The 57671-nt window shown below is 58.9% G+C and carries 48 protein-coding genes and 1 tRNA gene (2 of these 49 cut by a window edge); 31 read left to right on the top strand and 18 right to left on the bottom strand.

The genetic code is table 11. From position 1 onward, the window contains the following. The 8 genes from KI787_08095 to KI787_08130 all read left to right on the top strand — a co-directional run. A protein-coding gene (locus KI787_08095; GenBank protein ID MBV6629911.1) for a hypothetical protein crosses the window boundary here: on the top strand, positions 1 to 1244 show its end. 2020 nt of this gene lie to the left of the window's left edge; 1244 of the gene's 3264 nt are visible here — the last part of the coding sequence; its start codon lies off the left edge, out of view; it ends in the stop codon at positions 1242 to 1244. Positions 1245 to 1577: 333 nt separating this feature from the next. Further along, positions 1578 to 3443 carry a LysM peptidoglycan-binding domain-containing protein gene (locus tag KI787_08100; GenBank protein MBV6629912.1) on the top strand — a complete coding sequence of 622 codons (1866 nt, stop codon included), beginning with the start codon at positions 1578 to 1580 and terminating at the stop codon, positions 3441 to 3443. A 133-nt stretch (positions 3444 to 3576) separates the two neighbouring features. Further along, positions 3577 to 5082, top strand: coding sequence for a DUF3336 domain-containing protein (locus KI787_08105; GenBank protein MBV6629913.1), 1506 nt, complete (start codon positions 3577 to 3579; stop codon positions 5080 to 5082). A gap of 55 nt (positions 5083 to 5137) precedes the next feature. Continuing rightward, positions 5138 to 6811: an AMP-binding protein gene (locus KI787_08110; GenBank protein MBV6629914.1), complete on the top strand. Its 1674-nt coding sequence runs from the start codon at positions 5138 to 5140 to the stop codon at positions 6809 to 6811. Then, on the top strand, positions 6804 to 7469 hold the full coding sequence (gene rsmG, locus KI787_08115; protein ID MBV6629915.1) for a 16S rRNA (guanine(527)-N(7))-methyltransferase RsmG: 666 nt from the start codon (positions 6804 to 6806) through the stop codon (positions 7467 to 7469). Before KI787_08110 ends, rsmG begins: the two co-directional genes overlap by 8 nt. Beyond that, positions 7466 to 8236, top strand: coding sequence for a ParA family protein (locus KI787_08120; protein ID MBV6629916.1), 771 nt, complete (start codon positions 7466 to 7468; stop codon positions 8234 to 8236). The genes rsmG and KI787_08120 overlap by 4 nt, the downstream gene beginning before the upstream one ends. Next, the gene (locus KI787_08125; protein ID MBV6629917.1) at positions 8233 to 9147 is read left to right on the top strand and encodes a ParB/RepB/Spo0J family partition protein; all 915 of its coding nucleotides are present in this window, start codon (positions 8233 to 8235) and stop codon (positions 9145 to 9147) included. Before KI787_08120 ends, KI787_08125 begins: the two co-directional genes overlap by 4 nt. A 285-nt stretch (positions 9148 to 9432) precedes the next feature. Beyond that, positions 9433 to 10212 carry a glycosyltransferase family 4 protein gene (locus KI787_08130; protein MBV6629918.1) on the top strand — a complete coding sequence of 260 codons (780 nt, stop codon included), beginning with the start codon at positions 9433 to 9435 and terminating at the stop codon, positions 10210 to 10212. Between the two features lie 12 nt (positions 10213 to 10224). On the opposite strand, the gene KI787_08135 is transcribed toward KI787_08130, so the two are convergent. Then, positions 10225 to 10860, bottom strand: coding sequence for a lysoplasmalogenase (locus tag KI787_08135; protein MBV6629919.1), 636 nt, complete (start codon positions 10858 to 10860; stop codon positions 10225 to 10227). Between the two features lie 181 nt (positions 10861 to 11041). On the opposite strand from KI787_08135, the gene KI787_08140 reads away from it, so the two are divergent. Next, complete coding sequence (locus tag KI787_08140; GenBank protein ID MBV6629920.1) at positions 11042 to 11530, top strand: glutathione peroxidase; 489 nt, start codon at positions 11042 to 11044, stop codon at positions 11528 to 11530. Positions 11531 to 11751: 221 nt separating this feature from the next. Here KI787_08140 and KI787_08145 read toward each other — a convergent pair whose 3' ends face one another. Continuing rightward, a complete protein-coding gene (locus tag KI787_08145) occupies positions 11752 to 12324 on the bottom strand; it encodes a hypothetical protein (GenBank protein MBV6629921.1) in 573 nt (190 codons plus the stop codon). 382 nt (positions 12325 to 12706) lie between these two features. Between KI787_08145 and KI787_08150 the strand changes: the two genes are divergently transcribed. Together KI787_08150 and KI787_08155 are read left to right on the top strand one after the other, a co-directional pair. Continuing rightward, positions 12707 to 13195 carry a hypothetical protein gene (locus KI787_08150; GenBank protein ID MBV6629922.1) on the top strand — a complete coding sequence of 163 codons (489 nt, stop codon included), beginning with the start codon at positions 12707 to 12709 and terminating at the stop codon, positions 13193 to 13195. 203 nt (positions 13196 to 13398) lie between these two features. After that, positions 13399 to 13557 (top strand): hypothetical protein, encoded by a 159-nt coding sequence (locus KI787_08155; GenBank protein MBV6629923.1) that lies wholly within the window; start codon positions 13399 to 13401, stop codon positions 13555 to 13557. 95 nt (positions 13558 to 13652) lie between these two features. On the opposite strand, the gene KI787_08160 is transcribed toward KI787_08155, so the two are convergent. After that, positions 13653 to 15476: an acyl-CoA dehydrogenase C-terminal domain-containing protein gene (locus tag KI787_08160; protein ID MBV6629924.1), complete on the bottom strand. Its 1824-nt coding sequence runs from the start codon at positions 15474 to 15476 to the stop codon at positions 13653 to 13655. A 160-nt stretch (positions 15477 to 15636) separates the two neighbouring features. Further along, positions 15637 to 16056: a hypothetical protein gene (locus KI787_08165; protein MBV6629925.1), complete on the bottom strand. Its 420-nt coding sequence runs from the start codon at positions 16054 to 16056 to the stop codon at positions 15637 to 15639. A 159-nt stretch (positions 16057 to 16215) separates the two neighbouring features. On the opposite strand from KI787_08165, the gene KI787_08170 reads away from it, so the two are divergent. After that, the gene (locus tag KI787_08170) at positions 16216 to 17730 is read left to right on the top strand and encodes a DUF839 domain-containing protein (GenBank protein ID MBV6629926.1); all 1515 of its coding nucleotides are present in this window, start codon (positions 16216 to 16218) and stop codon (positions 17728 to 17730) included. A gap of 62 nt (positions 17731 to 17792) precedes the next feature. Here KI787_08170 and KI787_08175 read toward each other — a convergent pair whose 3' ends face one another. The 3 genes from KI787_08175 to KI787_08185 all read right to left on the bottom strand — a co-directional run bounded on the left by KI787_08175 (position 17793) and on the right by KI787_08185 (position 21555). Continuing rightward, positions 17793 to 18926 (bottom strand): hypothetical protein, encoded by a 1134-nt coding sequence (locus KI787_08175; protein ID MBV6629927.1) that lies wholly within the window; start codon positions 18924 to 18926, stop codon positions 17793 to 17795. A gap of 12 nt (positions 18927 to 18938) precedes the next feature. Next, positions 18939 to 20756 (bottom strand): amidohydrolase, encoded by a 1818-nt coding sequence (locus KI787_08180; GenBank protein MBV6629928.1) that lies wholly within the window; start codon positions 20754 to 20756, stop codon positions 18939 to 18941. Positions 20757 to 20829: 73 nt separating this feature from the next. Further along, positions 20830 to 21555 (bottom strand): hydrolase, encoded by a 726-nt coding sequence (locus KI787_08185; GenBank protein MBV6629929.1) that lies wholly within the window; start codon positions 21553 to 21555, stop codon positions 20830 to 20832. 123 nt (positions 21556 to 21678) lie between these two features. On the opposite strand from KI787_08185, the gene KI787_08190 reads away from it, so the two are divergent. Continuing rightward, positions 21679 to 22590: a LysR family transcriptional regulator gene (locus tag KI787_08190; GenBank protein ID MBV6629930.1), complete on the top strand. Its 912-nt coding sequence runs from the start codon at positions 21679 to 21681 to the stop codon at positions 22588 to 22590. A 156-nt stretch (positions 22591 to 22746) separates the two neighbouring features. On the opposite strand, the gene KI787_08195 is transcribed toward KI787_08190, so the two are convergent. Together KI787_08195 and KI787_08200 are read right to left on the bottom strand one after the other, a co-directional pair. After that, positions 22747 to 25665, bottom strand: coding sequence for a hypothetical protein (locus tag KI787_08195; protein ID MBV6629931.1), 2919 nt, complete (start codon positions 25663 to 25665; stop codon positions 22747 to 22749). A gap of 202 nt (positions 25666 to 25867) precedes the next feature. Further along, positions 25868 to 28762, bottom strand: a complete 2895-nt coding sequence (locus KI787_08200; GenBank protein MBV6629932.1) for a hypothetical protein — start codon at positions 28760 to 28762, stop codon at positions 25868 to 25870. Between the two features lie 217 nt (positions 28763 to 28979). Here KI787_08200 and gyrA point away from each other — a divergent pair, with 217 nt between their 5' ends. The 13 genes from gyrA (at position 28980) to KI787_08265 (ending at position 44342) form a co-directional block, all read left to right on the top strand. Beyond that, positions 28980 to 31577 carry a DNA gyrase subunit A gene (gene gyrA / locus KI787_08205; protein ID MBV6629933.1) on the top strand — a complete coding sequence of 866 codons (2598 nt, stop codon included), beginning with the start codon at positions 28980 to 28982 and terminating at the stop codon, positions 31575 to 31577. Continuing rightward, positions 31574 to 32656 carry a 3-phosphoserine/phosphohydroxythreonine transaminase gene (serC, locus tag KI787_08210; GenBank protein ID MBV6629934.1) on the top strand — a complete coding sequence of 361 codons (1083 nt, stop codon included), beginning with the start codon at positions 31574 to 31576 and terminating at the stop codon, positions 32654 to 32656. Before gyrA ends, serC begins: the two co-directional genes overlap by 4 nt. Positions 32657 to 33406: 750 nt before the next feature. Then, a complete protein-coding gene (locus tag KI787_08215; protein MBV6629935.1) occupies positions 33407 to 33919 on the top strand; it encodes an acyl-CoA thioesterase in 513 nt (170 codons plus the stop codon). 361 nt (positions 33920 to 34280) lie between these two features. Continuing rightward, positions 34281 to 35465: a phosphoglycerate dehydrogenase gene (locus KI787_08220; GenBank protein MBV6629936.1), complete on the top strand. Its 1185-nt coding sequence runs from the start codon at positions 34281 to 34283 to the stop codon at positions 35463 to 35465. Beyond that, positions 35462 to 36556, top strand: coding sequence for a prephenate dehydratase (gene pheA, locus KI787_08225; GenBank protein ID MBV6629937.1), 1095 nt, complete (start codon positions 35462 to 35464; stop codon positions 36554 to 36556). Before KI787_08220 ends, pheA begins: the two co-directional genes overlap by 4 nt. After that, a complete protein-coding gene (locus KI787_08230) occupies positions 36553 to 37671 on the top strand; it encodes a histidinol-phosphate transaminase (GenBank protein ID MBV6629938.1) in 1119 nt (372 codons plus the stop codon). The genes pheA and KI787_08230 overlap by 4 nt, the downstream gene beginning before the upstream one ends. A gap of 15 nt (positions 37672 to 37686) precedes the next feature. Further along, positions 37687 to 38559 carry a prephenate dehydrogenase/arogenate dehydrogenase family protein gene (locus KI787_08235; protein ID MBV6629939.1) on the top strand — a complete coding sequence of 291 codons (873 nt, stop codon included), beginning with the start codon at positions 37687 to 37689 and terminating at the stop codon, positions 38557 to 38559. A 2-nt stretch (positions 38560 to 38561) separates the two neighbouring features. After that, positions 38562 to 39878 carry a 3-phosphoshikimate 1-carboxyvinyltransferase gene (aroA, locus tag KI787_08240; GenBank protein MBV6629940.1) on the top strand — a complete coding sequence of 439 codons (1317 nt, stop codon included), beginning with the start codon at positions 38562 to 38564 and terminating at the stop codon, positions 39876 to 39878. Beyond that, positions 39875 to 40537 carry a (d)CMP kinase gene (gene cmk, locus KI787_08245; protein MBV6629941.1) on the top strand — a complete coding sequence of 221 codons (663 nt, stop codon included), beginning with the start codon at positions 39875 to 39877 and terminating at the stop codon, positions 40535 to 40537. Before aroA ends, cmk begins: the two co-directional genes overlap by 4 nt. A 158-nt stretch (positions 40538 to 40695) precedes the next feature. Further along, positions 40696 to 42378 (top strand): 30S ribosomal protein S1, encoded by a 1683-nt coding sequence (gene rpsA / locus KI787_08250; protein ID MBV6629942.1) that lies wholly within the window; start codon positions 40696 to 40698, stop codon positions 42376 to 42378. Between the two features lie 162 nt (positions 42379 to 42540). Next, positions 42541 to 42837, top strand: a complete 297-nt coding sequence (locus KI787_08255) for an integration host factor subunit beta (GenBank protein MBV6629943.1) — start codon at positions 42541 to 42543, stop codon at positions 42835 to 42837. Continuing rightward, positions 42834 to 43133: a DUF1049 domain-containing protein gene (locus KI787_08260; GenBank protein MBV6629944.1), complete on the top strand. Its 300-nt coding sequence runs from the start codon at positions 42834 to 42836 to the stop codon at positions 43131 to 43133. Before KI787_08255 ends, KI787_08260 begins: the two co-directional genes overlap by 4 nt. Positions 43134 to 43139: 6 nt before the next feature. After that, on the top strand, positions 43140 to 44342 hold the full coding sequence (locus tag KI787_08265; protein MBV6629945.1) for a tetratricopeptide repeat protein: 1203 nt from the start codon (positions 43140 to 43142) through the stop codon (positions 44340 to 44342). Between the two features lie 16 nt (positions 44343 to 44358). Here the strand turns inward: KI787_08265 and KI787_08270 are convergent, their stop codons facing one another. After that, positions 44359 to 45846, bottom strand: a complete 1488-nt coding sequence (locus tag KI787_08270) for a M48 family metalloprotease (protein MBV6629946.1) — start codon at positions 45844 to 45846, stop codon at positions 44359 to 44361. A 56-nt stretch (positions 45847 to 45902) separates the two neighbouring features. On the opposite strand from KI787_08270, the gene KI787_08275 reads away from it, so the two are divergent. Next, a complete protein-coding gene (locus tag KI787_08275) occupies positions 45903 to 47015 on the top strand; it encodes an AI-2E family transporter (GenBank protein MBV6629947.1) in 1113 nt (370 codons plus the stop codon). A 99-nt stretch (positions 47016 to 47114) separates the two neighbouring features. Continuing rightward, entirely contained in the window at positions 47115 to 47426 is a 312-nt protein-coding gene (locus KI787_08280) for a TRL-like family protein (protein ID MBV6629948.1), read from the top strand. A gap of 331 nt (positions 47427 to 47757) precedes the next feature. On the opposite strand, the gene KI787_08285 is transcribed toward KI787_08280, so the two are convergent. The 3 genes from KI787_08285 to KI787_08295 all read right to left on the bottom strand — a co-directional run bounded on the left by KI787_08285 (position 47758) and on the right by KI787_08295 (position 50275). Continuing rightward, on the bottom strand, positions 47758 to 49167 hold the full coding sequence (locus KI787_08285; protein MBV6629949.1) for a PhoH family protein: 1410 nt from the start codon (positions 49165 to 49167) through the stop codon (positions 47758 to 47760). A 38-nt stretch (positions 49168 to 49205) separates the two neighbouring features. Next, entirely contained in the window at positions 49206 to 49673 is a 468-nt protein-coding gene (locus tag KI787_08290; protein ID MBV6629950.1) for a peroxiredoxin, read from the bottom strand. A 62-nt stretch (positions 49674 to 49735) separates the two neighbouring features. Next, a complete protein-coding gene (locus tag KI787_08295; protein ID MBV6629951.1) occupies positions 49736 to 50275 on the bottom strand; it encodes a hypothetical protein in 540 nt (179 codons plus the stop codon). Positions 50276 to 50398: 123 nt separating this feature from the next. On the opposite strand from KI787_08295, the gene dapA reads away from it, so the two are divergent. From dapA to KI787_08310, 3 genes are all read left to right on the top strand, one after another. After that, positions 50399 to 51292, top strand: a complete 894-nt coding sequence (gene dapA, locus KI787_08300; protein MBV6629952.1) for a 4-hydroxy-tetrahydrodipicolinate synthase — start codon at positions 50399 to 50401, stop codon at positions 51290 to 51292. Between the two features lie 114 nt (positions 51293 to 51406). After that, a complete protein-coding gene (locus KI787_08305) occupies positions 51407 to 51595 on the top strand; it encodes a hypothetical protein (protein ID MBV6629953.1) in 189 nt (62 codons plus the stop codon). 72 nt (positions 51596 to 51667) lie between these two features. Beyond that, positions 51668 to 51757: transfer RNA gene (locus KI787_08310), tRNA-Ser, on the top strand. 646 nt (positions 51758 to 52403) lie between these two features. Here KI787_08310 and prpF read toward each other — a convergent pair. The 5 genes from prpF to queE form a co-directional block, all read right to left on the bottom strand. Beyond that, positions 52404 to 53588, bottom strand: a complete 1185-nt coding sequence (gene prpF / locus KI787_08315; GenBank protein ID MBV6629954.1) for a 2-methylaconitate cis-trans isomerase PrpF — start codon at positions 53586 to 53588, stop codon at positions 52404 to 52406. A gap of 2 nt (positions 53589 to 53590) precedes the next feature. After that, entirely contained in the window at positions 53591 to 53887 is a 297-nt protein-coding gene (locus KI787_08320; GenBank protein MBV6629955.1) for a hypothetical protein, read from the bottom strand. A gap of 261 nt (positions 53888 to 54148) precedes the next feature. After that, positions 54149 to 54334 carry a hypothetical protein gene (locus tag KI787_08325; protein ID MBV6629956.1) on the bottom strand — a complete coding sequence of 62 codons (186 nt, stop codon included), beginning with the start codon at positions 54332 to 54334 and terminating at the stop codon, positions 54149 to 54151. A 186-nt stretch (positions 54335 to 54520) separates the two neighbouring features. Then, the gene (gene acnD, locus KI787_08330; protein ID MBV6629957.1) at positions 54521 to 57115 is read right to left on the bottom strand and encodes a Fe/S-dependent 2-methylisocitrate dehydratase AcnD; all 2595 of its coding nucleotides are present in this window, start codon (positions 57113 to 57115) and stop codon (positions 54521 to 54523) included. Between the two features lie 215 nt (positions 57116 to 57330). Beyond that, positions 57331 to 57671, bottom strand: partial view of a 7-carboxy-7-deazaguanine synthase gene (queE, locus tag KI787_08335; GenBank protein ID MBV6629958.1) — the 3' portion only. 304 nt of this gene lie beyond the right edge of the window; the window shows 341 of its 645 coding nt (coding positions 305–645); its start codon lies off the right edge, out of view — the gene reads right to left on this strand; it ends in the stop codon at positions 57331 to 57333.

Raw genomic sequence — 57671 nt, forward strand, 5'->3', positions numbered from 1 at the left:
GGCTGATTGCCGGTGGTGATGGCGGTGTATACAAGCAGTACTCCGGCAACCCCATTACCGACGACTTCGATAACTCCAAGTGGGGCGACGGCGCCAACCAAGGCTTTTACACGCTGATGAACTACGGCATCAGCGTGGCCAAGGACGGCAAGTTGTACTACGGCTTGCAGGACAACGCCTCGGGCTTTATTGAGCCAGGCACCGGCCGCCAAATCCGTACCTACGTGGGTGACGGCGTCTGGACGGCGGTGGATCCGGACAACTCCGCGGTGGCCTATGTGCAAACGCCGGGTGTGAACATTAACCGGACTACTAACGGCGGGCGTTCGCATACCAACATCGCTCCGGATGCGGAAATCGGTTCGGGCCAGTTCCTGGGGCCCTTCATGATGGACCCTGAGGACGCCAATCACTTGGTGGCCGTGGGCTCCAAAGTGGCTTCGACCCTAGATGCATCCACCGGCGCCAGCTGGATTGAGCTCTTCGACTTGGGCGTGGACGAAGCAACCGGCGCCGAGCATGTGGTGCGCTACCGGGCGATTGATGTCCAAGGTGCCAACATCTACACCGGCTGGTGTGGTCCTTGTTCCAACTTGGCTGGTAGCACGCCCTTCCAGCGTGGTTTGGCCACCAATGTTGGCGGCGATGCTGCTCCGCGTAAGGGCACCTCCGAAGGCTGGCACCAGGCCAGCATGGCGGGGCTACCGAATCGCTTCATCCACGGCATTGAAATGGACGCGCAAAACCCGGAAGAGGTGTATGTAACCCTGGGTGGCTACTCCACCGCACGCTGGATTCAACCCGGCGGCTATTTGGATGAAACCGAGAACCTCGGCGACGGGCACGTGTTCAAATCTCTGGATGCCGGTGAAAGCTTTGTCGATATTTCCGGCAACCTGCCCAACACACCGGTGACTACCATCGTCAAGCGTGGTAATCAGCTGATCGTGGGCACCGACCTGGGTGTGTTCATCTCGTCGGACCTGAACGGCAGCGAATGGGCTCCGTTAGGCGACCTGGAGAACGTGCCGGTGAACCAGTTGGTGATCCAACCTGGCGATGACCGCAAGCTTTTTGCCGGGACCTTCGGTCGTGGCGTCAAGTTGTACGAGTTTGCCGAGCGTGTAAGCACCGGCAGCGAGGCACCCGCACGGTCCCTGGGATCCAAGGGTGGCGCCCTGGGTGGTGGGGCATTGCTGATGCTGATTCTGCTTGGCTTACGCGCGCGTCGCACGCGGCACTAAGCCCTCAGTACGCAGCGTGACCGTAGAAGTCACGCCAGATGAAAACGGGAGCTTCGGCTCCCGTTTTTTTTTTGCTGCGCAGGGTTCCTGCGGCGCCTTACGCAAGATCTGGCCGGCGTGACACGATGGTCTTCCGCAGCGAGCCTCAGGCCAGCGAGCCTAGCGCCGAGGGTGCGTCCGTCAAGCCCGGTTGGCTTGAGTGCGACTTCTGCCGAGTGCGGGTGTGCACCCTCAAATAGACGACCCTGCCAAAGCTTCGGCTAGACCGCGACGAGCCTTTTTCGGGGAAGGGTTGTTGTGCGGCACTGCGGCTGCGCGGGCTAGAATCGCCGCATGAAAAACGCAGGACGATGGCTCAGATTTCTACTGGCCCTCATGGGTGGCTTGTTGATGTGGTCGGTTTGCGCTTCGGCGCAAGTTCCGGATGACCCCTTTCCCCGTCCTCCGCAGCTGCGCATTGCCGTGGATTTTTGGAAGTCCATCTACACCCGGTACAGCATTCACCAGGTGGTTTTTCATCATCCGGATCACCTCAATGTGATCTACAAAGTACTGGACTTGAGTGACGCCGCAGCACAGTTCGACGACGAAGACCTGTACCGCGCCTTTAGGCGGCAGCAGGTGGAACAGGAGAAGGAACGGCTGCGAACAGCGCTATTGGAGCTTGCCAGCACGCTACCGGCTGCGGAGCGAAGCGCTGAGGCCCGTCGTCTGGCTTTATTGCTGAGGCCGTTGCCTGGCGATCTCACCGCCAAGGCTGAGCGTGCGGCCGAATGGGTGCGCGCCCAACGTGGACTCCGCGAGACCTTTGCTCAGGCGCTGCAGGATTCGGGGCAATTTCTGCCCTACATTGAGCAGGTCTTTGCCGAAAAAGGCTTGCCGCGCTTGCTGTCGCGACTGCCCTTTGTAGAGTCTAGTTTCAATCTGCAGGCGTACTCGCGCTCGGGGGCGGCGGGCATCTGGCAGTTCATGCCCGGTAGCGCCCGCATGTACATGCGTTACGACGAGGTTGCCGATCAACGCCGGGACCCGTGGTTTTCTACGCATGCCGCGGCTGGGCATCTGAGCGACGACTATGCCTTACTCCAAGATTGGCCTTTAGCGGTGACCGCTTATAACTATGGGCGGAATGGTTTGGCGCGCGCGCGCGAGGAAACGGGTTTTCTGTCCTTGGTGGAATTCATCGACGAATGGGATGGGCCACGTTGGGGCTTTGCGGCCAAGAACTTCTACGTGTCGTTTTTGGCGGCGCTAGAGTCGGAGCAGGCTGCGACGCAGATCTTTGGACCCATTGCGCGAGCGGAGCCGATTCGCTTCGATGAAGTGACAACGCCTGCGTTCATCGCCTGGTCTACTTTGGAGCGCATTTCTGGTCTGGATCAGCAGCAGTTCCGCTTCTACAACCCCTCCTTCTCCAGGGCTGTGCGCGAAGACGGCCTGTACGTGCCCGAAGGGCAGGTGATTCGTATGCCTGCCGGGCGTGGTGTTGCCATGGCACGCGCAATTAGCAATCTGCCATCTGGCTTGCGCCACAGTCGGCAACGCTCCTACTTCGCCACCTATAAAGTTCGTCGGGGCGATGCGCTGAGTGTGATTGCCCGCCGTTACGGAACCTCCACCGCCGCGATTATGCGTGCCAACAATCTTCGTTCGGCCTCGTTTATTCGCGTCGGCCAATTGCTGCGCATTCCCACGGGCAGCCGAGAAGCTGCTGCGCCCCCGAGATATCACCGGGTTCAGCGTGGGGAAACACTCTGGGAGATCGCGCGGCGCTATGGCACCAGCGTGAGCACCCTCATGGCCGACAACAACATTGGTAGCGCGAATCGATTGCAGGCGGGCCAGCGCCTGCGAATTCAAAGCGGCTCGCGCACGCGGGTGGTGGACTACCGGGTGCGCTTGGGCGACACGCTTAGCGGCATTGCGCAGCGCTATGGCACGAGTGTGGCGCAGATCAAGCGTGACAATAATCTGCGCGATGCTGATCTGGTGCGCCTGGGGCAAAAACTGCGGATCGTGGCGGATGCCGACGATGCTCAAGCCCTGGCCGCTACACGGCACCGGATTCGGCCTGGCCAAACCCTGGAGGGCATTGCCCGACAGTATGGTTTGAGCACTCGCAGCCTCGTGCGCCACAACAAGATTTCCAATCCCAATCAAATTCGCTCAGGGCAGTGGTTATCGATCCCCAGCCGCTAGAGTTTTGCTCTTACAGCCTTCGACGTGGAGCCGTCCAGCTCTGCGGGAGGGCCCCATCGTCTCTTCGCTTCAGGCAGCGCTCGCGGCATTCGGTATGCTTGCAGGGGATAACTTCAGTAGCAAAAGACGCCATATGGCCCCTGGAAAACGGTTCAAACAACTCGAGCGAGACTGGCGCAACGCGTCTGACTACAAAACTTGGCTCGCCATAGGTGCAGAGCTCGATGAGCGTGATGGCATGGCCGATTGGCGCCATGACGACCGCTCCAGCGAATATGACTACCGGCTGATTCGGGCACGGCTGGAAGAATTACGCCGGCTACGCGAGGAACATCGTGTTCGCGAGTTGGTTTACGTGCTTCACGAAGGGTTGCACGGGAACTTGGGCAACATCGCCAATCCGCGCCTGTACATGCATGCGCGTAGTGGCACCAAAATCTTGCTCGAGAGCTACCTCCACGAAGTCGCGATTTGTCTGAACTATCTTTGCGACAACGATTTTGAGGACTTTTCCGAGCACGCTAAGGTCCTCTTCTTTAAGCGTACGGGTTCGGCATTTGGCCGTAGCGCCATGATGCTCTCTGGTGGCGCGACCCTGGGCATGTTCCACCTCGGCGTCATTAAGGCGCTGTGGGGGGAAAGCTTACTGCCCAGGGTGCTCACGGGATCCTCTGCTGGTTCCATTATTGCGGGGGCAATTGGGACTCGTACGGACGCCGAGCTTGATGAAGCCTTTGATCCCGGAGCCCTATTCCTAGAGGCGTGGCGATCGGTGGATTTGCGCACGGCCTGGAAACGCAAAGCATTTATGGACCCGGTGCAGCTGGAATCCTGTTTGGCAGCCAATATGGGCGAATACACCTTTGAAGAAGCCTTCGAGCGTACCCGCCGCATTGTGGGAATTACGGTCTCGCCGGTGGACTCCCACCAGCAAGGCCGCCTGCTGAACTACCTGACCGCGCCTAATGTATTGATGCGCCGCGCGTCTCTGGCGAGCTGTTCTATTCCCGGTGTTTTCCCTGCCGTGAGTCTGCTGGCGAAAAGTTACGCTGGCGACACGATTGGCTATATGCCCAGCCAGAAATGGCAGGACGGGTCATTGCGCGCTGACTTGCCCATGTTGCGTTTGGCCCGTTTACACAACGTCAACCACTACATCGTCAGCCAAACCAATCCTCATGTGGTTCCGTTCATGCGTTCCGAGCGTAAGCGGCATGCACGGGGGCGCGGAGTAGGGGCCTTCGCAGCAGAGCTGGCGCGCTCCAGCTTCCAGGTGTACAGCAAGCATGTGATGGAAACCGCGCGCGACCACATGGACCCAGAGGGCTTGGGCCGCGTTGTGGAAAAGCTGCATGCGATCACGAACCAGCGCTACAGCGGGGACATCACCATTTTCCCCAAGCAGCCGGCCAAGAAACTGCTCCAGGTTATGGCTAACCCCTCAGATGCGGATATTCAGCGCTTCATTCGCGAGGGTGAGCGGCGTACCTGGCCATCGATTGAGCGCATTCGCAATACCACGGTGATTAGTCGCACTTTTGAGGCCTGCCTGCAACGCCTCAAAGACCGCGGTGTGACCCGTCCAGGGCAGGGTAGGAATGTGATTCCGATGGTCCAAGCCGGCGGGCGGCGCGGCTAAAAAGCTACGCATTGGGTATTCTTGGCCGCCGAAGACCCTTGGGGAGAGGAATATCGTGAGCAATGCGCAACTGAGCACACCAACAGAACGCTTTTATCATTGGGAGCGGACGGCACCCACAAAGGTATACCTACGCCAACCCCAAGGGCCGGGCGAGTACCGTGACTACACTTGGGCTGAGGTCGGCGACCAGGTTCGGCGTATGGCAGCGGCACTGCAAGCTCTGGGCCTGCAGGCTGGGGATAAAGTTGCCATTGCGGCGCGTAACTCTGCGCATTGGGTCATGGCCGATCAGGCGATTACGGCGGCGGGTTTAGTCAGCGTGGGGATTTATCCCAAGCAAGCAACGGATGCCGTACGGTATGTGTTGGAGCACTCCGAAGCCAAAGCTATCTTCCTGGGGCCCATCCTCGGCCAAGACGGGATTGTGGCCGGGATTCCGGAGGGGCTCATCACAATCAGCTTGCCCTATGCCGACGCGCCAGCGGCGCAACATGCCTGGGCTGAGCTGCTGGCCGCGCACGAGCCTTTGCAAGGCGAGCCCAAGCCGGCTTTGGACGAGTTGTGGACTTTGGTGTACACCTCTGGCACCACGGGCAAGCCCAAGGGCGTTGCCCTGAGTCACGGCGCCTCGGCGTTTGCGGCGAGCAACGCCGTTGCAGCCTTTAACATGCAGCCGGACGAGGTCTTCTTTTCGTATTTGCCCCTGGCCCATATTGCCGAGCGCGGCATTGTGGAAGGAATGAGTTTGTATAGCGGTGGGTCAATCAGCTTTATAGAAAGCATTGACCGCTTTGCCGAACAGCTACAAGAAGTGGCGCCAACCCGTTTCTTTGCTGTTCCCGTGGTGTGGAACAAGCTGCGTGCGGGTGTGCTGGCGAAAATGCCTCAACATAAGCTGGATCGCCTGTTGTCCATTCCGCTTCTGGGCGGCCTGATCAAGCGTAAAATTCGCAAGGCCTTGGGGATGCACCGGGTTCGGCAGGCCATTTCTGGAGCGGCCCCTTTACCCCTAGAGGTGCAGAACTGGTTCTCGCGGCTGGGAATTCCCATCCTCCAGGGCTATGGCATGAGCGAGAATTTGGCCTACGCTACCGCGACTCGCCCAGGGCGCTTGAAGCCCGGCTCGGTGGGCGAGGCCATGCCCGGATGTGAGATTCGCATCGACGACAGCGGTGAAATCCTCACCCGCGGTCCGGCGACCATGATGGGTTATTACAAAAACCCCGAAAAAACCGCCGAAACCCTCGACGATGGCTGGCTGCGCACCGGCGACAAGGGGCATGTAGATGCCGACGGTCACCTCTACATCACCGGGCGGGTGAAGGAAATCTTCAAAACGCTCAAGGGCAAATATGTGGCTCCGGCACCTATTGAAGGTGCCTTTGGCCGGAACAGCAGCATCGATTTGATCTGCGTGATGGGGTCGGGGATGAAACAGCCCATCGCAGTGTTGGTGCTGAGCCCCGAGGCGGCAGCGCGGCCCTGGGAGGAAACACGCGCCGACCTTGTGCAAACCCTGGAAGAGATCAACCCAGAACTGGAAGCACATGAGCGTGTTGCGCATCTCTTTGTCTGCGCCGACGAGTGGACACCTGACAACGGCATGGTCACGCCCACGCTGAAAGTGCGCCGGGATAAGGTGGAAGAGGTGTACTTGCCCCTTATCGAGGCGCGCCAAGCTCAGACCGAGGCCGTTCAACGCCTCGACCCTACGCTGGGTGAATAATGCTGCCTTGCAAGCCCTCAAGGAGGGTTTGCTACAGCTGCAACGTCCTGCTGAGCCATGGCACCTGCAGGCTCTACAGACTTATGTAGAGGAGCTGCTGCGCTGGAACCGGCAAACTAATCTCACGGCGATCACCGCGCCGGAGGAGGTGGTGCCCAAGCATATTCTGGATAGCTTGGCGGCTCTGCCACGCCAGCCTCTGGGCGCGGTGTGTGATATCGGTAGTGGAGCCGGTTTGCCGGGCCTGATTTGGGCTTTGTTCGATCCTCAGCTGGAGGTCACCAGTGTGGATGCCCGCACGCGCAAAGTGGCCTTCCAAAACCATGTGGCTCGATTGCTGGGCTTGCGCAATTTTCGCGCTATCCATGCCCGAATTGAGGATGTACCGCAGCAATTTCCCTACCTCACATGCCGGGCCTTCGCTGGCCTTACCTGCATGCTGGAGCTGGTTGAGGCGCGTTTGGCGCCGGGTGGACGGATGCTGGCGCTGAAGGGGCCCGGGGTCGAAGAGGAGCTGAGTGCGCTCGACGAGAGCATGTGGCGCTATACAATTTGCCCCTTGCAAGTACCGGGTCTGTCTGCACAGCGCTCGGTTGTTGTCTTGCAGCGGGCGGCAGAGTCGCCTGCTAAGCCTCTACAGATGGAACCGGCTGCATGAAGATTTATGCCATTGCCAACCAAAAAGGTGGCGTGGGCAAAACCACCACGAGTGTTAATTTGGCTGCCGCCCTTGCTGCGATGCGCCGACGCGTGCTGTTGATCGACCTTGACGCCCAAGGCAATGCCACGATGGGTGTGGGTGTGGATAAGCACGCATTGGAGAATGGAGCTTGCGAGGTCCTGAGCGACGAATGCGCCATGGCTGATGCTGTCCAGGCCAGTGAAACCCAGTCTCTGTGGGTGCTCGGTGCTAACGACACCCTGACCGCAGCCGAAGTGCACCTGAAGCAGCAAGATCAGGCGAGTGGTGTACTCGCCCGGCAGCTCAACAGTGTGCGCGAGGACTACGACGTGGTCGTATTGGACTGTCCTCCTTCGCTGTCTATGCTCACCGTGAATGCATTGGCAGCGGCCGATGGTGTGCTGATTCCAATGCAGTGCGAGTATTACGCACTGGAGGGTCTATCCAGTTTGGTGCGGACGATTGGCCAGATTCGACAAAGTGTGAATCCGCGCTTGCAGATCGCTGGCATTCTTCGCACGATGTATGACCCCCGCAGCAATCTATCGCGGCAAGTGTCCTTGGAATTAAGCAAGCATTTTGATGATGCATTGCTGCGTACGGTAATCCCACGGAATGTGCGCTTGGCGGAAGCGCCTAGTCATGGCGAGCCGGTGTTGGCCTATGACCCGCGCTCGACCGGCGCTAAAGCCTACATTGCCCTGGCCGGTGAGCTGTCTAGACGAGAAGCAAAACAAGCATGAGTAAGAGTCGCAAAGGCTTAGGTAAGGGCCTGGATGCCCTGCTGGGAGACAGCCTCAATTTGGTGAAACCGCAGGCTGAAGACAGCAGCGCACCTAAAACCGACCTGGCGGCCACCGAAGAAGTGGTAGAGCTAGAGTTGGATCAGTTACAGCCAGGAGCACTGCAGCCGCGTAAGGTGATGGACAGCGGTGCCCTGGAGGAACTGGCAGCGTCGATCAAAGCTCAAGGTGTGGTGCAGCCCATCGTGGCGCGCCCGCTGCCAACACGCGCGAACCGCTTCGAGATTATCGCCGGCGAGCGGCGCTGGCGGGCGGCTCGCTTGGCGGGGCTCAAAACCATCCCCGCTCTGGTGCGTTCGCTCGAGGATCGAGCCGTACTGGCCATTGGCCTCATTGAGAACATTCAGCGTGAGGGGCTTAACCCCATCGACGAAGCCAATGCCCTGGCGCGGTTGATTTCCGAAGTGGGTCTTACCCATGAGCAATGTGCAGAAGCCGTGGGGCGTTCCCGAGCGTCGGTCAGCAACATGCTGCGCTTACTGAACTTGGCCGAGCCGGTGCAAGACCTATTGCGTCATGGGTTGATTGAAATGGGTCATGGCCGAGCCCTGCTGGCATTGGATGCGGCTGATCAAGAAGCGCTTGCGGCGCAGATTCAACAAGACCGCTTGTCGGTGCGCGAGACAGAAGGGCTGGTGAGGCGACTGTCCCAGCCGGCTCTCCCGACTCCTGGGCGGCCGGCTCCGGCCAAGCTCGATGACCGCAGTCTAGTGCAGCGTGATCGGCTTGCAGAGCGTCTGCGCGCCAAGGTGGCATTGAAGCCTGTGGCGAATGGCGGCGGGAAAATCGTCATTGATTATTCTTCGGACGATCAGTTAGACACCATCTTCGCGCGCTTGCTGGGCTCTTGAGCCGCGATGTCTGCTAGACCTGGAATAGCCATTGAGGCTGGGGCGTTGTTGCGCGCTCATCCGGCGGGTGTCGCGCGCTACATAGAATGTTTGGGAACCTCGATCGGCGAGCTGAACAGCAATGAGGAAGCAGCGTTCTGGTATCCGTTGCGTCGCAGTTATCGGTGGTATCTTCGTTCGCCGCACCTTAAGGGGCACTGGTACGGCGCCTCAGCGCCGCGGCAGCCGCCGTTGTTATGGCATACAACGAATTGCATTTTCCCGCGTTGGCGATCTCAATATGAGGTGGCGACCGTGCATGACCTGTACGCCCTAAGGGATCATGAGAACCTTGCCGCAGCGGAAAAGGCGGCGAGGCTGGAGTATGTCACTCGATCCGATCACGTCATTTGTGTCAGCCATTTCACGCACCGCCATCTGTGTGATCTAGTGCCAGGCGCGCAAGATCGCAGTAGTGTCATACCCCTGGCAGTGGATCCCGAGTTTCAGCCTGCGTCTGAGGAAGCGGTGTTTGAAGTCCGTCGAAAGTATGGTCTTCCCGAGCAATTTTTGCTTTTTATGGGGCAGGGGCGCCCGAACAAAAACCTGCACCGACTCCTGCAGGCGCATGCCGAGGCTGACGCTTCCATGCCCTTGGTGATTGCTGGGAAGCAAAAGCCGGATCAACTGCGAGTACTGCGTCAGCTGATCGCGGAACTAGGCTCCTCTGAGCAAGTGCGCTTCCTAAACTATGTACCCCAGCGGCTTTTGCCGGCGCTATTAACGGCCGCGCAGGGTTTTTGCTTCCCCTCAACCTTCGAAGGTTATGGGTTGCCAGTCAGAGAGGCTTTGGCATGTGGCACGCCAGTTCTCACAAGTCGAGGTGTGGCGACTGAAGAGGCGGCTGCGGGCCACGCGATTCTTGCAGATCCGTACGACATATCAAGCTTGGCGAGTGGAATTAGGGCATTGATGGCTACTGAAGGACGGGTGTCGGAATCGGCCCAAGCAGACATTCGGAGCCGGACATGGAGAGATGTTGCTCGAGAAACTCTTGAGACTTACGCGCATGTAATGTCACGGTAACCCTCGATCCGTTCAGGGCTGCACCGAGGCAGCGATAATGAACTGCGAGGCAAAATACAAGGGCAGGCCCCAGAGACGGTTGATGGGGGTGGCACGTACAAAGTTATGCCGCGCAACGGAAATGTCGGACAGGGCAAAGGCCAATGCGCCCAGCAGTATGAGTGGGTTGGCGCCGGCCCATACTGCGGCTACGGCCACCACGACCATGGCACTAATGATGAGCAGATAAACCACTACAGGCAGGCGAAAATCCGGCCCCACATGAGGCATCAGCCAGCGCAGTACACCCGCTGCAAATAAGGCCATACCAAGGGTGGCCGCGAGCATCACCTCAAGATTGAGTGGCCACTGCGCGAATCCCACCACATAGAGGCCGTGGCCCAAGGCGAAGGCGAGCATGCCGCCGAGGAAGGCTTTGCCGGTACCTGGTGGAATCAGCAGCACGTCGCCTACAGCTCCCAGAATCAGTCCGCCAAGAATCCATTGCCCGTAATGGCTGTCCAAGGCTCCGAAATGCAGCCCGGCGAAAATAAAGCTGAGCGCAGCCATGGGCTTTCCCAACCACTCCCAGTGCTTGCGTTGGTAATGGTCTGCGGCCAATGTCAGCAGGGTGCCCATGGCGCAAATACTGATCAAAATTCCAGTCACGTACTCTCCCCGCGCGGTCCCCAGATCTGTTTATCCGGTGATGGCGCATTCCATCATGGATTCGCGCGCCCAATGATACCTAGCGGCGAAGACTAGCAGTTCCCTAAGGCCCAAGGCGCTTTAGCATCCAAGTATGCGCCAAAGCCCGTAAGATGGGGCTACACACTTGAGGAACGAGCCTATGAGCATTTACGAGCACGCGGTGACCACCATTGACGGCCGGGACACCACGCTTGAGGAATTTCGCGGCCAAGTGCTGCTCATCGTGAACGTCGCCAGTAAGTGCGGCTTTACTCCGCAGTACAAAGGCTTGGAAGAACTGCACAAAAAATATGCAGATCAGGGCCTAGCGGTGCTTGGTTTTCCTTGCAACCAATTCGGCAGCCAAGAGCCGGGCAGTGAAGAAGAAATTCAATCGTTCTGCAGCCTGACTTATGACGTGAGTTTTCCCATGTTCAGCAAAGTCAAAGTCAACGGGCCGGAAGCACACCCGCTCTATCAGGAGCTCAAGTCCAGCCAAAAGGGCTTGCTTGGAAGCGAGGGCATCAAATGGAATTTCACCAAGTTTTTGGTCAACCGCAATGGAGAAGTTGTAGGCCGTTACGGCTCTGTGGACAAGCCCGAAAGCCTGGCCAAGGATATCGAGCCCTTGTTGGCTGAAAAGGCCTGAGTTCAGGCTTGACGCTGGGCAGTGCCCATTGGGGAAAAGTTGAGACCGAATTGCCCCATGAATGCGCTGTGTGAAGGCTCAAGGTCGCATTGCCGAATAGCTCAATCAACTTGGCTTGGTCACGATCTGGTTCGAAGTCCTCATGGCGACTCTATTTAGGCGCCCTGCTGAACGCTGAGCGCCTCAATGCATGACGAGTCCGTCAAGGCTGGTGGGGCTCGCTAGGCTCCAGCTTCGTCCAATTCTTTAATCGGGAATTCTTTGGCGAAGTTGATGACGGTGTCACCATCAACATCGTCTGACTCGAAGCTTAGCGAGCCGCCACTGTTCATATTGATGAACAAGTTGGTATTCCCGCCGTCTTCAACTAGCGTGCCCTTACGGCCATCGACGCGTACGGGACGCCCTCCGCCCATGGCGCCCATTTGCGCCAGCATGCCCAAGCCCGCCATGGCGCCCTGAGCAGATCCAGCCATACGTGTGACGGTAATGGTGTTGCCGTCCTTGGTGTAGCTACGTTCGGTAATACGCATACCCATCGCGTTGTTTTTATCGAGATCGCCGCCTGCGTATCCCATGACCTCATCTTTGAAGTGCGCGGTCTCCAAATCTTGACTGGCAGCTTCCAGCTGCTGCACGCCGAAGCGGGCTTCGTCCAAGGCCCCAGGCAGATCTCCAGCATCCAGTAGCTCAATCACTTGCTTAAAGGTCTGTGCCGCCTCATCTTTTGGCGCGGCGTCTGCGATGCCGGTGGCCATCAAGGCGATCGCGATTAATGGGCTGAAAAATCTCATCACTATGGTCCCCGTTCTTGCAAAGTGACTGCGCTTTAGGCACCTAAGAATGGCCTAAGGCTTTGCAGCATACGCTTCGGATTCACAGATGCAAGGTCTGAAGGGCCACGCGTGAAACTGCGCACTTTACATTCAGCCCTCACAGTAAATGCCTTTTAGGTCATAGAACTCTTTGTACCTACTGCGTGCAAGTTCCTGTGCTCGCGAGTCGCTCAACAGCTTCCGGCTCCACCGGTCGGCTTTTGAGCGCACGCCTATCTCATCTCACGAGTCGCCGACTGCGCATTGCTGGTCGGTGCTAGCACTGGTTTTGATGAGGTATGGACTTGAGCATTTTGTGTCTAATCTGGTGACCTAAGCCGATCTCTGGAGGGCCTTCATCATGTCTACAAGCTTGTTAAAACCAGCACAGGAAGGCCCATGGCTCTGCATAGGCAAGGTGCTTGCACTAGGCCTATTACTCACCTTCGTCATTCCGCTCTTAAGTTTCTTTGTTTGCGGTGTGCGCAATGGAATGGGTTTAGGAGAATCCGCACAAGCGTTGGCAGTGCAACTCACCCAGCCCCGGCATAACCCCGCCCTCAGCGCCATTCCAGCTCTTTTGCCCTTGCTGGCCCTGGGTATTGTTTTGTGGGTCTTGAGCCGGTACCGACCTGCGGCCAATCTGTTTCACTATGGCGTGGCTGCTCTGGGAGGGCTGGCACTCATACAACTGTGGGTGAACTGGAGCTTCTGGGATATCTATTTGCCGCAGCGCGTCTACCCGGGCTTCCCACACGGTCTGGAGTTCATTATTGGCCCAATCTTCTTTAGTCCGCTTGCAATGGTGTTATGCCTGGTGGGCGTGGCTTTGGTTGCCCGCAAACGTTGACGCTGCGACTCAATGCGGGGCTCGATTCTCGGCGTAACTGTGATGCCCCTGGCTTAGACGCCGCGCCAAGCCTGCCGCTGTGCTCAGAAAGGTTCGGCGGAGTATTTCGAGGATGCGGAAGCAATAGCTTTGGCGGGCTGTATCCCGATCAGGCTGGGCACTTTTTCCCCATCCTGAGCTGCTTCAGGGGCGATGGACTAATTGTGACTCGCGCACGGGATGGTCTGATCTGGCTGCCACCAGCTGCGGTCTTCCGCGTTGGCCGTGAGGGAACCGAGCCGCAGGTGGCGGGGTCGGATTGGGATTCGGTCTGGGCTGCCGGCGCACAGCCCACCGCGTGTTTTTATTCCCGTGGCTGCTGAGTCAAGAAAAAAGCCCCCGCCGGTGTTCATCCGACGGGGGCAAAGCTGATGCATAGACTCCAGCACATCTGTGTGGGCCGTTGTTGCCAGCAGACTTAATCGAAGACGAAGTGATCCTTGTCCAGGCTCATGGTCGAGCGAGGGCCAGCAGAAATAGCTTCGGCATGGGCTTCGTTGCGCGGCAGAATGCGCTCCAGATAGAACTCGGCGGTGCGAATCTTGGCCTTGTAGAACTCGGCGGGCTCATTGCCGCCTTGCTCCAGCTTCTCGTAGGCCTTTTCCAAGATCTGGGCCCAGAAGTAGCCCATCGTCACGTAACCCGAGAACATTAGGAAGTCGTAGGCAGCGGCGCCGACGGCATCGCGATCGTTACGCGCGTTGAGTAGCACGCGGCCTGTGAGCCAGTTCCACTTCACTGCCAGCGACGACAGCGCCGTCACATAGCGGCGCAGAACGCGGCGCCGCCGCGAGCCGGTAACTGGGTTATGCGCAGCACAGAACTTCAGAATTTCGCCGGTGAACTCAGGCACGGCCTTGCCGCGGGACATGATGATGACCTTGCGGCCCAGCAGGTCCAGAGCCTGGATGCCGGTGGTGCCTTCGTACAGGGTGGCAATACGCGCATCACGCACGATTTGCTCCATGCCCCATTCGTGAATGTAGCCATGGCCACCGAAGACCTGCATGCCGTGGTTCGCCGCTTCATAGCCCAGCTCGGTCAAGAAGCCTTTGATGATTGGGGTCAAGAAGCCCAGCTTGTCATCGAAGATTTTCCAGGCTTCTTCGTCGCCACTGACCATTTTGTCGGCGTATTTGGCAGCGAAGTAGAGCATGGCCCGGCCACCTTCGGCGATGGCTTTTTGGGTGAGCAGCATGCGCCGTACATCGGCGTGGTAAATCAATGCATCGGCTGGTTTTTCGGGCTCTTTTTTGCCAGAGAGAGAGCGCATGGAGCGACGATCTTTGGCATAGGCCAAAGCACCCTGGAAGGAGAGCTCGGTATGTGCAATGCCCTGGATGCCGGTGCCGATGCGGGCCGTGTTCATGAAGGTGAACATGGCTTCCATGCCCTTGTTGGGCTTGCCCAGCATGTAGGCGGTAGCGCCATCAAAGTTCATTACGCAGGTGGCGGACGCTTTGATGCCCATTTTCTTTTCTAGGGAGCCCACGCTGACGTTGTTGGGCTCGCCCAGGCTGCCGTCGGCATTCACATGCACTTTGGGCACGATGAACAGGCTAATGCCCTTGATGCCTGGAGGGGCATCGGGGAGGCGCGCCAGCACGATATGCACGATGTTGTCGGTCATGTCGTGGTCACCGGAGGAGATAAAAATCTTGGTTCCGGTCAGTTTGTAGGTGCCGTCAGCCTGTGGTTCGGCGCGGGTTTTCATTTGCCCCAGGTCGGTGCCGCAGTGCGATTCGGTCAGGCACATGGTGCCCATCCATTCGCCGCTCACCAGTGGTTTCAGGTAAAGGTCTTTTTGCTCCTCGGTGCCATGCAAGAACAAGGTGTTCATGGCGCCGATGGACAGGCCTGGGTACATGCTCCACGACCAGTTCGCGGTGGCAATGATCTCGTGCTTGATCAGGCCCAAAGACATGGGCATGCCCTGGCCACCGTATTCGGGTGGGTGGGACAATGATGGCCAACCGGCCTCTTTGAACTCTTGGTAAGCCTCTTTAAAGCCTTTAGGCGTAGTGACTTTGCCGTCTTCGAGTTTGCAGCCTTCTTCGTCACCGCTTTGGTTCAGCGGGGCGATCTCAGACTCGCAAAAGCGCGCCATTTCTTCCAGCACGGCATCGACGATGTCGGGGGTGAATTCTTCACCGCCAGGCAGCTCCGCGTAGTGCTTGTCGTAGTCAAAAACCTCGTGCAAGAGGAATTTCATGTCGCGCAAAGGCGCTTTGTATTGATGCATGGGTGTTGTCCCTTCAAAGCAAATCCCAACGTCGCCGGTGGGGCATGACGTCGCGAATGGTCACCCTCAAGGAGGTGGCCTCAATGTGAACAGGTGTTCAACAGGAACTGCATCGTACCTCTTTTGCGCGAGGAAGGGCAGACCTCCCCGCTAAGTAGAACTATTCATCAACATCGTCAGCGTCCACCTGGCCACTCAGCCGGCGACGGACATGCGACCAGCTCATGCCGACGGCCATGAGGGTTGCGACACCAATTTCCGCCACCCAGGCGATGGCTTGGACCGAGTCACGTTTAAGCCAGCCTAAGTCGAAGAGTAGCCACACCAAGCAACCAAACAGGGCCGCAACCAAAAAGACACCAATCGGGCCAAGCGAGCGCCAGGTCGCCCTCAGGTAAATGGTCCAGCCTGCAATGAGAGCAACGCCAGTTAGTGCCTTAACGGCATCAAAGTTGCGCAGTTCGCCCAGAGCCCAGTGCGTCCAAGAGGGCCCGGTGGGGTTCCAGGTGAGTACCACGAGCAGTACGGCAAAAATCCAGCGTGCGCCAAAACTACTCCAACCAAAGCCTTTTTGTGCCATCTGTGTGGCTCCTGTGTCCAAATCTGTTGGGATGAAGTTTGGCAGACTTCGTCCGGGGGCTGGGCTGGGCTGGGTTGGCTGCCACGCCATTCTCTGACACAGGCTTGTCATACCGGTCATTTAATCTGCTCGGTTGAGAACCGCTGCGAGATTTCCCCCATGCAACGCCGTCAATTTATGCAAGCCGGCTTGGCCACTGCCGGCACCTTTGCTCTGGGCCAAGACTTTTGGAAGCACGCCTACGCGGCGCCCAGTCAGCCCGGCCCCAATCCTTTCGGTGAGCTCGTCGGGCCGGATGAAAACGGCCTGTACCTGCCGCCAGGCTTTACCGCTCGGCGCATCGCCAAAGCCTACGACCGCGTGCCACTGGCCAATGGCGGGGAGTCCAGTTATGTCTGGCATCGGGCGCCGGATGGGGGCGCCGTGTTTCCACAGCCCGACGGGGGCTGGATTTACGCCAGCAACTCCGAAATTCCCATTGTGGCCGACGAATGCCAAGACGGCCTGGATAACCCTTTCTGCGGCGAGCAGGGCGGTGTAGGCGCGGTGCGCTTCAATGCCCAGGGCGAAGTCATCGACGCTTATTCGGTGCTGCAAGGCACCAACAACAACTGTGCCGGTGGAGCCACGCCCTGGGGGACCTGGTTGTCCTGCGAGGAAAACTTCCTGGGTTTTGTTTACGAGTGCGACCCCACGGGATCGAATCCACCGCTGCGCTTGCCGGCCATGGGGCAGTTTTCTCATGAGGCAGCGGCTGTGGATCCTGTTGGCAAGGCCATTTATCTCACCGAAGATACCGGCGACGGTGCCTTCTTTCGCTTTATTCCAGCGGTATGGCCCGAAGGCGGTCGGCCGGATTTGACCGTGGGCGAATTGCAAGTGGCTGTGGTGGGGGATAACCCCGAAGTTCGCGTGCCCTACTCAGACACCATTCGCGAGATTCTGGAGCAGGTGCCCATCATCGACCCGCATGATTTCCCCTGGGATCAGGTCACCGGCAGCGTAGAAGAAACCCAGCCCGGCACGGTGCGCTGGATGACGGTGCCTAACCCGCTGGGTCTGCCCCTGGAGTGTCGTTATCAAATCCCCACGGCGGCGGTCTTTAAAGGCGGGGAAGGCTGCTGGTATGACAGCGGAATCGTGTATTTCACCACCAAGGGCACCAACCGGGTCTGGGCTTATGACACCCGCGCCGAGCGTGTCGACATCATCTACGACGCTGCCGAACTGGGCGAAAGCGCCCCGCTCACCGGAGTGGACAACATCACCGTGCACCCCTTCAGTCATGACCTCTTCGTGGCCGAAGATGGAGGCAATATGGAGCTGGTGATGATCACTCGTGATCGCACGGTGGCTCCCTTCCTGCGTTACCCCGTGCCGCACTCCGAGCTGGCTGGCCCGGCTTTTGACCCTTCTGGCACTCGCCTCTACATCGCCAGCCAGGCGAAACGCCATCGTGAAGACGAGAATGGTAACGAAGTTCGCGGTGAAATCTTTGAAATCACCGGGCCTTTCAACCAGCGCGCGCTGGATGGCGACGACAGCGCCAGTAGTCGATTGGCTTCCACGGCGGCCGGTGGCAGTACCGCCTTATTGACCTTGGGAGGGCTCACCCTGGCGGGCTTAGCCAGCCGGATCGCGGCGAGTCCAGACGACGAAGCGGATGCTGGCTAACGCGGCTCTGAATCTGAACCCGGGAGACCATCCCGCCTGAATGGCGTGGTTTGCGAGCGTGTTTAGGGAGCCACCGGCAGTGTCAGCACGGGAACATGCTGCGCCCCACTGGCGGAGAGGTTGAGTCGCATCAAGGCAATCATCAGCGACAGAGTTTCTCGGCTGCTGCGATCTTTGCTGTGTACGCTGTACCAGTCACCGCCATAGGGGACGCTGATGGACGCGTCAGGGAGCTGCCGGGCCGAGCGTGTGATATTCAATAAGGGCGGCGAGCCAGAACCCTCAAGCGGCTGGTCAGTGGGCACCGATTGCGCCAAGTAGCGCATGGCTCCAAGCACAGATCGAGTGCGTACTCGCAAGGCGGGAGAGGGGCGGCTAAAGCGCTCTCCCGTTGGATCGATCTCATACTCGGTGAGGCCCTGCGGTAGCCCGAGGCTGACCAGAAGGTTCTGCAAGGTGGCATTACTTCGGGCTTCTGGGTGAATGTCGAGGAAATAATGTTGCACCGGCCGCATGATGCGAAACGCGTCGCTTCGGTCGTTGTAATGAAGCTGATAGCCAGCTTCGAGCGCGGCAAGATGGTCCGACAGCCCCAGGCTCGACCGCGGAAGCTCGGTGGACACGGGCTCCAGCCTTTGCTCCACGGCGATATCTAGTACACCTTGCTGTTGCCAGTGCTCCAGTGCCTGGCTCACTGCGCCGAACGGCGTCTGGGCGCTGGAGCTGGCATCGGCGGGGTTGGGCAACTGGTTGAGCTGCTCCACCACGAGCTGCAGCACGGTCGACAGCCTCCAGCCCTCGCGATGGGCCAAATACATCACATCAATGGCGATGGGGGCCAACAGCTGACGCGTGAATTCCTGGTCTCGCTGGGGTGTCAGGGTGATTGTGGGGGACTCGGAATAGCGCAGCTGCACGCCAGGAGAATACAGCGTGGGTTCATCCGATAGCTCCGCCCCAGTGCCCATGCTGGCCTCAAACTGCATTTGCGTGGAGATGCCGCTGACGGCCAAAAACTCGGGCTCTTCGGCATGCCGCAAGCGCACCAAGTTCAGCAAGAGTTCGCGCTGTTCACTCTGCTGGATGGCGCTGTTGTAGGCCAGCCTGGAGCCTTGCAGATTATCCGGCCCCTGGATGGCGCATGCGTTAAGAAGGAGCCCGCAGAGCAGGCTTCCATGGCTGAATAACGGCCTCATGCGCGTGCTCGATCAGGGGGCGTAATGGCCACCGAAGTGACGCACGGGTGACCACTCCGGCACAGCTTCGAGCTTGGGCGGTGCCAGCTGTTGGTAGGCATCGGTGGCATGCACCACCCGGCCGCCCACGACCGTGAGAACCGATTCGATACCTGTGATCTCGGATTCGGGCACGTCAAAGTAGTCTTTGGATAGCAGGGCAAAGTCGGCAAATTGACCGGGCGCCAAACGGCCTTTTTGGTCCTCTTCGCTGGAAAACCAGGCGCTGCCTACGGTGTAGAGATACAAGGCCTCGGCGCGACTGAGTTGGTTTTTCTCGTTCAGCAGCGGCGTGCCGCCCATGCTTTGGCCGGTAATCAGCCAGGCCAATGCTGTCCAAGGGTTGTAATTGGAAACCCGCGTGGCATCGGAGCCCGCTCCCACCGGCAGACCCACATCGAGCATGGCACGCAACGGGGGGGCGTTACCCGTTTTCCGCTCCCCGTAGCGCTCCTGAAAGTACTCCCCGGCAAAGGCCATGCGGCTTTGGATGGCGATGCCGCCGCCGAGCTTATGGATTCGCTGGATGTTCTTCTTGGAGATGGTTTCTGCATGGTCGATGGCCCAGCGCAGGCCCGCTAGAGGGGTGCGCTGGTTGACCTTCTCCAGTACCACCAGAATGCGCGATACCGATTCGTTATATGTGGCATGGATGCGGAAGGGCCAGCGGTTCTTGACCAGGTCGCTCATGATCTCTTCCAGATCACGCTCCATGGCCTGGGTTTGTTCGGGGCGATCGGCCATAAAGTTTTCAAAGTCGCCTGCCGACCAAGCCAAAAACTCGCCGCCGCCCTCCATCTCAAAGCCGTGATGAAGAGCGTCATGATCGTCCATGCCGGGAACGGTAATGGTCATCCAGTCGCGAAAGTCCTGAGCTTCGCGTCCCGGCTTTTGCGGGAAGAGGTAATAGGACACGCGCAGCGGCAGTTCACCGAGTTCAGCCAGAGCAAAACTGCCGGTGTAATTTTTGGGAAAGACATGGCCGCCACCGCCAGCGTCAATAGCAGAGGTCATGCCAAAACGGCTGAGCTCTGCATAAAACTGCCGGGTGGAGTTGATTTGTTCCTCGGCCGTTAAATGCGGCAGCTGGGCAATGGTGGAGTACAGGATGGTGGGGTTGGGGTCGGCAATGAGCACGCCGGTGGGGTTGCCTTCGGCATCGCGCTCATAGCGTGCTCCGGCGGGGTCCGGCGTGTTGGCGTCGATGCCCAGGGCATCCATGCCGGCCTGGTTTAAAAACCCGCGGCTGTAGAGGTAGAGCACAAAAACCGGGGTCTCTGGGGCGGCTGCATTGAGTTCGGCAATGCTGGGGAAGCGCCGCTCCTCAAATTGAAAAGGGGACCAGCCGCCAATCACGCGCACCCACTGTCCTTCGGGGGTGCGCTGGGCTTGCTCGCGGATCATCTCCAAGCCCAGCTTGAGCGAGGGGACTCCCTCCCAGCGCAGCTCCAGGTTGTAAAAGCGGCCCCCGCGAACAGCGTGAATATGGGAATCATTCAGGCCCGGAATGACCCGGCGTTGCTCTGCGTCGATGACGCGGGTGCTTTCCTTGGCCAAACCCAGGATGAGCTTGTTATCGCCGACCCGGGTGATCACACCATCACGTACAGCAAAGGCTTGAGCGCTGGGTTGGGCCGGATTCTGGGTGGTGACCTTGGCGTTGTGAATGATCAGCTCAGGAGCGGGGATGGCGACCCCGTCCAGTACTGAGCCATTTGCGATTGTGCTGCCAGCGAGGGTGCCAAGTGCGATGCCCGAAAGCAGCCGTAGCCATGGAGATAGGTGGCGCATGCGGAAGACTCCTGGGGGTGAAGTAGTGGAGACGGAGTGCGCTTTGGCGCACTCCGTCGTAGTCGTCAACGTACTACTGGCCTTCTTTGGCGCCAAACATTTCTTTGGCGTAGATGATGCCCAGGCCATAGCCGCCGCCGTGCTCTTTGGCAATGCCGGTCACGACGTCATAGGTGTCGGTACGGGCCCAATCCCGCTGCAGCTCCAGCAGGTACTGCAACCAGGTGATGGGCACAGCTCCGGCTTGGACCATGCGCTGGACGGCCATGTTGTGTGCATCATCACTGACTCCGCCCGAGGCGTCGGTGACAAAGTACACCTCGTAGCCTTGATCCAGCGCGGAGAGCACCGGCCCGACTCCGCAGACTTCGGTCCAGAGTGCGGCAATGACCACCTTCTTACGACCAATCCTGTTCACTTCCTTTGTAATCCGGGGGTCTTCCCAGGTGTTCATGGTGGTGCGATCGATGGGGGTTTGCTCCGGAAAGACCGCCTTAAGCTCCGGAAACAACGGGCCGGAGAAGGAATCTTCAGCCACCGTGGTCAAAATCGTGGGCACGTTAAAAGCCTTGGCTGACTTCGCCAGCCCGGTGACGTTGTTGCGCAATTCCACAATATCGATGGACTTGGTGGCAAAGGCCATTTGCGGCTGATGGTCGATCAGAATCAGGGAGTGGTTGTCTGGGCTAAGAAGATCGTTCGAGGGAACGGGCTTGGCTTTGGCGGCATGAGTGGGAGCGCTGAGGGAGGCGACGAGGACGGCCGCGAGCAGCGTGTGTGGCAGAGAGAGTTTCAACATCATGTACTCCGGTGAAGGGCTGAGTTCAGGGGGGCTGAACGACGTCACATGATTGTGTATATAGTCTTAATCAAAGACAATCCGGCAAAATAAAAACATTATGTATCCATTTCGGAGACAATCATGGATCGAATTGACAGCCTGCGGGCCTTTGTCCAGGTGGTTGATCGCGGCGGCTTCGCAGCGGCGGCTCGAGAAATGGGGCTGTCGCGTTCGGCGGTCAACAAAGCGGTGGTGGCCCTGGAAGAGGAGCTTGGTACGCAGCTGCTCACCCGGAGTACCCGGCGGGTTGTCCCTACGGACGTTGGTTTGGCTTTTTATGATCGCGCACAGGTGCTCTTGAACGATTTCGATGAGTCTTTTGCGTCCATCCGGGAGCGCTCTTCCACGCCGCAGGGCACCTTACGCATTAATGCCCCCATGTCATTTTCAACCTCCCATCTCTCCGGAATCGTGGTCGAGTTCATGGAGAGGTATCCCCAGGTTCACGTGGAACTCAGCCTGAATGACCGCTTCGTGGACCCTATCGAAGAAGGTTTTGATGTCACGGTGCGGGTTGGGGCTCCACGCGTGAGCACCAGTTTAATTTCGCGCGATGTGGCTCTCGCCAAGCGAATCTTGTGTGCCGCTCCGGGGTATCTACAGCGATATGGGGCACCGACCACTCCCGCTGAGCTTAAACATCATCGGTGCCTGCACTATGGCTATCAGGCCAGTGGTAGCCAATGGCGCTTGTACCGCGCCGGAGAGGAGCGGGTGGCCACCATTTCGTGTGTGATGTGGGCCAATAACGGCGAAATGCTTAGGGACGCCGCCATTGGCGAGCAAGGAATTGTCCTGCTGCCAACTTTCGTGGTCAGCAAGGCCCTGGCGCAAGGAGAGTTGGTACGTCTTATGCCGGACTATGAGGCCAGTGCATTGACGGTCAGCGCTTTGTATCCCCGGCATCGACACTTATCGCCCAAAGTCCGTTTGTTCGTGGATTTGCTTGCGCAGCGCTTAGCCAAGCACGCAGGAGGGGCTTTCGAGGTCTAGCTGGGATGGGCCAGACATAAAATCGCCACGGACGCTCTCCCGGCGCAATCCTGCTGGGCCCTCGGCGTTTGGACGGCGGCCCTGGGAATGGAGTCTGCAAAGAAAAAGCCGGCGGATGATCCGCCGGCTTTGGACTGTGTGTGCTTGGGACCGCGACTAACGGCGCGCGCGCCGCCGCAATCCGAATAGGGCCAGCAGGGCCAAGCCAGCAAAGCCAATCGCGCCACCCTTTGCGGAGCGGGCGAGTCGGTTGGCTTGACGGGCCTCTTCCAGTGGGTCGCGCAGCATACGGGCATCGGCCGGGAACTCGTAGGTCCAGATGTGGCGGCCATACAGTGACGCGAAGAGCTTGTTGGGGTTGCCAGGTTGCAGTTTGATCTGGCTCACCGGCGCCTTGGGCAAACCTTCGCCGAGCGGGGCCCAGTTGCTGCCCTGAAGATCGCTGCTGATGAATACGCCAAAGTCCGTGGCGACCAGCAACTGCTGGTCACGCTGCAGGATGTAGTTCACCGGCACCTTGGGCAAATTGCCTTGGATGCTCACAAAGCTTTCGCCGGCGTCGGTGGACATGAAGAGATTGCCGGCATCTACTTGCGGATCTTCTGGGTTTTGGTCGCCAAACACGCCGGGCCCCCGCATTTCCGAGTCGTAGCCATGCAGGCCGATATAGACCGTGAAGGGGTCATCATGGTTGATCTCCACGGCTCCGATGAAACGGTTGGGTAGACCCGCCGCGGTGGCATCGTGCCAGCCGTTAGGAGTTCCGGCCTGCGGCGGCTGACGACCGCCCACATTGGTGGCGATCTTGTTCTGGAAGCCCGTGTCATTGGTGGTGACCCCGCAGTCACCACAGGCGCCCACATAGATGGCATCGCCATGTACGTCGCCGAAACGGGCGGTAAACAGCACTTCGGTGCGTGGGTTCACACCCAGCCTGTATACCTCGTTCCAGGTTCCACTGGTCACGTTGGGGGCATCCAAGGTTTCAAACACTTGGTTGGCCAAGGTAATCATGTGGTTGGAGTCCAGCGGGTCCATGGAGAACCAGTTGGCGAAGTTCACCCGGGCATAGGGTGGGTCGATGAAGGTGGCGCTGGCGCCGCGATCGGTGGTGCGGCGCAGGCCACCGTTCTGGGTTTCCGTGTAAGCAATATCGGAATTGTCCGGGTCCACTTCGGCGTAAAAGCCGTCGGCACCAAAATCCATAAAGGAGAAGCCGGTGTCGGGCTCGATGTGACCGGAGCCGTTGTCCTGAAGGCCAAACCAAACGGTGCCATCTTTGGCCACAGCGTGCCCGTAAGGCAGCAGCGTGTAAAAGCCGTCATTGGCACCGAGGCCCCAGCCTTGTTGGTTCAGCGGGGCGCCAGGCAGGGCGCACTGCCGGTTGACACCGCCGTCATGACCGACGAACAGGCAGACACCGCCGTCGCCAGTGGGCACCCAAACGCCGTCATGCTGGTCGGGATGAACGGTGAGATCTGCCCCCGTGGCTGAGAAGTAGTAGGAAATATTTTGGAAGTCCTGCGGGGACTGAGCCTGCAAGATACCGTTCAAAGGCTGCTCAACAAGGTTTTGGAACAGCTCCTCGAAGCCGTAAACCATCCGTGTAGGAATGCCCAATACCGGTACCGCGCGAGTGGGGTCTGGGCGAACCCACATGTTGAACCAGGCCTGTAGGCCGGGTGGAATCAGAGCCGTGAAGGGGCCTGGTACTGAAGAAAGCTCCAACTGATCGGCCATGCGAATCCAATTACTGCCGAAGTCTGAGCTGACGTAGATACCGTTTGATAGACCGCCTAGGGGCGATTCGGGCAGGATCAGGCTGATCGGAGCGTCGAGAGGATAGCTCTCCCCCTGCAGGAGCTTGGCGTCCTGCACGATGGCGTAAACGTAATCATGGTCCTGCAAGGGGCCACTCGCTACGCCCATTTCAATCCGGCCAATGCGTTCTTGCTCGGCAAAGCCCATACCGGTGAGCGGGTCCACCGTAGGCAGGTCCAGCCGCTCAAAGCTGCCCACTTGGCCGGTTCCGGAGCGGTACAAACCGTTGGAGGGCGATTTCGGGGTGACGCCATCGGGGTAGAACTGGCTCCCGGCACGCCAGCCCACAGCGGCCAAGACCGGGCAGCCGGTATTCCGGCAAACGAAATCGTTCACACCTCCCGGTGCTTTTACCACTACGTCGGAAACCACATTGGCCAGGGCGCAGGGGGTGCTGCGGTCGATATTGCCGGCGCACTCTGGCGTCGTGGGTAAGGCCACATTGGTGAAGCTGCGGCCGGCATCTTCGGAGCGATAGAGGCCCACGCTTGAGGCAATGTACAAAATGTTGGGGTTGCCAGGGTCGGTGGCCGTATTGAACACCAGTACGTCATCCGGGAAGCCCTCAGAGCGGGTCCAGGTGAGGCCCAGATCATTACTCCAGAAAGCGCCGAGGCCGGCGAAAGCACCGGTGCTCATGGTGGAATCACCACCGGCGGAGACGATGGTGCCGCCGCCTGCGGGGGTCCAGATCACGCCGCCATTGGTTTGCGTAGGCAGGTTGTCGCCGATGCTCACCCAGTAATCGCCCAGCGTGCGAACATCGCCATCGCGGGCTTCGCTCATCCAGATGCCGCCGCTGCCGGGGGCAGCAAACAAGCGCTTAGCAACTGGGTCATAGGCCAGTTCGTCCACGCGACCGGCGTATTTGAGTAGGTTGGTGTCTGGCAGTGGAGCGGCGCCCAGGGTTTGTGCCAAGCCGCTGGCAATCAAAGGGCCCACGCCATACTGCTGCCAACGTCCACCCGTGCCTCTCACCAGCGATTTTTGCGCTTCCAGGGCTTGGGTTTGCTCGTAGGCTTTGAGCTTGGCTCCGGGCGGCGGGAAGTTGGCTTCGCCAGCGCGGGCATCAAACCGCTGCATTTTTTCGAGCGGGTTTTCTGCCTCGCCCTCCATTTCATATTCGGAGTAGCTTGCGCCCTCGCAGAGGCGGCCGCCGCCGCTGCAGTCTAGCGTTTGCTGGTGCCAGTAGAGGATGCTGCCAACTACAGACAGCACGCCGAAGCCAGCCAAGCTGGCAATGGATGTTTTCACGGGGGATCTCCATCACGGCGTAATGCCGCGGGTCAAGGTTCTCCCTTAAAGCCTACTTTCAGTGGGCTCATGCTGGCCAGCTATCTAAGCCGCATTAAGCGTCGAAAAATCTTTGTGCTTTAGTCAAAAAAAACCGGCGACACAGGGTCGCCGGTTTGAGAGGAATGACGATGGACGCCGCCGGGGCGGGCGTCATCGACGATTAGGCAGAGCGTCGACGTCCGCCTAGAATCATGAGCACTAGGAGACCCATGAGGCTCAAGGCGCCGCCTTTGGCGGAGCCCAAGGCCCGGGACTGGCGAGCCTGCTCGAGCGGGTCAACGCTCAGACGCGCCTCTGCGGGGAACTCATAGGTCCACACATGGCGGCCGAAAGTCGACGCAAACAGCATGTTGGGGTTGCCCGGCTGCTGCTTGATTTGGGTAACCGGCACGTTGGGTAGACCACTGCCCAGAGGAGCCCAGCTGGAGCCATCCAAATCGCTGCTGATGTAGGCGCCGAAGTCGGTGGCGGCAATGAGCTGCCCATCACGCTGCAAGATGTAGTTCACGGGCACCTTCGGCAGATTGCCTTGAATGCTCACGAAGGTTTCGCCGGCGTCGATGGATTTAAAGATGTTGCCGGCATCTACCTGTGGGTCTTCCGGGTTTTGGTCGCCGAAGGTGTTCGGGCCACGCAAGCCGGAGGAGTAACCATGCAGACCCACGTACACGGTGTTGGGATCGTTGTGGTCAATCTCCAAGGCGCCAATGAAGCGGTTCGGAAGACCGGCAGCACTGGCGTCGTGCCAGCCTTGGGTGGTGCCGGCCTTGGGGGGCTGACGACCGCCCACATTGGTGGCGAGTTTGTTTTGGAAGCCGGTGTCATTACTGGTAACACCACAGTCACCGCAAGCCCCCACGTAAATGGCATCGCCGTGCACATCGCCTACATTGGCGGTGAACAACACTTCGGTGCGTGGGTTCACACCAAGTCGATAGACCTCATTCCAGGTGCCACTGGTCACATTGGGCGCATCCAGGGTTTCGAACACCTGGTTGGCCGTGGTGATCATGTGCTTGGAGTCCAGTGGGTCCATGGAGAACCAGTTGGCGAAGTTCACCCGTGCATAGGGCGGGGCGATGGTCGTTGCACTGGCGCCGCGATTGGTGGTGCGACGCAGGCCGCCGTTCTGTGACTCGGTGTAAGCGATATCGGAGTTGTCCGGGTCGACTTCGGCATAGAAACCGTCAGCGCCAAAATCCATGAAGGACACGCCGGTGTCGGGCTCAATATGGCCGGAGCCATTGTCTTGCAGACCGAACCAAACGGTACCGTCTTTGGCCACAGCCAGGCCGTAGGGCAGCAGGGTGTAGAAGCCATCATTGGCGCCACGTCCCCAGCCGAGCTGGGTGAGGGGCTGGCCTGGCAGAGCGCATTGGCGGTTCACGCCGCCATCATGCCCCACAAACAAGCAAACGCCGCCATCACCGGTAGGAATCCACAAGCCCGCGTGCTGATCCGGGTGCACAGTACGATCAGCGCCGGTGGCCGAGAAGTAGTACGCCATGTTTTGGAAGTCTTGCGGGTTCGCCGCCTGCAGCGTGCCATTCAGCGGCACGTCAACCGGGTTCTGGAAGAGCTCTTCCAGGCCGAAGGCTAAGCGGGTGGGAATGCCAAGGCCAGGAACGGCGCGGGTGGGGTCCGGCTTGATCCATTGGTTGTACCAAGATTGCCCACCCGGTGCGATCAGGGCCGCAAAGGGGCCAGGAATGGTGCCTAGTTCAACTTGATCGGCCATGCGGATCCAGCTGTCGCCAAAATCCGGGCTCATGTACATGCCGTTGATGTTGGTGGAGACCGGCGAGTCACCCAGGATAATGTCCAAGGGCGGATCGAGCGGGTAGCTGCCGCCATTGAGGAGCACCGCATCCTGAACCATCAAGTACACATAGTTATGGTCTTGCAGCGGGCCATTTGCCACGCCCATTTCGATGCGGCCAATTCGGTCTTGTGGGGCAAAGCCTGCGCCGGTAATGGGGTCGACATCCGGTGGGGTGAGCTTTTCAAAGCTGCCGACCGCGCCAGTCTCTGAGCGATACAGCCCATTGTTGGGCGACTGCGGCGTGACGCCATCGGGGTAGGGGCCGTTGCCACCACGCCAGCCCACAGCGGCAATCACGGGGCAACCTGTATTTCGGCAAACAAAGTTATCGACGCCACCCGGAGCTTTGACGATGACATCGGAAACAACATTAGCCAGGTTGCAAGCACTGCTGCGGTCGATATTGCCGGCGCATTCAGGCGTAGTGGGCAAAGCGACATTGCGGAAGCTGCGCCCGGCATCGTCTGAGCGGTACAGCCCCAGGCTGGAGGCGATGTAAAGAATGTTGGGGTTGCCAGGATCGGCTTCGGTATTGAAGACCAAAGCGTCGTCCGGGAAGCCCTTGGAGCGTGTCCAGGTGAGGCCCAGGTCGGTGGTGTAGTACGCGCCGATGCCATGGTAGGCACCGGTGCTCATGACCGAGTCGCCACCTGCACTAATCAGGGTGCCACCGCCGCCAGAGGTCCAGAGAACACCGCCGTTGGCTTGGGAGGGAAGGCTGTCACCCACGCTCACCCAGTAGTCACCAATGGTGCGTACGTCACCATTCACGGCTTCGCTCATCCAGATGCCGCCGGTGCCGGGAGCAGCAAAGAGGCGTTTGTTGGTGGCGTCGTAGGCGAAATCGTCAACCCGGCCGGCGTAGGCCAGCAGGTTGGTGTCGGGCAAGGGGGCCAGCCCGATGGTTTGGGCTAGGCCGCTGGCAATGAGCGGACCCACGCCATATTGCTGCCATTGTCCATCCGCGCCGCGCACGATCGCTTTGGCGGGCTGCAGGGCTTGCTTGGCTTCAAAAGCGTTGCGCAGTGCGCCGGGCGGTGGAAAGTTATGGGCTTTGGCGCGGTCATCAATCAGCGCCATTTTTTCTTCGGGCGTGCGCTCGTCTTGCACCTGTGTGGTGCACAGCCGGCCGCCGCCGCTGCAATCTAAGGGGGATTCAGTTGTGATCAGCCAGGCCGCAGACGCGACCAATGCCGCACTGCCGACCGCGAGGCCGAGTACGGTACGTTGCATGTTGTTCTCCAATCGTTGGCGTAAAGCCAGGTTCCAAGGCGGTGGAGCTTAGCCGCTCTTATTACGGAGGGCTAGGCAGTGCGACATATTTGCTAATGACGCCGCGTTGCAGGCAGCGTGTCGCAGGCGTCGATCGCGAAGCAATATCTAGGCCGATTCTGGTCGAGGCTAAGTGCTACTATTCGACTCTTATATTTGTTGCAAAAAAGTCTGCCTGATGAGCGATTTCGCCAAGGAAGTGTTGCCGATCAATCTCGAAGACGAGATGCGGCGCTCCTACCTGGATTACGCCATGAGCGTAATTGTTGGTCGCGCCCTGCCGGATGTGCGCGATGGACTCAAACCCGTACACCGCCGTGTGCTGTACGCCATGCGCGAGTTGGGCAACGACTACAACAAGGCCTACAAGAAGTCGGCCCGTATCGTGGGTGACGTGATCGGTAAGTACCACCCGCATGGTGACTCTGCGGTGTACGACACCATTGTGCGTATGGCGCAGGATTTCTCCCTGCGTTACATGTTGGTCGACGGCCAAGGTAACTTCGGCTCCGTCGATGGCGACTCTGCCGCAGCGATGCGTTACACCGAAGTGCGCATGAGCAAGCTCGCCCATGAGCTGCTAGCGGACATTGATAAGAGCACGGTTAATTTCATCCCCAACTACGATGAAACCGAGTCCGAACCAGAGGTGCTACCGACGCGGGTGCCGAACCTGTTGGTGAATGGCTCCGCCGGGATTGCGGTGGGCATGGCAACCAACATTCCTCCGCATAATTTGGGTGAGGTGGTCGATGCTCTGCTGTACCTGCAAGCGCATCCGCAGGCCAGCATTGACGAGCTCATGGAATGCCTGCCCGCTCCAGATTTTCCGACGGGTGCCATCATTAATGGCACCTCCGGCATTGTTCAGGCCTACCGCACCGGGCGTGGCCGGGTAAAGCTGCGCGCACGCACCGAAATTGAGGAGCACGCCAACGGGCGCGAATCCATTTTGGTGACGGAGCTGCCTTATCAGGTGAATAAAGCCAAGTTGGTCAAAGACATTGCCACCTTGGCTAAAGACAAGAAGATTGAGGGCATCTCCGAAGTTCGCGATGAGTCCGACAAAGATGGCTACCGAGTCGTTGTCGACCTGAAGCGGGGCGAGAATGCCGAGGTTGTGCTGAATAACCTCTTCCAGCAAACCCAAATGCAAACGGTATTTGGGATCAACATGGTGGCTCTGGACCGGGGTCAGCCGCGGCAGATGAACCTGAAAGACATGCTTGAGGCCTTCCTCATGCACCGTCGCGAGGTTGTCACTCGGCGCACACGGTATTTGCTGGCCAAGGCTCGTGATCGGGCGCATGTTTTGGAGGGTCTCACGGTCGCTCTGGCGAACATCGACCCCATTATCGCTTTGATCAAGCAGTCGCCTAGCCCCGCAGAGGCTAAGGCAGCTCTGTGCGCCCAGCGCTGGGCGCCAGGCTCGGTGATGGACCTGATTGAGCGGGCCCGCGCCCAGGCTGAAGACAACGACCAAGAGCGGATCACCGACGAGGGCTATTTGCTCTCGGAGGTTCAAGCGCAAGCTATTTTGGATTTGCGTCTGCACCGCCTGACCGGCTTAGAGCAAGACAAGATCAAAGAGGAATTCAACGAGCTGCTGGATCAGATCGGTGAGTATCTGGACATCTTGAATCGTCGCGAGCGTTTGTTGGAGGTTATCCACGAAGAGCTGGTCGAGCTTAAAGAGGCCTTTAACGACCCTCGCCGCTCCGAAATTACCGCGGCGGTCGATGACTTTGAAGACGAGGACCTCATTCCGCCTCAGGACATGGTGGTTACCATGTCCCACAAAGGCTATGTTAAAGCGCAGCCTTTAGATGTGTACCAAGCCCAGCGTCGGGGCGGGGTGGGTCGCTCTGCGGCGAAGACCCGCGACGAAGATTTTGTGGATAAGTTTTGGGTCACCCACACGCACCACTGGTTGTTGTGCTTCTCCTCTCTGGGCAAGGTGTACTGGCTGCGGGTATTTAAGCTGCCCACGGGGGGGCGCGACTCCAAGGGGCGCCCCATCGTGAATCTGCTGCCCCTAGCAGACGAAGAGCGAATCACCCAGGTCTTGCCGGTCAAAGACTTTGATGCTGGCGATTTCGTCGTCATGTGCACTCGCTTGGGTACCATCAAGAAGGTGCCTTTGGAGCAGTTCTCCCGGCCGCGGAGTGTGGGGCTGATCGCTTTGGACCTGCGCGTGGACGACGAGCTGGTGTCGGTGGATCTCACCAACGGGGACCGCAACATCATGCTGTTCACCCATGAAGGGCGGGTTGTGCGTTTCCATGAGGCCGCCGTTCGGGCGATGGGACGCACGGCCTTTGGTGTGCGCGGCATTAAACTGGCCGAAGGCGACCGTGTGATTTCGTTGGTGGTGGATCATGGCGAACCCATCCTCACGGTCAGTGAGAACGGCTACGGTAAGCGCACCCCCATTGATGACTACCCGCTGAAGAGCCGCGGTACCATGGGCGTGCTGTCGATGAAGCGTACTGAGCGCACCGGCAAAGTTGTTGCCGCCATTCCTGTGGAAGACGGCGACCATGTGATGCTCATCGCGGCTGCGGGCCAGTTGGTGCGTACCGAAGTCAGCCAAATTTCTACTTTGAGCCGGAATACTCAAGGTGTGCGGCTGATTAACTTGCGGGATACGCACTTGGTGGCAGTGGACCGCATCCGTGCCGAGCTTATTACTGAAGATGATCAGGCAGCTGCAGAGGTGCCGGTCGACACCGCAACTGATACCGAGCAGACCCCCGATAAGGACGAGGACGCATGACACAGCCAATCTACAATTTCAGCGCCGGGCCAGCCATGCTGCCGGCTGCCGTGCTTAAAGAGGTTCAGGAGGAATTGCTGGACTGGCAGGGTAGCCATATGTCGGTGATGGAAATGAGCCATCGCGGCAAGCAATTCATGTCTATTGCAGAACAGGCTGAAGCTGATCTGCGCAGCTTGCTCAAGGTGCCTGACAACTACAAGGTGCTTTTCCTGCAAGGGGGAGCAACCGGCCAGTTTTCCGCTATTCCCATGAACCTCATGCCAGAGGGTGGCTCTGCCGACTATGTGGTGACTGGCTCCTGGGGGAAAAAGGCCATCAAGGAGGCCGGCAAGTACGGCACTGGCCGCTTGGCTGCGCAGGCCGAGGGCGGGTTTACCCATATCCCCGACCCGAGCGCTTGGGATCTCGATGCCAATGCAGCCTATGTGCACATCACTCCAAATGAAACCATTGAGGGTGTGGAGTACCACCAGATTCCAGACGTGGGCGACGTGCCTTTGGTGGGCGATTTCAGCTCCACCTTGATGTCTAGGCCGGTGGATGTGTCGAAGTACGGCGTGATCTATGCGGGCGCACAAAAGAACATCGGCCCTGCCGGGCTTGTGATCCTGATCGTGCGAGAGGATCTTTTGGGGCGGGCGCGCAGCACTTGCCCTAGCGTATTGAACTGGCAGGGCCAGGCCGAGGCCGGCTCCATGCTCAATACCCCTTCCTGCTTCCCTTGGTATGTGGCTGGCAAGGTATTCAGCTGGTTGCTGGACCGCGGTGGTCTGGAATCGATGGCCGAAATCAATCAGCGTAAAGCCGAGGCTTTATACGCGGCGATTGATAACAGCGATTTTTACGCTAACCCCGTCGACCCAGCAGCGCGCAGCTGGATGAATGTGCCCTTCACCTTGGCCGATGCCGAGCTGGATGCCACCTTCCTCAAAGAATCGGCTGATGCGGGCCTGCTCACTCTCAAGGGGCACCGCTCCGTGGGTGGTATGCGCGCCAGCATCTACAACGCCATGCCCGAAGAGGGCGTCAATGCTTTGATCGACTTCATGGCGGACTTCGAGCGCCGTAAGGGCTGAGTCAGAGTCGGATCTCGCGAGGCTCTGCCGGGCTTTCCGGCAGAGCCTTTTTTGTGCCTGCTGGTTTTTCCACAGATGAACGCAGATTTTCGCAGATGGGGTGGGTGAGTCCCCCGGGGGCACTGCGCTCACCATTCCGTACTGCGGTCAAGGACTAGCCAATGTGTTCTGCAGTGACGGGTGGCCCGGAGCCGCTCGCTCCGCCAGACGCCATGCGGTGCAGCGTCGCTAATTGCGAAGCGCCCCCCGCCATAACGCCCCAGTAATCTGCGTTTATCTGCGTAAATCTGTGGCCAAAAACAGCCTTTGGATTAGGCGGAGTGGGTTGTTTCCACAGATGGCCACAGATATTCGCAGATGGGGTCGGTGAGTCCCCATGCGGCGCTGCGCGTGCTGTTCCTTGCTGCGGTCACGGAGCAGGCAATGTGTTCCGCAGTGACGGTTTGCCGTAGACGCCTGTTGACCCAAAGGGCTACCTCGCAGCGTCGGTGCTCGCGAAGAGCCCCCGCCAAAACGCCCCAACAATCTGCGTACATCTGCGCCAATCTGCGGCCAAAACATCCCCAATCCCATCGCTGAACCCGCAGTCGTTTGAGCTTGGCAGTAGGCGCCACCATGAATGCCCCAATAATCCGCGTTTATCTGCGCCAATCTGCGGCCAAAACATGCCCCAATCCCGGCGCTGAACTTAATTTTGGGCACGAGGCTCGCAAGCGCGATGCGGCTGCGTTTCTGGTATCAATGCCTCCCATGAGTACAAGCACACACACATCATCCGACGAAGCGGCCTTGGCCGAGCAGGTTTACATGGTCTTCCCCAATGACCTCAACGCCCACGGCACGGTCTTCGGCGGCCTAATCATGGCGCAGATGGATCGCTACGCTGCCGTATTGGCGGATAGGCATGCGCAAAGCACCTGTGTCACCGCCAGCGTGGATGAGCTTCATTTCATAGAGCCTGCAACCCGGGGCGATATTCTCATTTTTTCCTTGGCGATCAACCGCGCCTGGTCCAGCTCCATGGAGATTGGCGTGAAGGTTGAGGCGCGTGCGCATGACTCTGTGCAGCGGCGACATATCGTGAGTGCCTATTTCACCTTTGTGGCTTTGGATGAGGCCGGAGCTCCGCGCAGGGTCCCACCGCTGCGGCCTGCGGACGGCGCTGCACAACGACGCTATGCCGAGGCCCAACTGCGTCGCGAAAACCGTCTGCGACATGCCTCTGAACTGAAAACGCTGCGTGCACAAACGGCTGCCGACTAATCAGGGGCAGAGCCTCAGTAGGTGACTAAGCCTGCGGGGCAGGGCAGTCACCTGCCCACCGCAGGTGCCGATGGAAGCATGCCCTGGACATAGCAGGTCGTTACTGGCGTTGGCGGCGAGCATTCTCAGGTCAATGAGTTATAGCGCCCATGGAGCTGGGGCAGTCAATATTCTTGAGCCTTTGTCTTGAGCTCTCATGGGTATGGTTTTGGGTTGCAAGGGTTGATTTTCAGGGGGGTTATAGGCCGAATAGAGTCAACACCCACATGCTCTGTGGATATCTGGGACAATCGCAACCCCGAGAGGCCGGGGAGGCGGTCTCCAATGTCATGGTCATTAGTCAGCAGGAAGCGAGCACCACATGTATAAGGTTCTGACACTTAACAATATTTCCACGCTGGGCTTAGAGCGCTTGCCGCGCGATGCCTATGAAGTGGCTTCGGATTTTTCTAAGCCGGATGCCATTTTGTTGCGCTCCTTCAAAATGCACGACATGGAGATTCCATCGTCCCTGCAGGCAGTTGGACGAGCAGGTGCTGGCACCAACAATATTCCTGTAGACAAAATGTCCGGTTTGGGCATTCCGGTGTTCAATGCGCCTGGTGCGAACGCCAATGCAGTAAAGGAGCTAGTGTTGGCTGGCCTGTTTTTGGCCGCTCGCAACATCTGCCAAGCCTACAGCTATGTGCTTGGCCTAGAAGGCTCTGATGCCGAGGTGGAAAAGCAGGTCGAGGCGGGTAAGAAGGCTTATGCGGGGGGCGAGCTGCCCGGCCGAACTCTAGGCGTGATTGGACTTGGTGCTATTGGCATCAAAGTCGCCAATGCAGCCAAAGCTCTGGGCATGAAGGTGGTGGGCTTCGATCCGAGTCTGACGGTGCGCAATGCACTTTTACTAGATGCCGGTGTGGAGCAGGCTGTCTCCGTGGATGATCTGATGTCTCGCTGTGACTTCGTCACGGTGCATGTGCCGCTCATCGATGCCACCAAAAACCTGATCAACGCTGAGCGGATCAAGCTCATGCCCAAAGGGGCCGTGGTGCTTAATTTTGCGCGTGCCGGCGTCGTCGATGAGCCCGCTGTGCTCGCCGCCTTGGATTCAGGCCATTTGGCCAGCTTTGTCACCGACTTCCCAACCAACCAAGGCCGGCATCACGACAAAGTGATTGCCCTGCCGCATCTGGGCGCATCGACCAAAGAGGCCGAAGACAACTGTGCGGTGATGGTGGCCGATCAGCTCCGTGATTATTTGGAAACCGGAAATATCCGCAACTCGGTGAATTTCCCAGAGGCCATTCTTCCGGATGATGGTCAGCACTGGCGGATTGCTGTCGCGAACGCCAACCGGCCCAACATGGTGGGCCAAATTTCCACCATTTTGGGTGAGCATGATTTGAACATTCATGACTTGCTCAACAAATCGCGTGGTGACCTGGCCTACACCTTGGTGGATGTTGATTCTGAGCCTGGCGCCGATGTGATGGCGGCCCTGGGGCAGATTGACGGTGTATTGAAGGTGCGGCTTATTGCGCCGCGGGATGCCGCATGACCAAGCCGACCTCGCTAGACGAGGCGCGGAGTCGGATTGATGTACTCGATGAGCAGCTGCAATCGCTGATTAGCGAACGCGCGGCCATTGCTCAGCAAGTGGCGCGCATCAAGGCTGCGGCGGGTGAGGGCAAAGACTGCTACCGCCCCTCGCGTGAGGCTGAGGTGTTGCGACGGGTGCGTGATCGCAATAGTGGTCCGTTGACTGCCGACGAAATGGTGCGCGTGATGCGTGAAATCATGTCGGCTTGTTTGTCTTTGGAGTCGCCCTTAGAGGTGGCTTATCTGGGACCCGAAGGGACATTCACCCAGGCTGCTGTACTCAAGCACTTTGGTAAGGCCGTGCATCCGCGGCCTTTGGCCGCCATCAATGAGATTTTCCGCGATGTAGAGGCGGGTAACGCCGACTATGGCGTGGTGCCGGTGGAAAACTCCACCGAGGGCGTGGTGAACCACACCCTGGACATGTTCACCACCTCATCTCTTCTGATTTGCGGTGAGGTGAGCTTGCCGGTTCATCACCATCTGCTGTCAGCGGGTGAGGACCTGAGCGCGGTGAAGGAAGTGTTTGCGCACTCGCAGTCTTTTGCGCAGTGTAGGCAATGGCTGGACCGCAAATTGCCACATGCCATCCGAAACATCGTATCCAGTAATGGAGAGGGCGCTCGTTTGGCTGCCGAGCACGGAGTGGGCACTGCCGCCATCGCTGGCAAACCCGCAGCCGAATGCTATGGCTTGAAAATTCTGAACGCCAATATTGAGGACGAGCCGGACAACACCACTCGCTTCCTCGTGATCGGACGTCAGTTGGTGCCACCCACCGGCAACGATATGACGACGATTCTGTTACGTCTGACTTTCGATAATCGTCCAGGCGCCCTGTTTGAGCTCCTGCGGCCGTTTTCTGAAGCGGGCGTCAACCTCACTCGGATTGAGTCTCGGCCCTCGCGTTTGGCGAACTGGGATTACAACTTCTTCATTGACTTGGCAGGCCACGCGGAAGATCCGCCCATTAAGCAGGTGTTGGCAGATATGCAGTCCACGGCAGCCTTTTACAAATTCCTAGGGAGCTACCCCCGCGCAGTAACATGAGCACTATTCAGCAATATGCCCTGCCAGGTGTGCAAACCATGGTGGCCTACGAGGCTGGTAAGCCCGTAGAAGATATCGCCCGCGAATTCGGCCTAAGCCGGATTAGCAAGCTGGCCAGTAACGAAAACCCTTTAGGATGTAGCCCGCGCGCACAGGCGGCCATGGGCCAGGGTGTGGAGTGGGCACGCTATCCGGATGGTGCTGGCTACGCTTTGAAATCCGCTCTGTCGGAGCGCTTTGGAGTGGGCCGCGAGCAGATCACTTTGGGCAACGGCTCTAATGATGTGCTCGAGCTGCTGGCTCGCAGTTTTCTGTGTTCTGGCAGAAACGCCGTGGCCAGCGCACATGCTTTTGCGGTTTACGGCCTGGCCACCAAGGCCTGCAGCGCAGAGCTACGCGAGGTGCCTGCGCTGGCAGCCGACCACCCCCAACAACCTTATGGTCATGATCTGCCAGCCTTTGTGCAGCATGTGGATGACGACACGCGCTTAGTGTTCGTGGCTAACCCGAATAACCCCACGGGGACTTGGGTGGAGGTGCAGCAGATTGAAGATTTGTTGCAGAGCTTGCCTGAGCATTGCTTGCTGGTACTCGATGAGGCGTATCTGGAGTACCAACCCGAACAGGCCCAGCCTCCAGTACAGGAATGGTTGCGTAAGTACCCCAATTTGGTTGTAACCCGCACCTTCTCCAAAGCCTATGGCTTGGCCAGTCTGCGCATTGGTTATGCGTTGTCTTCGCCAGAGGTGGCGGATTTGCTGAACCGGGTGCGCCAGCCCTTCAACAATAATCAGCTGGCCTTGGTGGCCGCTGAAGCCTCGCTGGGCGATGCGGACTTCATCCGTGAGTCGGTGGCCGTCAATGCGCACGGCATGACCCAGCTGCAAGAGGGTTTGGCGAAGCTGGGGCTGCATTGCCTGCCCAGCCGGGCCAACTTCCTCTGCGTAGACATGGGGCAGCCGGGGCGCCCACTGTTTGAAAAGCTATTGCGGGAAGGGGTAATCGTGCGCCCGGTTGGCGGTTACGGATTGCCCAACTTCTTGCGGATTAGCATTGGTACAGAATCTGAAAACGCCCATTGCCTGGAAGCGCTGACGCGTGTGCTGGCGGCTTAGCTTGGAGAGCTGCTGGTGATCAATCGGCTATGCGTTATTGGAGTCGGGCTGATCGGCGGCTCGTTGATTGCTGGCCTGCGGGAACGTGGTTTGGTTCGCGAGGTGGTGGGCTGTGCTCGCCGCGAGGAGACCTTGGCTACCGCCCAGTATCTACAACTCATCGACGCTGGTACGACGAACCCCCTTGAAGCGGTCGCAGGCGCCGATATGGTGGTGATCGCCGTGCCCATGGGGCAATACGCGGCTTTGTTTCAGACTTTGGCGCAGGCGTGGCCCGCGCAAGCCGTAGTGACCGACTGTGGCAGTACCAAAGCCAGTGTGCATGAGGACTTGCGCCAAGCTCTGGGGCAAATTCCAGCCAACTTCGTCGCCGGCCATCCTGTGGCGGGTACGGAGCGGAGTGGGCCCGCGGCGGCCAAGCCTGACCTTTATCGACATCGCCGGGTCATTTTGACCCCGCACGAGCAGGCCCACAGCGCTGCAGTTGACCGCGTGCGCGCGATGTGGGAAGGGGTTGGCGCCAGTGTGGCGCAGATGCAGGATACGCATCATGACGAAGTCTTGGCTCTGACCAGCCATCTGCCCCATGTGATCGCTTATCAGCTCATCGGCACCTTGGCCGCGGTTGCGGATGAGCGTGAAGTCTTTGCTTACGCTGCAGGCGGTTTGCGTGACCTCACCAGAATTGCCTCCAGCGATGCGGGAATGTGGCGCGATATTGTCAGCGCTAACCGGGTGGCTGTGCTCGCCGCACTGGATCGCTACATGGCCGATCTGAAACAGGCTCGACAGGAGCTGGCCAACGGTGACGATGCTGCCCTGGAGCAGCGCTTTGGGCGGGCTAAACAGACCCGCGACCAATGGATACGAACGGCGGAGGCCGATTAACAATGAGCCGACTAGATTGGCGCGTAGAAGCCCCCCGACCTTTGCGTGGTGACATCCGGGTTCCCGGTGATAAGTCCATCTCCCACCGCGCGGTGATGTTCGCCGCCCTGGCTGATGGGGTGTCCGACGTTGAGGGTTTTCTGAACGGCGATGATTGTTTGGCCACCATGCGCGCTGTCGAAGCCCTGGGGGCGGAGGTGGAACATCTGGGGCCAACCCGACTGCGCATTCGCGGTTTGGGCGGTCGGCCGATGCAAACCCCGGCGGCCCCCTTGGATTTGGGGAACTCAGGGACATCCATGCGGCTGTTCTGCGGCCTGTTGGCGGGGCGCGGTGTGGCCGTCACCCTGGAAGGTGACGAGAGCCTCAGTCGGCGCCCTATGCGTCGAGTCCTCAACCCCTTGGCGCAGATGGGAGCGCAAATTGACTCCACCGATGCAGGGACAGCGCCACTGCATATTCATCCCGTCAGCAGCATGCAGGGCATGGAGTACGCGCTACCCATGGCCAGTGCCCAGGTGAAGTCAGCCGTCTTGTTGGCCGGCCTCAGTGCCGAGGGGCAAACCACCACTATTGAACCCGCGCCCACCCGTGATCACACGGAGCGCATGCTGCAGACCTTTGGGGTCGAGGTCAGTATGGACGGGGCAAAGGCTAGTTTGCAGGGCGGGCAGATGCTACATGCCGCGCGTGTGGAGGTGCCCTCTGATCTCAGCTCGGCAGCATTCTTTTTAGTCGCCGCGGCCATTTCCCCGGAGAGCGAATTGATCCTTAGGCAGGTGGGGACAAACCCCACGCGGGACGGCGTTCTGCGCGTACTCAAAGCTATGGGCGCACGCATCGACTATCTGGAACCGCGCCTCGTTGGGGGTGAGCCGGTCGCCGATTTGCGGGTCACTGGTGGAGATTTACAAGGGGTGGAGATCGGCGCCGAGTGGGTGGCTTTAGGCATCGACGAAATTCCTGCCTTGTGTATTGCCGCCGCCGCCGCCAAAGGCACGACGACCATTTCCGGCGCGGAAGAGCTGAAGGTCAAAGAGTCCGACCGGCTGGGTGCCATGGTGCGCGGTTTGCGGGCGCTGGGTGTGTCCGTAGAAGAGCGCCCGGACGGGATGGTGATTGAAGGCCAGGAGCAATGGTCCGGTGGTGATATCGATGCCGATGGCGATCACCGCATTGCGATGGCGTTTGCGGTCGCTGCTCTGCGTGCTACAGCGCCCATTCACATCGCCGACTGCGCCAACGTGAATACGAGTTTTCCGGGCTTTGCCGAATTAGTGCGGCGTCTGGGCTTTGAGTTGACCGAGCAGTGGGCATGAGCCAGCGTTCAGTGGTGTGTATTGACGGGCCTAGCGGCGCCGGCAAGGGCACCTTGGCCCGTGCTCTGGCGCGCGAGTTGGGTTGGGCTTACCTGGACAGCGGCGCTGTTTACAGGGTGTTAGCGCTGCGTGTTATGCGGCGAGGTTTAGCTGACGATGAAGCTGCCGCCGCAGCAACAGATATGCAGCTGCGCTTCGACCTGGACAGCAACGAGGTTTGGCTAGACGGCGAGGCCGTAGCCAGCGAAATCCGCAATGAAGACGTTGGTGGTATTGCCTCGCGTTTGGCGGCCAGGCCCGAGGTGCGCGAGGCCTTGCTGGCGTTTCAGCGCCGTTTCGCCGAGCCAGAGCCTTTGGTGGCGGATGGCCGAGACATGGGAACGGTGGTATTCCCCGAGGCTCCCTGCAAGATCTTTTTGGATGCTAGCGCTGAAGTTCGCGCGCAAAGGCGCTATCTAGAATTGCGGGATGCAGGGAAAGATGCTAACTTTGAGCAGATTTTCCGCGAGATTAGTGCGCGCGATGCCAGAGATCGCGGGCGAGCGACGGCGCCTTTGCAGGCAGCCGGCGACGCCTTGACGCTGGATTGCACACAACTAACCGTGGCGGAGGTCCAAAAGGCTGCACGTGCGCACTTGAGTCGCGCCGGCATTCTTTAAAACCTCTGATTAAGAACATCACGGAAAGTTCTCGCTAGCCGATGGCTGGCGTTTTTTTTCTGTTTTTGGTGTGCCGGCAAGGACGCTAGCACTCATCTTGAACCCACGCGCAGCACGGATGCAGCACGTGACAATTCGCGAATTTTTTTACAACCCACATGACTGAAAGTTTTGCCGAGCTCTTTGAAGAAAGCCTGAAATCTGGCCAGAGCATGCAACCGGGCGACATCGTTGAAGCCCGCGTGATCACCATCAAACCCGACGTGGTGATCGTCGACGCCGGACTCAAATCCGAGGGTGTGATCCCTCTGGAAGAGTTCAAGAACTCCGAAGGCGAGTTAACCATTACCGAAGGCGACGCTGTTGAGGTTGCCCTCGAAGCTCTGGAGGACGGGTTCGGTGAAACGCGTCTGTCCAAAGACAAAGCCGAGCGCATCCGCACTTGGGATCGTCTGGGCACGGCCTTTGAAGCTGGCGAAATTATTACCGGCACCATCAGCGGCAAGGTTAAAGGTGGCTTCACGGTCGACGTCGATCGTATCCGCGCCTTCTTGCCTGGCTCCTTGGTCGACATTCGCCCGGTTCGCGACACCGCTTACCTCGAAGGCAAGCCGCTTGAGTTCAAAGTCATCAAGCTGGACCGCCTGCGTAACAACGTGGTTCTGTCGCGCCGCGAAGTGCTCGAAGCCGAATACAGCCAAGAGCGCGAAATGCTGCTCGAAACCTTGCAAGAGGGTGTGGTGCTGCACGGTGTGGTGAAGAATCTGGTCGACTACGGTGCCTTCGTGGACCTGGGCGGCATTGACGGTCTGCTGCACATCACCGACATGGCCTGGAAGCGGGTCAAAGATCCGGCCGAAGTGGTCGAGGTTGGCCAAGAGCTGGATGTCAAGGTGCTCAAGTTCGATCGCGAGCGTATGCGCGTGAGCTTGGGGCTGAAGCAGCTGGGCGAAGATCCTTGGGTCGAAATCGCACGCCGCTATCCCGAGAACACCCGTTTGTTCGGCAAGGTCACCAACATCACTGACTACGGTTGCTTCGTGGAAATCGAAGACGGTGTTGAAGGTCTGGTTCACGTCTCCGAAATGGATTGGACCAACAAGAACGTCAACCCTGCCAAGGTGGTGCACGTCGGCCAGGAGGTCGAAGTGATGATCCTGGACATCGACGAAGAGCGTCGTCGGATCTCCTTGGGCATGAAGCAATGTGTGCCGAACCCCTGGGAAGAGTTCGCGCAAAACCATGCCAAGGGCGACCGCGTCAAAGGCACCGTCAAGTCCATCACCGATTTCGGTGTGTTCATTGGCTTGGACGGCGGCATCGACGGTCTGGTTCACGCCTCAGACGTGGCCTGGGATCTGGACGGCGAAGACGCTCTGCGTGCCTTCCAGAAGGGCGAAGAAGTCGAAGCTGTGGTTCTCACCATCGAAGCCGGTCGCGAGCGCATCTCCTTGGGTATCAAGCAGATGCAAACCGACCCGCTCACCGCCTACATGGCCGAGCATCCTAAGGGCTCCATCGTCACCGGTAAGGTGACCTCGGTTGAGCAACGTGTGATTCACGTGGAGCTGGCTGAAGGCGTCGAAGGCTTCATCCGGGCCGCTGACATCAAGCGCGAGCGCGTGGAAGATGCCCGTCATGAGGTGAATGAAGGCGACGAAATCGAAGCCCGCTTCATCTCTGTAGATCGCAAGAGCCGTGTACTGGGCTTGTCCATCAAGGCCAAGGAACAATACGAAGAAGATCAAGCCATGCGTGAGTACGGCCGTCAGGACGAAGAGCCTGTTGGTGCGACCACCATGGGTGATCTGCTCAAGCAGATCCGCAGCGCGGACGAATAAACAGCGGCTGTGGCCGGCAGCTTAGGCTGCCGGCGTCTTTATCGGAATTAAGAGATGGATCAGTGCCTTAGCCATTGATTCATACACTCAAGCCGAAGAAATCAAGCTAAACTACAAAGCCCGTTGGTCAGCCAGCGGGCTTTTTCTTTTGTTGGAGAGGGCATGACCAAGTCGGAACTTATCGACAGCCTGTCTTTGCATCATGGCCAGCTGTCCCTGCGCGACGTAGAGCTGGGCGTAAAGATTGTGTTGGACTGTATTAGCGATGCCTTGGCAGACAACGAGCGCATCGAGATTCGCGGCTTCGGCAGTTTCAAGTTGCATGAGCGTCCACCACGCAGCGGACGCAATCCGCGTACCGGTGACTTGGTGGAGATACCCGCGAAACGGGTGCCACACTTCAAGCCGGGTAAGGAACTGCGTGAGCGGGTTGATCAGTCCGCCAAGGCCGAATCATGAATGTCCTCGGGCGTGTGCTATTCATTGCATTGGCCCTGGCAGCGCTGGCTATAGGTGCAACCTTTAGTTACTTCAACCCTCAAGACGTGAGTGTGGATTGGCTGTATTCCCAGGGAAGCGCTCCGCTGGGTTTGCTGCTCCTTGGGGCAATGCTCGCCGGCTTCGTGTTAGCGATGGTGCTACTCATTCCGCTGTGGTGGATGCAGCGCATTCGAGTGCATCGTTTGCAACGGACCGTGCTGCGTCAGTCTGGTGAGCTAGACAGCTTGCGTGGCCTGCAAATCGAGCAGAGCTAACAGGTCATGCCGGATCCCAGCGGGCTTTTGCTGATTCTGCTGCCGCTGGCTGCGGCGAGCGGCTGGTTCTTGGCCCGTATGCGCCCGGCGGAAGAACAAGAGCCAGGACTGGACCCCCGCCTGACGGAGGGCTTGGGCCTGTTGGTGAATAACCAAACCGACGCGGCCATAGATCTATTCATGAATATCGCCGAGGCCGAGCCGGAAACGGCGGAGCTGCAGCTGACTTTGGGCAACTTATTCCGTCGGCGGGGTGAAATTGATCGGGCTTTAAGGGTGCACCATCAGCTCAGCCAAAACCTGTCCTTGCCGCCGCTACAACGGAACCGGGCACGCTTTGAGTTGGCCGGTGACTACTTGCGGGCCGGCATCCTGGACCGGGCCCAAAGTTTGTTTCAAGAGTTGGCCGATCAAGGGGTCTTCTTAGAGGCGAGCTTGCGTGCATTAGCTAGAATTCATGAGCAGCAGCGGGACTGGGAGAAGGCGATTGATACCTTGCGCTGGCTGGCCAGTGCCAAGGGCAAAGACCAAGGGACGACGATCGCCCATTACCATTGCGAGCTGGCTCAGCTTGCGCTGCGCGAGGGCGAGAGCAAAGAGTTCCAGCGGCAGCTCAAAAAGGCGCGTGCGGCCGATGCAAAGAATGTTCGGGCTAGCTTCCTGTCTGTAGAGGCGGCTCGCGCCGCGGGTGATCCCAAGGCGGCGTTGCAGTCCTTGCTACTCATTCCCGAACAAGATCGGCGCTTCATTCCAGAAATTTTGCAGTCTTTAGCCGAGCTCAGTGAAGAGCTCGGCAATCCCGAGCAGTACGTTCAGGTCTTGCAGAGTCTGGCTCAATATAAGGAGGGTGTGACTGCTGCCATTGCCTTGGCCCAATGGCGGCAGGCGCGTGGTGAGCAAGGCCTAGAGACGCTGCTTGCAGAAATTCGCCAATTTCCAAATTGGTTAGCCTTGCAAGCCGCCTTGGACCTGCCTTGGCCCGAGGCGGATGGCGAGGCGCGGGTGCAAGACCTTTTGCAAGGCTTTAAAGCGGCGCTTGAGCCCTTGTTGGCGAGGCGCATTCGCTACTTGTGCGAGCAATGCGGCTACGGCTCAGGGATGTTGAACTGGCAGTGTCCCAGTTGTAAGAGTTGGGGTTCGCAATCTCCAGTGCTGGACCTGCGTTTGGCGCAGATGGCGGCGCCACGGCCGGGTATCCAACTCGGCTAAGCCGGTAGGTGCCAAGCTATGGGCCGCCAGGGCCCCGCTGAGGACGCCGCAGTTCATCGCGTACGCTTTGCGGAGCGTTGGCCACCAAAACTTCTAGGCGGCCCTCCAGACGAGCGCGAGAGTACTCATCCCACTCTTCCCTGACCAAGGCATTTTGCAGCTGCCGAATGGCCGCTGCCCAGTCGCCTCGAGCTCGCTGATAATTGGCCAGTTGAAACTGGGCCTCGGCTGGCTGGTCCATTTGCGCCGCGGCTTGCGACAGTAATCGAAACACCTCAGGAACTTCCGCCGTGTAGGCCTGGGATTCGAGCAGCAGCTGGCGCACATCCTCGGGGTCGCCAGCCCGCAGTCGCCATTGGGCCAGAGTCAGCGTGACGGCATGGTTGTTGGGTTGGTCTTTGTGCAGCTTGCGCAGGGATTCCGTGGCGGCCTCGCGCTGGCCCGCAGCAAATTGGGTGCGGGCTAGCTCCAGCAGGATCGTGGGTTTTTGCTCAGGAATTTTGACCGTATTCCAGGCGGAGACTGCGGCCGCCAGGGCGGCGTCGTGCTGTCCTACCGCCCTCAGAGCATTTGCTCGTCCATATTGACCCACCAAGGGATCACCCTCCCAAGAGCTGGGGAAGCGGGCTAATTTTTCGCTGGACAGGTCGTAAGCGGCCAGTTCAGCGCGTGCCTGCATCAATCCAAATATGAGGCTGCGTTCCGCCGCGCCATCCGGTAGATCCTGCTCCCGGCTGCGTGCCTCCGCTAAGCGTGTGGTGCTGACCGGGTGTGTGCGCAGAATTTCGGGAATGCCCTCGCCGTAAAGTCTGGACTGCGCTGCAATGCGTTTAAAGAAGCCCGCCATGCCTTCCGGAGCGTAGCCGGCGGCAGAGAGCATTTGAATGCCGAGGCGATCGGCTTCGAGCTCATGTGCCCGGGTGTAATTCACTTGCTGCTGATAGGAAATACCCATTCCCAAGCCCAGCGCCGCTTGAACTAGGGCCGGATCAGCGCCCCCCGCGGCAATAGCCGCGAGTAGCAGAGCTGCGCTCGCGAGATCCCATCCCTTGGTGTTATCAATGCGCCGGGCAATGTGCCGCTGGGTGACATGGGCAATTTCGTGGGCCATCACACCGGCGAGCTCGGCCTCGGTAGTTGCTGCCCGGATCAGGCCGGTATGAATGCCGATATAACCACCAGGTACCGCAAAAGCATTGATGCTGGGGTCGTTGACCACAAAGAACCGGAAATGCCCGCCGCGTGCGGCGGGGTTCGCCTCCACGAGTAAAGCGCCCAAGTCTGCAATGTAGCTTTGCAGCTCTTGGTCGGGAGAGAGCAAGCCGTAGCGCTTGAACTGCCTGAACACTTCAGCGCCGAGCTCCCGTTCTTCAAACAAAGGCAGGCTGCGGTCTGCAGGCTCGCCAAACTCGGGTAGGTTGAAGTCGTTGGCGTGGACAACACCGCCTAGCCCGGCACAAATGGCCAAACCGACACCAACACTACACAAGAGGGCACGTATCATGGGGGACAGATTCAACAACTGACGAAGATGCGCAGTAGCACTAAGGACCACATTACATGAACATGGTTCAAGGGTGGATTAAGCGCCACCTGTCCAACCCGCAAGTCGTGAGCCTGGCCCTGCTGTTGGCGGGTGTCCTGCTTCTGATCACGTATTTTGGCGGAACCTTGGCGCCTTTGTTTTGGGCCATTGTTTTCGCCTATCTGCTCGAGGGGCCGGTCGCTGGCCTCGAGCGGTCTGCTGTGTCACGCAACATGGCTACGGTTCTGGTGTGGCTGTGTTTTGTGGCCTTGGTTTTGGTGGTGTTGTTCGCAATCATCCCCTTGGTGACGCGCCAGATGGGGCAGGCCATTCAGGAGCTGCCGGTGTTAATGGGGTCGGTGCAGGCTTACCTGCAAACCTTGCCCGAGCGCTACCCGCAGTTTGTTTCTACCCAGGAGGTTAATGACCTGCTGCAGGCCATCAATGCGGGCATCATCGATGTACGCAACGTGGTTCTGGCGCGCTCTTGGGTGGTTGGTGTGGGCTTAATCTACTTCGCCATCTATTTGGTGCTGGTGCCCCTGATGGTCTTTTTCCTGATTAAGGATAAACAGCGCATTCTGGCTTGGGGACGACGCTTCTTGCCAAATGACATGAGCCTGATTCAGCGTGTTTGGGGCGACGTGGACCGGCAGCTGGCCAATTATGTGCGCGGCAAGGCCGTGGAAATTGTGATTGTGGGCGGTATTACCTGGGGGGTGTTCACCGCGTTGGGGCTGAATTATGCGGTTTTGCTGGCAACACTCACCGGGCTTTCCGTTTTAGTGCCCTATTTGGGCGCTTTGGTCGTGACTGTGCCTGTGATGCTGGTGGGCATGGCGCAATGGGGCTTGGGAAGTGAGGTCGCGTGGGCGGTGTTTGCGTATGGCTTGATTCAAGCCCTAGACGGCAATGTACTGGTGCCGCTGCTGTTTTCTGAAGCGGTTGATCTGCACCCAGTTGCAATTATTGTTGCCGTGCTGTTTTTTGGCGGTGTGTGGGGTTTCTGGGGGGTGTTTTTCGCAATACCTCTGGCCACTGTAGTGAATGCCGTGATTCAGGCGTGGCCACAAAGCCGGGAGATGCCGCCAATTGAAGACGAGCCCCCCGAGGATGAGCTCGAAGGCTGGGTGGATGCTGAGCTATGATGTCGCCGGGTTGGCGCCAGATGTTAACCACGATGGTGTAAAGCTTTAGCAACAACAAAAACTGGGGAAGTGACCCCGAATACTGTGGAGGGAAAAGACATGCGATTACATTTATGGCTGCTGCCGGCATTGACGGTGGCATTGGGGGGATGTGCCATCGCCCCTTATCAGCCTGGTTTTTTGTACACCGGCACCAAGATGCCGGCGGACGTGCGGGATAACGCCGTCGCCTGTACGCGCTATGGCCAGTCCAGCTCGACCAATGTATTGGGCTTAATTAGCGTGGGCGATGCCAGTACGGCGGCTGCCAAAAAGGCCGGGGGCATAACCCGCGTTGGCACGGTAGACACCAAGTTCACCAGCTTTTTGGGCCTGTTCTCTACCTCGACCACAGAGGTGTGTGGCGAATAGCGTCGACATTAGCCTGCTAGTTGTCGATAGATCGATGAATAGTGTCCTGTCGTCGAAGTTCGTTGCATATCAGAGCCCCTCAAATCGTTCGATACAAGGCGCGCTCCGCCGGGAATGGTCATTCCCTTGCCAAGGAGCGCAACGCGGTAGCGGGCGATTTGAGGGGCTCCCTGCGGGCGAGCCAGAACGCGGCGTTCCGCGGTGTTGCGCTCGCTTGAAATGGAACAACCATTCCTGCGCGAGCGCGCCTAGCGGCACACCGCGTTCTGACTCGCTGATATGTAACGAACTTCGGAGACAGGACACTAGCAGGCCGTCTGCACAGGCTTGCTCAGAGGTTGTTTGACGCGAAGTCTGCCAGGCGTGAGCGCTCACCTCGGGCCAGAGTGACGTGGCCACCATGCTCCCAACGACGAAAACGGTCCACCACATAGGTGAGGCCGGAGCTGGTTTCGGTGAGGTAGGGCGTGTCAATCTGCGACAGGTTGCCCATGCAAATAATCTTGGTCCCTGGGCCTGCGCGGGTGATGAGGGTGCGCATTTGCTTGGCTGTGAGGTTCTGCGCCTCGTCGAGGATGAGCCAGCGATTCAAAAAGGTACGCCCGCGCATGAAGTTGAGCGAGCGAATCTTGATGCGCTTTGAGAGTAGCTCATTGGTCGCCGCTCGCTCCCAGTCACCACCGTCTAATGACTGTGTGAGCACCTCCAAATTGTCCATGAGGGCGCCCATCCAAGGCGTCATTTTCTCTTCTTCGGTGCCGGGCAAGAAGCCAATATCCTCGCCAACCGGGATGGTGACGCGGGTCATGACGATTTCCCGGTAAATGGGTTCGTCCAAGACCTGGGCGAGTCCAGCGGCCAGGGCCAGCAAGGTTTTTCCGGTGCCCGCTGCGCCCAGCAAGGTGACGAACTCGATTTCCGGGTCCATCAGCAAGTTCAAGGCAAAGTTCTGCTCGCGATTGCGCGCATTCACGCCCCAGGCCGAATAATGACCTCCACGGAAGTTGCGCACCAACTCTAAGGTCACTTCATCGCCTTGAGTGTCGCGTACGATGAGTTCAATGCCCATGTCGTCAGCGTCTTCGGCAATGGCCACGAATTCGTTCACATGCCAGTCGCGGGCCTCTTCCGTGCGCGCCTTGTAGAAGGTTCGTCCCCGCTTATCGGTCCAGCTTTGCAAGCTGTCGCCTAGGCTGTTCCAAAAGCTGGGGCTGAGCTGGCGCCAGCCAGAGTAGAGCAGGTCAAGATCGTCGAGAACCTGATCATTGCTGTAGTCCTCTGCGGCTACACCAACCACAGCGGCTTTCAGCCGTAGGTTGATGTCTTTGGACACTAGAACCACCTGCCGACGGCCGCGATGTTCAGCTGCCAGGCCAAGCACCACCTGAAGGATGGAGTTGTCAGGCTTGTTGCCGGGCAGTAAGTCTGGCAGCCGAGCCGGTAGTTCCCGTGTCTGCAGGTACAGTCGGCCGCTGCAGTTCACGCTATCGCCTAAGCCATGCAGGTCATGCAGCGGAATGCCTTGCTCAATCTGCTTGTGGGTACGGTCGGCGAACAGGCTGTCTAGGGTTCGGCTGACCTGGCGAACATTCCGCGCTGTTTCCGACATGCCCTTTTTGCCGTTGTCCAGCTCCTCCAGCACCACCATGGGAATAAACAGATCATGTTCCTCAAAGCGAACCAAGGCGGAGGGGTCATGCATCAACACGTTAGTGTCCAGCACGAATAGGCGTTTGCTCATGTTGTTTCCAAGGTGGGCTGTTGGTGCCGGCGGCGGGTTTAGGCGGCGTCCTGTGCAGCAGCTAAGACTTCATCCACATGGCCTGGCACCTTTACGCCGCGCCACTCTTTAACCAGTTTGCCTTGGCTATCGAAGAGGAAAGTACTGCGGTCCACACCGAGGTACTTCTTGCCATACATGCTCTTTTCCTTGATGACCTCGAAGTGGTTACAAAGCACTTCGTCGGGATCGGAGAGTAGATCAAAGTTGAAGTCGAACTTGGCAATAAAGTTTTCGTGCTTGCGCACCGAGTCGCGGCTCACACCCAAGATGCGGCAGTTGGCGGCGTCGAAGTCTGCCTTGGCATCGCGGAATGCTTCACCCTCTTTGGTGCAGCCAGCCGTATTGTCTTTGGGATAAAAGTACAGCACCAATTTACGGCCTTTTTGTGCGGCCAGCGAAATGCTTTGGCCATCATTGGCGTCCAAGGTGATATCCGGCAATGCGTCGCCTAGGGCAATGCTCATCATGTACTCCTGAAGTTGTTGTGGGTTCGCGGCTGCTTCCCAGCCGCAGTGGCAGATCTGCCTTAGTTCTTGATGGGGTCAAATATGCCATCCGCATGGTAATCGTCGCAGAAGTCCATGAAGGATTCGCGTAATGCGGGAGGCTGAGCTTTAGCGCCGATCAGGACCACGAGTTGGATGTTGACCATGGGCGCGCTGGTCATGTGTGCGGCGTAGGGCTGGCAGACCGCTTCAGCAATAACCGCGCTGTGGTGCTCAAAAAACTCCACCAAGGCGGGAAACAGTTCGGCTTGCTGCGGTGCCGATAGCTCCACCGCAAAGGGGCGCAGTTCGGGTTCAGCTTGGCGCTGATCTATGCGCTGGCTGCCAATTTGCAGGCCTAGTTTCTCGGCCAGTGCAGGCAATGCTGTCTCCAGCTTGCCTACGCTGCTCCAGTTGCCTTGGACCACGATGTGGGCGGCGAAGCCGTCTTGCATTTGGGAAACGCGTAAATCCTGGGTGTGACATCCGCGCTCACTGAGCGCAGCGAGAAGATCACGCAGATGGGTGGCTTTCCATGGGCCCATGGCCCATAACAGCAGTTGATGATTGATTTCTGGCACGAAAGGCTGTGGTGTCCTTGAGTGACTAAGTGTCGTCAAAACGACGGATATAGCTCTCAAGTCTAATTCAGCCAGCCCTAATTGCCGATAGCTGCGATGCTAAGCCCGATATATACTGGCGGGATGACTTGGCGTACTTCAATTTGCGGGAGCCTTCCCGCGCTCGTCACCCCTATGCAGAGTAATGGTCGCGTCGACCACGGAGCATTGCGCGCATTGGTGGACTGGCATGTAGAGCAGGGCACTGCGGGCCTTGTTGCGGTTGGCACAACTGGGGAGTCGGCCACCCTCGATGTGACCGAGCATATGGCCGTGGTCACCGCAGTGGTGCACCAAGCCGCAGGGCGCATCCCGATAATCGCCGGGACCGGGGCGAATGCCACTGCCGAGGCCATCGTTTTGACCCGTGCCGCGCAAGATGTGGGTGCAGACGCGGCATTGCTTGTGACCCCCTATTACAACAAGCCCCCTCAAGCCGGGCTAAGAGCGCATTACGCTGCCATTGCCGAAGCCTGTGACCTGCCGCAGATCCTTTACAACGTGCCTAGCCGAACGGGTTGCGACCTACTACCAGAAACGGTGGCCCAGTTATTGGAGTTTCCGCATATTGTCGGAGTGAAGGAAGCCAAAGGGGAGCTGGACCGGATTCAGCAGCTGCTGGACTTGGGTAAGGGCTTGGTGGTGCTCAGCGGCGACGACGGTACGGCTTGCGAATCCATTCTGCTCGGCGCTCGTGGGGATATTTCGGTGACTGCCAATGTCGCTCCCGCCGCCATGCAGGCCATGTGTGCTGCGGCGCTTGAGGGTGACGCAGAGCGCGCCCGAAGCCTGGATGCCCCTCTGCAGGGCTTGCATCAAGAGTTATTCTGCATGCCCAGTCCTATACCCGTGAAATGGGCATTGCAGCAGATGGGCCGCATTCCAGCGGGCATTCGCTTACCCCTGGTCGAGCTTGAGTCCGAGTTCCATCCCCGCGTCAGTGGCGCTATGCGTCAAGCCCATATTGAACTGCCCTAAGCTATGACACAGCAGCACCGCGTTTTGCGCACCTTTGTACTCTCACTCCTGTCGGTCTCAGTTCTTGGCGCATGCAGCGCGCGTAACTGTGGAGCTGGTTCTCCATATTTGGAAATGAGCGAGCCGCCAACATTCATCGTTCCTGAGGATGTGACCCTAGGGCCGCCGAGCCCTGCATACCGCATTCCTGACGGCGGGTATCAGGAGGTGGTTCTCACCCGCGAGTACCTGGACGAAGACGGTGACACTCAGGTCAGCTGTCTGACAGAGCCTCCGCGACTAATCGCTGACCCGACTTTGTAGAGCGGCTAGCGAAACTTCACCGGAGACGCTACACTACGCGGCTTCGCGTCATCGGCGTGAAGACAGAAATCCGGAGGAATGGCCGAGCGGTTTAAGGCGCACGCCTGGAAAGCGTGTTGGGGCGTAAGCTCCTCGAGGGTTCGAATCCCTCTTCCTCCGCCAGATACTAAAAAACCCTGCCTTGTGCGGGGTTTTTTAGTATCCGGAGCAGGCACGAGGATTGATGAGAACCCTCCGGGTTCGACCATCCGGCAGGACAGCCGGATGAGACTGACGCGCAGCGTCAGCCCGCAGGGCGCGGGCCAGGACGGCCCGCGTCAATCCCTCCCGTCAGCGCGCACCGTGCCCGTTTGATATGCCCGCGCGATGCGGGGTTTTTAGTATCTGGAGCAGGCACGAGGATTGATGAGAACCCTCAGGGTTCGACCATTCGGCAGGATATCCGGATGAGACTGACGCGCAGCGTCAGCCCGCAGGGCGCGGGCCGGGACGGCCCGCGTCAATCCCTCCCGTCAGAGCGCGCCGACAGTGACCGAATGCACCAAGCCGCTGCGTGCGGGGTTTTTAGTATCCGGAGCAGGCACGAGGCTTGATGAGAACCTTCCGGGTTCGACCATCCGGCAGGACAGCCGGATGTGACTGACGCAAAGCGTCAGCCCCGTAGGGGTGAGCGCCAGGAAGGCCCGAATCTATCCCTCCCGTCAGAGCACACCGGCAGTGACCGAAAGCGCTACACCCTCACAAAGCGGGCTTTTCTATCCTCAGAAGGGGGGCGTTCGGTCGGTAGGGCGGCCCGTCTTCTCAAGCCCTATATGACTAGGGTGTCTCCAGGCACCCGCACCCAACCCTCCATCAGCACTCGGGCGCTGCGGCTCATGGTCACGGCATCGATGCGCCATTGACCCTGTTCTTCCCGGGCTTGGCCGCCAACACGTAATGTGCCGGAGGGATGGCCGAAGCGAACACTGTCTCGGCTGCCGCCCCCGGCGGCCTCATTGACTAAGGTGCCGGGGATGGCGGCGGCGCTGGCGATGGCCACTGCGGCGGTGCCCATCATGGCGTGATGGAGTTGGCCCATCGACAGGGCGCGAACCAAAAGATCAATGTCATTTGCTGCAACGGTTTTGCCGCTGGAACTGAGATAGTCTTTGGGTGGGGCAACAAAGGCGACTTTGGGCGTGTGTTGACGACCGGCGGCTTCGTCTGGTGTCTGGATCAGCCCCATTGCTACGGCACCATGGGCGCGAATGGTCTCAAAGCGCTCTAGTGCGGCGGGATCTCCGTTAATGGCGGGCTGTAACTCGGTGCCGGTGTAGCCTAGGTCGGCGGCGCGCAGGAATATGGTGGGTATGCCAGCGTTAATCATGGTCGCCGCAAAACTACCCACGCCGGGCACTTCCAGGGTGTCGATGAGATTGCCAGTCGGGAAGATGGCGCCTTCGCCATCGGCCGGATCCTGAAACGCGATCTCGACTTCGGCAGCAGGGAAGGTCACCCCGTCCAGCTCGAAGTCGCCGGTTTCTTGTACGGCACCCTGAGTGATGGGAACCTTAGCAATGATGGTTTTGCGAATGTTGGCCTGCCAGATGCGCACCTCGGCAGTACCGTTCTCGGGGATACGGCTGGGGTCTACTAGCCCCTGGCTGATAGCAAAAGCGCCTACCGCCGCCGTGAGGTTGCCGCAGTTGCCGCTCCAGTCGACAAAGGCCCGGTCGATAGCGACCTGGCCAAACAAGTAGTCCACATCATGACCGGGTTGCTCACTGCGGCTGAGGATCACGGTTTTGCTGGTGGAGGAGCTGGCGCCACCCATGCCGTCGATTTGCTTGCCATAGGGGTCGGGGCTGCCGATGACGCGCAGCAGCAGGGCGTCGCGCGCTGGGCCAGGCTGCTGAGCCGCTTCGGGCAGATCATGCAGGGCGAAAAACACACCCTTGGAGGTGCCCCCTCGCATGTAGGTGGCGGGAATGCGGATTTGTGGGCGATGGTTCATTGTCATTTACCGGGTGTGGCGCCGGCCAGGAGGACTGCAAAGCGTTTTTGGGCCTCCTCCTGGCTGATGGTTTCTTTGTGGGTGGCCAGGCTCCATTGCTGGCCGAAGGGGTCGCAAAGCACACCCATGCGATCGCCCCAGAACTGATCTGTGACCGGCTCAATTTCTTTGGCACCGGCGGCAAGGGCCTGGGCAAAAGTACGATCCACATCCTCCACGTACAGCAGCAGGCGTTGGCTGATAGCCCCCAAAGCCGCGGCATTGCTGGTCCCGAATTGGGCCATTTCTTGGCTCAGCATCAGTTTAGTGTCCCTTAACAGAAGTTCGTTGCATATATGAGCCCCTCAAATCGTCTGATACAAGGCGCGCTCCGCCGGGAATGGTTATTCCCTTGCCAAGGAGCGCAACGCCGTAGCAGGCGATTTGAGGGGCTCCCTTCGGGCGAGCCAGCACGGGGCGTTCCGCGGTGTTGCGCTCGCTTGAAATGGAACAACCATTCCTGCGCGAGCGCGCCTAGCGGCACACCCCGTGCTGACCCGCATATGTGCGACGAACTTTTGTTAAGGGACACTAGAATCACCCAGTAACATCTCAGCATGCATGATGGTCCCGTCGGGCGTGCTCAGACGCAAACCTTCTTTGGCGCCGAAGTGCTCGCAGTAAAAAGCCATTGCGGCCAAGGCGTCGCTTACGAAAATATAGGCTGTCAGCGCGTGGTGGCCTGGGGGTTGATGAGGAGTGGGCATGATCTGTGCTCCTTGCCGTTAGTCAATCAATCCCTGGTTCAATCTGGGCGTCAGCAGCACCCGCCTCAAAGCCGCAGATTCAAGGCGTGAACTGCAGTCAATAGCGACACTATTGTCAAGTTTCACAACGCCGAAGCTGCCGTTCTGAGGCCATGATGCTGCGTTCATGATTGGATCAGGGATTTCTCATGCAGCCTCGGCTTCCAAGAAGTCTTTAGCAAAGCGCTGCAGAACTCCCCCGGCGGCATAAATGGAGACTTCTTCGGCCGTATCCAAGCGGCTGCGCACGGGTACCTGTTCTTGGCTACCGTCGCTGCGATGCACGATCAGAGTGAGTTCGGACCCTGGGCTGTGTTCGCCAATGACGTCATAGGTTTCGCTGCCGTCCAGGCCGAGCGTTAGGCGCGTTGTTTCTGGCAAAAACTCGAGTGGCAGCACACCCATGCCAATGAGGTTAGTGCGGTGAATACGTTCAAAACCTTCGGCGACAATGGCTTCTACACCAGCGAGGCGTACGCCTTTGGCCGCCCAGTCGCGCGAGGAGCCCTGGCCATAGTCGGCGCCTGCGACGATGATCAAAGGCTGCTTGCGCTGTTGGTAGGTCTCAATAGCCTCCCACATGCGCATAATCTTGCCTTCAGGCTCCAGCCGTGTGAGTGAGCCCTGCACGATGTTGCCGGACTCGTCGCGCACCATTTCGTTGTAGATCTTCGGGTTGGCTAGAGTTGCGCGCTGCGCTGTGAGGTGGTCGCCACGGTGGGTGGCGTAGGAGTTGAAGTCCTCTTCCGGCAAGCCCATCTTGGCCAGATACTCGCCAGCCGCACTATCCGGAAGAATGGCATTGGAGGGCGAGAGGTGGTCGGTGGTGATGTTGTCCCCGAGCACAGCCAACGCTCGCATGCCTTTGAGGCTACGCTCAGCAGCCAAGGCCCCTTCCCAATAGGGTGGACGCCGAATGTAGGTGCTCATGTCGCGCCAGGCGTAGAGCGGGTCGATCCCGTCGTCTTCGACCACTTCAAACTTAAACATCGGGTCGTAGACCGAGCGGAAATGTTCTGGCTTCACGCTTTGGGCGATGGCGGCGTCAATTTCTTCGTCGCTAGGCCAGAGGTCCTTCAAGGTCACAGGTTGTCCGTCCTGGTCGTGACCCAGCACATCCTTCTCGATATCGAAGCGGATGGTGCCTGCAATGGCATAGGCCACCACCAATGGTGGCGAGGCTAAAAACGCCTGTTTGGCATAGGGGTGAATGCGCCCATCAAAGTTCCGGTTGCCGGAAAGCACGGCGACGGAATACAGGTCGCGGTCAATGACCTCTTGCTGGATTTTGGGGTCTAGTGCGCCACTCATGCCGTTGCAGGTGGTGCAGGCGAAGGCCACGATGCCGAAGCCCAGTTGGTCTAGTTCTTTTTGCAGGCCGGCTTCTTCCATATACAGCTGTACGGCCTTGGAGCCTGGAGCAAAGCTGGATTTCACCCAAGGTTTACGCGTCAGGCCACGGGCGTTTGCGTTTCGTGCGAGTAAGCCCGCAGCAATGACATTGCGCGGGTTGGAGGTGTTGGTACAACTGGTGATGGCGGCAATGATGACGGCGCCGTCTGGCATTTGCCCAGGGGTGTCCTCCCAGGCTTTGGCAATGCCTTTACTGCCTAGCTCCGTGGTCGACACACGGCTGTGTGGCGTAGACGGCCCGGCAACATTGCGCACCACGCTAGACAGGTCGAATGTCAGTACCCGCTCGTATTCTGCGCCGGCCATGGCATCGGACCATAAGCCTGTGTGTTTGGCGTAGTTCTCCACCAAGGCGATGTTGTCGGCTTCGCGCCCGGTCAAGGTGAGGTAGTCGATGGTTTGCTCATCGATGGAGAACATGGCTGCGGTGGCGCCGTACTCCGGGGTCATGTTGGAGATAGTGGCGCGGTCACCCAGGCTGAGGGCGCGGGCGCCTTCGCCATAAAATTCCAAGTAGGCCGAAACTACCTTCTCGCGACGCAGGAATTCGGTCAGCGCCAGCACCACATCGGTGCCGGTAATGCCTGGCTGGGGCTTTCCAGTGAGCTCTACACCGACGATGTCCGGTAGCCGCATCCATGAAGCCCGGCCCAGCATCACGCTCTCGGCCTCGAGTCCGCCCACACCAATGGCAATCACGCCCAAAGCGTCCACATGCGGCGTGTGCGAGTCGGTGCCTACCAGGGTGTCTGGGAAGGCTACGCCGTCACGCGAATGGATGACCGGAGACATCCGTTCCAGGTTGATCTGGTGCATGATCCCGTTGCCTGGCGGGACCACATCAATGTTTTTAAAGGCGGTTTTGGTCCAGTTAATAAAGTGAAAACGGTCTTCGTTGCGGCGGTCTTCAATGGCCCGGTTTTTCTCGAAGGCGTCTTTCTCGAAGCCGGCATGTTCTACGGCCAGCGAGTGATCCACGATGAGCTGAGTGGGTACTACTGGGTTCACTTTGGCCGGGTCGCCGCCCTTGGCGGCGATGGCATCACGCAGCCCGGCCAGATCGACCAGAGCGGTTTGCCCAAGAATGTCATGACAGACCACGCGCGCCGGGAACCAGGGGAAGTCTAGGTCGCGCTTGCGCTCGATCAACTGGCCTAAGGCCTTGGGAAGCAGTTCTGGATCGCAGCGACGGACCAGGTTTTCGGCAAACACCTTGGAGGTGTATGGCAGCCGGTCATAACTCCCCGGTTGAATCTCCTCAACGGCTGCGCGAGCGTCAAAGTAGTCAAGCGTGGTGCCGGGTAGTGGCTTGCGATACTGGCTGTTCATGAGTCCCCTTCAATGGAAAGATTGCGCGCATCCTCTATCCCGTCGCTTCGCGGCGCGGGAGCACTGCGCATCACAGGGCGCTATTTTCGCACCCCCGATGGGCGTTTCCCAAATCTTCGTAGAATCAGGGGGTTATCAGGTGTTTTGGCGGCTTTTCCGGCCGCGCAGAGCTGCTGCGACCCCTAGCAGGGCCGGATACTCCGGATGTGGCTGGTCTAAGCCAATCCCGTGACTTTGTGCGTTTGCAGACTGAGCCGCCACTGGGGATGGGCCAGGCAATAGTCAACGGTGCGTTGGATATTGCGCGCCTGGTCGGGCCCGTCTAGGGGCTGCAGGAAGAAGTGAGTGAAGGACAGCTTAGCAAAGTGGTCTGGATGGGCTTCGGTTTCAACTTGGGGGTAAACCAGCTTGAGCTCTTGGCCTTGACGCTGAACGAGCTTGGAGCCGGGCTTAGGACTAATGGTGAGCCAATCGATGCCGCTGGGTGCGGCGATGGTGCCATTACTTTCTACCGCGATTTCAAAACCCTTGGCATGGAGAGCCGAGATCAGCGTGG

It is taken from the genome of Oceanococcus sp. HetDA_MAG_MS8 (assembly GCA_019192445.1).
Classification (GTDB): domain Bacteria; phylum Pseudomonadota; class Gammaproteobacteria; order Nevskiales; family Oceanococcaceae; genus MS8.

What these genes read in the sequence shown, in the direction of transcription:
- KI787_08100 (MBV6629912.1), top strand. Translation starts at nt 1,578, where the DNA reads ATGAAAAACGCAGGACGATGGCTCAGATTTCTACTGGCCCTCATGGGT.
- KI787_08105 (MBV6629913.1), top strand. Translation starts at nt 3,577, where the DNA reads ATGGCCCCTGGAAAACGGTTCAAACAACTCGAGCGAGACTGGCGCAAC.
- KI787_08120 (MBV6629916.1), top strand. Translation starts at nt 7,466, where the DNA reads ATGAAGATTTATGCCATTGCCAACCAAAAAGGTGGCGTGGGCAAAACC.
- KI787_08125 (MBV6629917.1), top strand. Translation starts at nt 8,233, where the DNA reads ATGAGTAAGAGTCGCAAAGGCTTAGGTAAGGGCCTGGATGCCCTGCTG.
- KI787_08140 (MBV6629920.1), top strand. Translation starts at nt 11,042, where the DNA reads ATGAGCATTTACGAGCACGCGGTGACCACCATTGACGGCCGGGACACC.
- KI787_08145 (MBV6629921.1), bottom strand. Translation starts at nt 12,324, where the DNA reads ATGAGATTTTTCAGCCCATTAATCGCGATCGCCTTGATGGCCACCGGC.
- KI787_08150 (MBV6629922.1), top strand. Translation starts at nt 12,707, where the DNA reads ATGTCTACAAGCTTGTTAAAACCAGCACAGGAAGGCCCATGGCTCTGC.
- KI787_08160 (MBV6629924.1), bottom strand. Translation starts at nt 15,476, where the DNA reads ATGCATCAATACAAAGCGCCTTTGCGCGACATGAAATTCCTCTTGCAC.
- KI787_08165 (MBV6629925.1), bottom strand. Translation starts at nt 16,056, where the DNA reads ATGGCACAAAAAGGCTTTGGTTGGAGTAGTTTTGGCGCACGCTGGATT.
- KI787_08170 (MBV6629926.1), top strand. Translation starts at nt 16,216, where the DNA reads ATGCAACGCCGTCAATTTATGCAAGCCGGCTTGGCCACTGCCGGCACC.
- KI787_08175 (MBV6629927.1), bottom strand. Translation starts at nt 18,926, where the DNA reads ATGAGGCCGTTATTCAGCCATGGAAGCCTGCTCTGCGGGCTCCTTCTT.
- KI787_08180 (MBV6629928.1), bottom strand. Translation starts at nt 20,756, where the DNA reads ATGCGCCACCTATCTCCATGGCTACGGCTGCTTTCGGGCATCGCACTT.
- KI787_08185 (MBV6629929.1), bottom strand. Translation starts at nt 21,555, where the DNA reads ATGTTGAAACTCTCTCTGCCACACACGCTGCTCGCGGCCGTCCTCGTC.
- KI787_08190 (MBV6629930.1), top strand. Translation starts at nt 21,679, where the DNA reads ATGGATCGAATTGACAGCCTGCGGGCCTTTGTCCAGGTGGTTGATCGC.
- KI787_08200 (MBV6629932.1), bottom strand. Translation starts at nt 28,762, where the DNA reads ATGCAACGTACCGTACTCGGCCTCGCGGTCGGCAGTGCGGCATTGGTC.
- gyrA (MBV6629933.1), top strand. Translation starts at nt 28,980, where the DNA reads ATGAGCGATTTCGCCAAGGAAGTGTTGCCGATCAATCTCGAAGACGAG.
- serC (MBV6629934.1), top strand. Translation starts at nt 31,574, where the DNA reads ATGACACAGCCAATCTACAATTTCAGCGCCGGGCCAGCCATGCTGCCG.
- KI787_08215 (MBV6629935.1), top strand. Translation starts at nt 33,407, where the DNA reads ATGAGTACAAGCACACACACATCATCCGACGAAGCGGCCTTGGCCGAG.
- KI787_08220 (MBV6629936.1), top strand. Translation starts at nt 34,281, where the DNA reads ATGTATAAGGTTCTGACACTTAACAATATTTCCACGCTGGGCTTAGAG.
- pheA (MBV6629937.1), top strand. Translation starts at nt 35,462, where the DNA reads ATGACCAAGCCGACCTCGCTAGACGAGGCGCGGAGTCGGATTGATGTA.
- KI787_08230 (MBV6629938.1), top strand. Translation starts at nt 36,553, where the DNA reads ATGAGCACTATTCAGCAATATGCCCTGCCAGGTGTGCAAACCATGGTG.
- aroA (MBV6629940.1), top strand. Translation starts at nt 38,562, where the DNA reads ATGAGCCGACTAGATTGGCGCGTAGAAGCCCCCCGACCTTTGCGTGGT.
- cmk (MBV6629941.1), top strand. Translation starts at nt 39,875, where the DNA reads ATGAGCCAGCGTTCAGTGGTGTGTATTGACGGGCCTAGCGGCGCCGGC.
- rpsA (MBV6629942.1), top strand. Translation starts at nt 40,696, where the DNA reads ATGACTGAAAGTTTTGCCGAGCTCTTTGAAGAAAGCCTGAAATCTGGC.
- KI787_08255 (MBV6629943.1), top strand. Translation starts at nt 42,541, where the DNA reads ATGACCAAGTCGGAACTTATCGACAGCCTGTCTTTGCATCATGGCCAG.
- KI787_08260 (MBV6629944.1), top strand. Translation starts at nt 42,834, where the DNA reads ATGAATGTCCTCGGGCGTGTGCTATTCATTGCATTGGCCCTGGCAGCG.
- KI787_08265 (MBV6629945.1), top strand. Translation starts at nt 43,140, where the DNA reads ATGCCGGATCCCAGCGGGCTTTTGCTGATTCTGCTGCCGCTGGCTGCG.
- KI787_08270 (MBV6629946.1), bottom strand. Translation starts at nt 45,846, where the DNA reads ATGATACGTGCCCTCTTGTGTAGTGTTGGTGTCGGTTTGGCCATTTGT.
- KI787_08275 (MBV6629947.1), top strand. Translation starts at nt 45,903, where the DNA reads ATGAACATGGTTCAAGGGTGGATTAAGCGCCACCTGTCCAACCCGCAA.
- KI787_08280 (MBV6629948.1), top strand. Translation starts at nt 47,115, where the DNA reads ATGCGATTACATTTATGGCTGCTGCCGGCATTGACGGTGGCATTGGGG.
- KI787_08285 (MBV6629949.1), bottom strand. Translation starts at nt 49,167, where the DNA reads ATGAGCAAACGCCTATTCGTGCTGGACACTAACGTGTTGATGCATGAC.
- KI787_08290 (MBV6629950.1), bottom strand. Translation starts at nt 49,673, where the DNA reads ATGAGCATTGCCCTAGGCGACGCATTGCCGGATATCACCTTGGACGCC.
- dapA (MBV6629952.1), top strand. Translation starts at nt 50,399, where the DNA reads ATGACTTGGCGTACTTCAATTTGCGGGAGCCTTCCCGCGCTCGTCACC.
- KI787_08305 (MBV6629953.1), top strand. Translation starts at nt 51,407, where the DNA reads ATGAGCGAGCCGCCAACATTCATCGTTCCTGAGGATGTGACCCTAGGG.
- prpF (MBV6629954.1), bottom strand. Translation starts at nt 53,588, where the DNA reads ATGAACCATCGCCCACAAATCCGCATTCCCGCCACCTACATGCGAGGG.
- KI787_08320 (MBV6629955.1), bottom strand. Translation starts at nt 53,887, where the DNA reads ATGCTGAGCCAAGAAATGGCCCAATTCGGGACCAGCAATGCCGCGGCT.
- KI787_08325 (MBV6629956.1), bottom strand. Translation starts at nt 54,334, where the DNA reads ATGCCCACTCCTCATCAACCCCCAGGCCACCACGCGCTGACAGCCTAT.
- acnD (MBV6629957.1), bottom strand. Translation starts at nt 57,115, where the DNA reads ATGAACAGCCAGTATCGCAAGCCACTACCCGGCACCACGCTTGACTAC.